59 protein-coding genes, 2 tRNA genes and 3 rRNA genes (2 of these 64 running past the window's edge) are annotated in these 57,500 nt (G+C 45.9%); 63 read left to right on the plus strand and 1 reads right to left on the minus strand.

From position 1 onward, the window contains the following. From NSQ37_RS05485 to rsmI, 15 genes are all read left to right on the plus strand, one after another. Nucleotides 1-1,655: ribosomal RNA gene (locus tag NSQ37_RS05485) — 23S ribosomal RNA — on the plus strand (it extends 1,275 nt beyond the left edge of the window). A gap of 50 nt (nt 1,656-1,705) precedes the next feature. Beyond that, a 5S ribosomal RNA gene (rrf, locus tag NSQ37_RS05490) occupies nt 1,706-1,821 on the plus strand. Nucleotides 1,822-1,994: 173 nt separating this feature from the next. Beyond that, nucleotides 1,995-2,189 (plus strand): sigma factor G inhibitor Gin, encoded by a 195-nt coding sequence (locus NSQ37_RS05495; protein ID WP_007409914.1) that lies wholly within the window; start codon nt 1,995-1,997, stop codon nt 2,187-2,189. A 148-nt stretch (nt 2,190-2,337) separates the two neighbouring features. Further along, nucleotides 2,338-2,952, plus strand: a complete 615-nt coding sequence (locus NSQ37_RS05500) for a 5-bromo-4-chloroindolyl phosphate hydrolysis family protein (RefSeq protein ID WP_043020650.1) — start codon at nt 2,338-2,340, stop codon at nt 2,950-2,952. A gap of 15 nt (nt 2,953-2,967) precedes the next feature. Continuing rightward, complete coding sequence (locus NSQ37_RS05505; protein WP_076425837.1) at nt 2,968-4,086, plus strand: toxic anion resistance protein; 1,119 nt, start codon at nt 2,968-2,970, stop codon at nt 4,084-4,086. Between the two features lie 77 nt (nt 4,087-4,163). Continuing rightward, nucleotides 4,164-5,597, plus strand: a complete 1,434-nt coding sequence (locus NSQ37_RS05510) for an aminotransferase class I/II-fold pyridoxal phosphate-dependent enzyme (RefSeq protein ID WP_032870874.1) — start codon at nt 4,164-4,166, stop codon at nt 5,595-5,597. Next, nucleotides 5,594-6,232: a dTMP kinase gene (gene tmk / locus NSQ37_RS05515; RefSeq protein WP_007409918.1), complete on the plus strand. Its 639-nt coding sequence runs from the start codon at nt 5,594-5,596 to the stop codon at nt 6,230-6,232. Before NSQ37_RS05510 ends, tmk begins: the two co-directional genes overlap by 4 nt. Before the next feature lie 70 nt (nt 6,233-6,302). Beyond that, nucleotides 6,303-6,632 (plus strand): cyclic di-AMP receptor DarA, encoded by a 330-nt coding sequence (darA, locus tag NSQ37_RS05520; RefSeq protein WP_004264734.1) that lies wholly within the window; start codon nt 6,303-6,305, stop codon nt 6,630-6,632. A gap of 12 nt (nt 6,633-6,644) precedes the next feature. After that, the gene (locus NSQ37_RS05525; RefSeq protein WP_004264730.1) at nt 6,645-7,085 is read left to right on the plus strand and encodes a YaaR family protein; all 441 of its coding nucleotides are present in this window, start codon (nt 6,645-6,647) and stop codon (nt 7,083-7,085) included. Nucleotides 7,086-7,096: 11 nt separating this feature from the next. Continuing rightward, the gene (holB, locus tag NSQ37_RS05530; RefSeq protein WP_007409919.1) at nt 7,097-8,086 is read left to right on the plus strand and encodes a DNA polymerase III subunit delta'; all 990 of its coding nucleotides are present in this window, start codon (nt 7,097-7,099) and stop codon (nt 8,084-8,086) included. Nucleotides 8,087-8,088: 2 nt separating this feature from the next. Further along, nucleotides 8,089-8,916: a competence/sporulation regulator complex protein RicT gene (ricT, locus tag NSQ37_RS05535; protein WP_004264723.1), complete on the plus strand. Its 828-nt coding sequence runs from the start codon at nt 8,089-8,091 to the stop codon at nt 8,914-8,916. 14 nt (nt 8,917-8,930) lie between these two features. Beyond that, the gene (yabA, locus tag NSQ37_RS05540) at nt 8,931-9,290 is read left to right on the plus strand and encodes a replication initiation-control protein YabA (protein WP_004264720.1); all 360 of its coding nucleotides are present in this window, start codon (nt 8,931-8,933) and stop codon (nt 9,288-9,290) included. 60 nt (nt 9,291-9,350) lie between these two features. Beyond that, nucleotides 9,351-10,094, plus strand: a complete 744-nt coding sequence (locus tag NSQ37_RS05545; RefSeq protein WP_015239018.1) for a tRNA1(Val) (adenine(37)-N6)-methyltransferase — start codon at nt 9,351-9,353, stop codon at nt 10,092-10,094. Then, a complete protein-coding gene (locus tag NSQ37_RS05550; RefSeq protein ID WP_015239019.1) occupies nt 10,081-10,380 on the plus strand; it encodes a GIY-YIG nuclease family protein in 300 nt (99 codons plus the stop codon). The genes NSQ37_RS05545 and NSQ37_RS05550 overlap by 14 nt, the downstream gene beginning before the upstream one ends. Then, a complete protein-coding gene (rsmI, locus tag NSQ37_RS05555; RefSeq protein ID WP_043020647.1) occupies nt 10,355-11,236 on the plus strand; it encodes a 16S rRNA (cytidine(1402)-2'-O)-methyltransferase in 882 nt (293 codons plus the stop codon). The genes NSQ37_RS05550 and rsmI overlap by 26 nt, the downstream gene beginning before the upstream one ends. Nucleotides 11,237-11,285: 49 nt before the next feature. On the opposite strand, the gene abrB is transcribed toward rsmI, so the two are convergent. Continuing rightward, nucleotides 11,286-11,576, minus strand: a complete 291-nt coding sequence (gene abrB / locus NSQ37_RS05560) for a transition state genes transcriptional regulator AbrB (protein ID WP_169510469.1) — start codon at nt 11,574-11,576, stop codon at nt 11,286-11,288. Between the two features lie 483 nt (nt 11,577-12,059). On the opposite strand from abrB, the gene metG reads away from it, so the two are divergent. The 48 genes from metG to NSQ37_RS05800 all read left to right on the plus strand — a co-directional run. After that, entirely contained in the window at nt 12,060-14,051 is a 1,992-nt protein-coding gene (metG, locus tag NSQ37_RS05565; protein ID WP_011996169.1) for a methionine--tRNA ligase, read from the plus strand. A gap of 75 nt (nt 14,052-14,126) precedes the next feature. Continuing rightward, nucleotides 14,127-14,894, plus strand: coding sequence for a TatD family hydrolase (locus tag NSQ37_RS05570; RefSeq protein ID WP_025284081.1), 768 nt, complete (start codon nt 14,127-14,129; stop codon nt 14,892-14,894). A 134-nt stretch (nt 14,895-15,028) separates the two neighbouring features. Continuing rightward, entirely contained in the window at nt 15,029-16,354 is a 1,326-nt protein-coding gene (locus NSQ37_RS05575; RefSeq protein ID WP_023356663.1) for a G5 and 3D domain-containing protein, read from the plus strand. A 134-nt stretch (nt 16,355-16,488) separates the two neighbouring features. Continuing rightward, nucleotides 16,489-17,052: a ribonuclease M5 gene (gene rnmV, locus NSQ37_RS05580; RefSeq protein ID WP_004264696.1), complete on the plus strand. Its 564-nt coding sequence runs from the start codon at nt 16,489-16,491 to the stop codon at nt 17,050-17,052. Next, entirely contained in the window at nt 17,042-17,923 is an 882-nt protein-coding gene (rsmA, locus tag NSQ37_RS05585) for a 16S rRNA (adenine(1518)-N(6)/adenine(1519)-N(6))-dimethyltransferase RsmA (RefSeq protein ID WP_015239023.1), read from the plus strand. The genes rnmV and rsmA overlap by 11 nt, the downstream gene beginning before the upstream one ends. Nucleotides 17,924-18,095: 172 nt before the next feature. Continuing rightward, nucleotides 18,096-18,971 carry a sporulation peptidase YabG gene (gene yabG / locus NSQ37_RS05590; RefSeq protein WP_025284083.1) on the plus strand — a complete coding sequence of 292 codons (876 nt, stop codon included), beginning with the start codon at nt 18,096-18,098 and terminating at the stop codon, nt 18,969-18,971. Between the two features lie 211 nt (nt 18,972-19,182). Continuing rightward, nucleotides 19,183-19,443, plus strand: a complete 261-nt coding sequence (gene veg, locus NSQ37_RS05595) for a biofilm formation stimulator Veg (RefSeq protein ID WP_003218330.1) — start codon at nt 19,183-19,185, stop codon at nt 19,441-19,443. 162 nt (nt 19,444-19,605) lie between these two features. Beyond that, nucleotides 19,606-19,794 (plus strand): small, acid-soluble spore protein, alpha/beta type, encoded by a 189-nt coding sequence (locus tag NSQ37_RS05600; protein WP_011996172.1) that lies wholly within the window; start codon nt 19,606-19,608, stop codon nt 19,792-19,794. A 143-nt stretch (nt 19,795-19,937) separates the two neighbouring features. After that, on the plus strand, nt 19,938-20,807 hold the full coding sequence (gene ispE, locus NSQ37_RS05605; protein ID WP_007409927.1) for a 4-(cytidine 5'-diphospho)-2-C-methyl-D-erythritol kinase: 870 nt from the start codon (nt 19,938-19,940) through the stop codon (nt 20,805-20,807). A gap of 55 nt (nt 20,808-20,862) precedes the next feature. After that, on the plus strand, nt 20,863-21,720 hold the full coding sequence (purR, locus tag NSQ37_RS05610; RefSeq protein WP_004264666.1) for a pur operon repressor: 858 nt from the start codon (nt 20,863-20,865) through the stop codon (nt 21,718-21,720). Then, nucleotides 21,717-22,097 carry a 2-iminobutanoate/2-iminopropanoate deaminase gene (gene ridA / locus NSQ37_RS05615; RefSeq protein WP_004264663.1) on the plus strand — a complete coding sequence of 127 codons (381 nt, stop codon included), beginning with the start codon at nt 21,717-21,719 and terminating at the stop codon, nt 22,095-22,097. The genes purR and ridA overlap by 4 nt, the downstream gene beginning before the upstream one ends. A gap of 195 nt (nt 22,098-22,292) precedes the next feature. Further along, nucleotides 22,293-22,586 carry a septation regulator SpoVG gene (spoVG, locus tag NSQ37_RS05620; RefSeq protein ID WP_004264660.1) on the plus strand — a complete coding sequence of 98 codons (294 nt, stop codon included), beginning with the start codon at nt 22,293-22,295 and terminating at the stop codon, nt 22,584-22,586. Between the two features lie 191 nt (nt 22,587-22,777). Then, on the plus strand, nt 22,778-24,148 hold the full coding sequence (gene glmU / locus NSQ37_RS05625; RefSeq protein WP_004264658.1) for a bifunctional UDP-N-acetylglucosamine diphosphorylase/glucosamine-1-phosphate N-acetyltransferase GlmU: 1,371 nt from the start codon (nt 22,778-22,780) through the stop codon (nt 24,146-24,148). Nucleotides 24,149-24,169: 21 nt separating this feature from the next. Beyond that, the gene (locus NSQ37_RS05630; protein WP_007409928.1) at nt 24,170-25,123 is read left to right on the plus strand and encodes a ribose-phosphate diphosphokinase; all 954 of its coding nucleotides are present in this window, start codon (nt 24,170-24,172) and stop codon (nt 25,121-25,123) included. An 84-nt stretch (nt 25,124-25,207) separates the two neighbouring features. After that, entirely contained in the window at nt 25,208-25,816 is a 609-nt protein-coding gene (locus NSQ37_RS05635) for a 50S ribosomal protein L25/general stress protein Ctc (RefSeq protein ID WP_341123400.1), read from the plus strand. Between the two features lie 84 nt (nt 25,817-25,900). Beyond that, the gene (gene pth / locus NSQ37_RS05640; protein ID WP_004264652.1) at nt 25,901-26,467 is read left to right on the plus strand and encodes an aminoacyl-tRNA hydrolase; all 567 of its coding nucleotides are present in this window, start codon (nt 25,901-25,903) and stop codon (nt 26,465-26,467) included. A 61-nt stretch (nt 26,468-26,528) separates the two neighbouring features. Further along, nucleotides 26,529-26,759, plus strand: coding sequence for an anti-sigma-F factor Fin family protein (locus tag NSQ37_RS05645; RefSeq protein WP_004264650.1), 231 nt, complete (start codon nt 26,529-26,531; stop codon nt 26,757-26,759). 69 nt (nt 26,760-26,828) lie between these two features. Continuing rightward, nucleotides 26,829-30,362 (plus strand): transcription-repair coupling factor, encoded by a 3,534-nt coding sequence (mfd, locus tag NSQ37_RS05650; RefSeq protein WP_007409931.1) that lies wholly within the window; start codon nt 26,829-26,831, stop codon nt 30,360-30,362. A 136-nt stretch (nt 30,363-30,498) separates the two neighbouring features. Continuing rightward, nucleotides 30,499-31,035, plus strand: coding sequence for a stage V sporulation protein T (spoVT, locus tag NSQ37_RS05655; protein WP_004264646.1), 537 nt, complete (start codon nt 30,499-30,501; stop codon nt 31,033-31,035). A gap of 168 nt (nt 31,036-31,203) precedes the next feature. After that, the gene (locus tag NSQ37_RS05660) at nt 31,204-32,784 is read left to right on the plus strand and encodes a putative polysaccharide biosynthesis protein (RefSeq protein WP_015239026.1); all 1,581 of its coding nucleotides are present in this window, start codon (nt 31,204-31,206) and stop codon (nt 32,782-32,784) included. Further along, the gene (gene mazG, locus NSQ37_RS05665) at nt 32,774-34,249 is read left to right on the plus strand and encodes a nucleoside triphosphate pyrophosphohydrolase (protein WP_007409933.1); all 1,476 of its coding nucleotides are present in this window, start codon (nt 32,774-32,776) and stop codon (nt 34,247-34,249) included. Before NSQ37_RS05660 ends, mazG begins: the two co-directional genes overlap by 11 nt. A 1-nt stretch (nt 34,250) precedes the next feature. Then, nucleotides 34,251-34,511: an RNA-binding S4 domain-containing protein gene (locus NSQ37_RS05670; RefSeq protein WP_007409934.1), complete on the plus strand. Its 261-nt coding sequence runs from the start codon at nt 34,251-34,253 to the stop codon at nt 34,509-34,511. Nucleotides 34,512-34,589: 78 nt separating this feature from the next. Continuing rightward, nucleotides 34,590-34,892, plus strand: coding sequence for a sporulation protein YabP (gene yabP / locus NSQ37_RS05675; RefSeq protein WP_004264638.1), 303 nt, complete (start codon nt 34,590-34,592; stop codon nt 34,890-34,892). Then, nucleotides 34,889-35,524, plus strand: a complete 636-nt coding sequence (yabQ, locus tag NSQ37_RS05680; protein WP_007409935.1) for a spore cortex biosynthesis protein YabQ — start codon at nt 34,889-34,891, stop codon at nt 35,522-35,524. The genes yabP and yabQ overlap by 4 nt, the downstream gene beginning before the upstream one ends. A 17-nt stretch (nt 35,525-35,541) precedes the next feature. Beyond that, entirely contained in the window at nt 35,542-35,919 is a 378-nt protein-coding gene (gene divIC, locus NSQ37_RS05685) for a cell division protein DivIC (protein WP_004264632.1), read from the plus strand. An 80-nt stretch (nt 35,920-35,999) separates the two neighbouring features. Beyond that, a complete protein-coding gene (locus NSQ37_RS05690) occupies nt 36,000-36,386 on the plus strand; it encodes a S1 domain-containing RNA-binding protein (RefSeq protein ID WP_004264630.1) in 387 nt (128 codons plus the stop codon). 158 nt (nt 36,387-36,544) lie between these two features. Continuing rightward, nucleotides 36,545-36,621, plus strand: a tRNA-Met gene (locus tag NSQ37_RS05695). Nucleotides 36,622-36,630: 9 nt separating this feature from the next. Next, a tRNA-Glu gene (locus NSQ37_RS05700) sits at nt 36,631-36,702 on the plus strand. Between the two features lie 209 nt (nt 36,703-36,911). Beyond that, nucleotides 36,912-39,401 (plus strand): stage II sporulation protein E, encoded by a 2,490-nt coding sequence (spoIIE, locus tag NSQ37_RS05705; protein WP_007409936.1) that lies wholly within the window; start codon nt 36,912-36,914, stop codon nt 39,399-39,401. 67 nt (nt 39,402-39,468) lie between these two features. Further along, a complete protein-coding gene (locus tag NSQ37_RS05710; RefSeq protein ID WP_004264624.1) occupies nt 39,469-40,206 on the plus strand; it encodes a VWA domain-containing protein in 738 nt (245 codons plus the stop codon). Further along, nucleotides 40,172-41,173, plus strand: coding sequence for a protein kinase domain-containing protein (locus tag NSQ37_RS05715; RefSeq protein WP_043020642.1), 1,002 nt, complete (start codon nt 40,172-40,174; stop codon nt 41,171-41,173). Before NSQ37_RS05710 ends, NSQ37_RS05715 begins: the two co-directional genes overlap by 35 nt. A gap of 104 nt (nt 41,174-41,277) precedes the next feature. Next, a complete protein-coding gene (tilS, locus tag NSQ37_RS05720) occupies nt 41,278-42,696 on the plus strand; it encodes a tRNA lysidine(34) synthetase TilS (protein WP_341123404.1) in 1,419 nt (472 codons plus the stop codon). Beyond that, nucleotides 42,693-43,232 carry a hypoxanthine phosphoribosyltransferase gene (gene hpt, locus NSQ37_RS05725; RefSeq protein ID WP_004264611.1) on the plus strand — a complete coding sequence of 180 codons (540 nt, stop codon included), beginning with the start codon at nt 42,693-42,695 and terminating at the stop codon, nt 43,230-43,232. Before tilS ends, hpt begins: the two co-directional genes overlap by 4 nt. Nucleotides 43,233-43,329: 97 nt before the next feature. Beyond that, nucleotides 43,330-45,249, plus strand: a complete 1,920-nt coding sequence (ftsH, locus tag NSQ37_RS05730; protein WP_007615201.1) for an ATP-dependent zinc metalloprotease FtsH — start codon at nt 43,330-43,332, stop codon at nt 45,247-45,249. A 148-nt stretch (nt 45,250-45,397) separates the two neighbouring features. After that, nucleotides 45,398-46,174 carry a type III pantothenate kinase gene (locus NSQ37_RS05735; protein ID WP_015239030.1) on the plus strand — a complete coding sequence of 259 codons (777 nt, stop codon included), beginning with the start codon at nt 45,398-45,400 and terminating at the stop codon, nt 46,172-46,174. A gap of 10 nt (nt 46,175-46,184) precedes the next feature. After that, entirely contained in the window at nt 46,185-47,060 is an 876-nt protein-coding gene (gene hslO / locus NSQ37_RS05740) for an Hsp33 family molecular chaperone HslO (RefSeq protein WP_004264606.1), read from the plus strand. A 45-nt stretch (nt 47,061-47,105) separates the two neighbouring features. Next, nucleotides 47,106-47,996: a peptidyl-prolyl cis-trans isomerase gene (locus tag NSQ37_RS05745; RefSeq protein WP_039062448.1), complete on the plus strand. Its 891-nt coding sequence runs from the start codon at nt 47,106-47,108 to the stop codon at nt 47,994-47,996. A gap of 75 nt (nt 47,997-48,071) precedes the next feature. Next, on the plus strand, nt 48,072-48,998 hold the full coding sequence (gene cysK / locus NSQ37_RS05750) for a cysteine synthase A (protein WP_007615206.1): 927 nt from the start codon (nt 48,072-48,074) through the stop codon (nt 48,996-48,998). Between the two features lie 167 nt (nt 48,999-49,165). Beyond that, a complete protein-coding gene (gene pabB / locus NSQ37_RS05755) occupies nt 49,166-50,578 on the plus strand; it encodes an aminodeoxychorismate synthase, component I (protein ID WP_015239032.1) in 1,413 nt (470 codons plus the stop codon). A 15-nt stretch (nt 50,579-50,593) separates the two neighbouring features. After that, nucleotides 50,594-51,181 carry an aminodeoxychorismate/anthranilate synthase component II gene (gene pabA / locus NSQ37_RS05760; RefSeq protein WP_015239033.1) on the plus strand — a complete coding sequence of 196 codons (588 nt, stop codon included), beginning with the start codon at nt 50,594-50,596 and terminating at the stop codon, nt 51,179-51,181. After that, nucleotides 51,178-52,062 carry an aminodeoxychorismate lyase gene (pabC, locus tag NSQ37_RS05765; RefSeq protein WP_080491658.1) on the plus strand — a complete coding sequence of 295 codons (885 nt, stop codon included), beginning with the start codon at nt 51,178-51,180 and terminating at the stop codon, nt 52,060-52,062. Before pabA ends, pabC begins: the two co-directional genes overlap by 4 nt. After that, nucleotides 52,043-52,900 (plus strand): dihydropteroate synthase, encoded by an 858-nt coding sequence (gene folP, locus NSQ37_RS05770; RefSeq protein ID WP_007409946.1) that lies wholly within the window; start codon nt 52,043-52,045, stop codon nt 52,898-52,900. The genes pabC and folP overlap by 20 nt, the downstream gene beginning before the upstream one ends. Beyond that, the gene (folB, locus tag NSQ37_RS05775; protein WP_003150671.1) at nt 52,893-53,255 is read left to right on the plus strand and encodes a dihydroneopterin aldolase; all 363 of its coding nucleotides are present in this window, start codon (nt 52,893-52,895) and stop codon (nt 53,253-53,255) included. The genes folP and folB overlap by 8 nt, the downstream gene beginning before the upstream one ends. Continuing rightward, on the plus strand, nt 53,252-53,755 hold the full coding sequence (folK, locus tag NSQ37_RS05780; RefSeq protein WP_007409947.1) for a 2-amino-4-hydroxy-6-hydroxymethyldihydropteridine diphosphokinase: 504 nt from the start codon (nt 53,252-53,254) through the stop codon (nt 53,753-53,755). Before folB ends, folK begins: the two co-directional genes overlap by 4 nt. After that, entirely contained in the window at nt 53,707-53,916 is a 210-nt protein-coding gene (locus NSQ37_RS05785; RefSeq protein ID WP_043020639.1) for a helix-turn-helix domain-containing protein, read from the plus strand. Before folK ends, NSQ37_RS05785 begins: the two co-directional genes overlap by 49 nt. A 21-nt stretch (nt 53,917-53,937) precedes the next feature. Further along, complete coding sequence (gene dusB, locus NSQ37_RS05790; RefSeq protein WP_007409948.1) at nt 53,938-54,939, plus strand: tRNA dihydrouridine synthase DusB; 1,002 nt, start codon at nt 53,938-53,940, stop codon at nt 54,937-54,939. Nucleotides 54,940-55,028: 89 nt separating this feature from the next. Further along, nucleotides 55,029-56,528, plus strand: a complete 1,500-nt coding sequence (lysS, locus tag NSQ37_RS05795; protein ID WP_014416740.1) for a lysine--tRNA ligase — start codon at nt 55,029-55,031, stop codon at nt 56,526-56,528. 327 nt (nt 56,529-56,855) lie between these two features. Then, nucleotides 56,856-57,500 (plus strand): 16S ribosomal RNA (locus NSQ37_RS05800); it runs 905 nt beyond the window's last position.

Consider the following 57,500-nt stretch of genomic DNA (forward strand, 5'->3'; position numbering starts at 1 on the left):
GGAGCGCTTAGAAGTGAGAATGCCGGTATGAGTAGCGAAAGAGGGGTGAGAATCCCCTCCACCGAATGCCTAAGGTTTCCTGAGGAAGGCTCGTCCGCTCAGGGTTAGTCGGGACCTAAGCCGAGGCCGAAAGGCGTAGGCGATGGATAACAGGTTGATATTCCTGTACCACCTCCTCACCATTTGAGCAATGGGGGGACGCAGGAGGATAGGGTAAGCGCGGTATTGGATATCCGCGTCCAAGCAGTTAGGCTGGGAAATAGGCAAATCCGTTTCCCGTGAAGGCTGAGCTGTGATGGCGAGCGAATTATAGTAGCGAAGTTCCTGATTCCACACTGCCAAGAAAAGCCTCTAGCGAGGTGAGAGGTGCCCGTACCGCAAACCGACACAGGTAGGCGAGGAGAGAATCCTAAGGTGATCGAGAGAACTCTCGTTAAGGAACTCGGCAAAATGACCCCGTAACTTCGGGAGAAGGGGTGCTCTGTTAGGGTGCAAGCCCGAGAGAGCCGCAGTGAATAGGCCCAGGCGACTGTTTAGCAAAAACACAGGTCTCTGCGAAGCCGTAAGGCGAAGTATAGGGGCTGACGCCTGCCCGGTGCTGGAAGGTTAAGAGGAGCGCTTAGCGTAAGCGAAGGTGCGAATTGAAGCCCCAGTAAACGGCGGCCGTAACTATAACGGTCCTAAGGTAGCGAAATTCCTTGTCGGGTAAGTTCCGACCCGCACGAAAGGCGCAACGATCTGGGCACTGTCTCAACGAGAGACTCGGTGAAATTATAGTACCTGTGAAGATGCAGGTTACCCGCGACAGGACGGAAAGACCCCGTGGAGCTTTACTGCAGCCTGATATTGAATGTTGGTACAGCTTGTACAGGATAGGTAGGAGCCTTGGAAACCGGAGCGCCAGCTTCGGTGGAGGCATCGGTGGGATACTACCCTGGCTGTATTGACCTTCTAACCCGCCGCCCTTATCGGGCGGGGAGACAGTGTCAGGTGGGCAGTTTGACTGGGGCGGTCGCCTCCTAAAAGGTAACGGAGGCGCCCAAAGGTTCCCTCAGAATGGTTGGAAATCATTCGCAGAGTGTAAAGGCACAAGGGAGCTTGACTGCGAGACCTACAAGTCGAGCAGGGACGAAAGTCGGGCTTAGTGATCCGGTGGTTCCGCATGGAAGGGCCATCGCTCAACGGATAAAAGCTACCCCGGGGATAACAGGCTTATCTCCCCCAAGAGTCCACATCGACGGGGAGGTTTGGCACCTCGATGTCGGCTCATCGCATCCTGGGGCTGTAGTCGGTCCCAAGGGTTGGGCTGTTCGCCCATTAAAGCGGTACGCGAGCTGGGTTCAGAACGTCGTGAGACAGTTCGGTCCCTATCCGTCGCGGGCGCAGGAAATTTGAGAGGAGCTGTCCTTAGTACGAGAGGACCGGGATGGACGCACCGCTGGTGTACCAGTTGTTCTGCCAAGGGCATCGCTGGGTAGCTATGTGCGGACGGGATAAGTGCTGAAAGCATCTAAGCATGAAGCCCCCCTCAAGATGAGATTTCCCATTCCGCAAGGAAGTAAGATCCCTGAAAGATGATCAGGTTGATAGGTCTGAGGTGGAAGTGTGGCGACACATGGAGCTGACAGATACTAATCGATCGAGGACTTAACCAATTTGAATGTATGCTTACTGTTATCTAGTTTTGAGAGAACACTCTCAATGGTTTGGTGGCGATAGCGAAGAGGTCACACCCGTTCCCATGCCGAACACGGAAGTTAAGCTCTTCAGCGCCGATGGTAGTCGGGGGTTTCCCCCTGTGAGAGTAGGACGCCGCCAAGCTATATTATGGTAAAGGCAGCTCATCATGAGCTGCCTTTTTTGTTTTTGAATAAAAACAAAACAAACACCGAAATACGGAAACGCCCATATACTAATTGCAAACTTCAAAAAGGTCCAAATTGTGTATACAATCAACAACTTAAGGGAAGGCTATTCATACGGAGGTGGGCAAAATGAATGAAACGTCCAGCCATGAAGAAACATGTATTGTGTGTGAAACCAAAAAAAGCAGGGGAATCCATATTTATACGAAATTTATATGTTTAGAGTGTGAGAAGAAAGTAGTTTCCACTCCGACCTCTGATCCAAATTATGAATTTTTCGTTCGTAAACTGAAAAGCCTTCATACACCGACGTTATATTCTTAACCCTGAAAAGGGTCTTTTTTTTGCCTGAAATCAGAGGAGTTTTTACACTTTTTATAAAAGAACTGATACGATAAGAAGAGGAACTTGTTTAGACATGGAATGTAATAGATAATACTGATAAAAGTGAATAAATAGGAGTCGATCAAGTATGAAACCGTTTATTCAATATATGAAATGGACGCTTTGCGGCAGCACAGTTTTTGTATTAGCGGGGATAACCTTCTTTACGATAGGGCATCAGCCTTTTTTGTATTCGTTTTTATACGGGGCAGCCAGCGGAGCCGCAGCCAGTGCGGCCGGACTATGGAATGCGAAGCGTCTCTTTTTAAAAAAACACCGGCTGACAAGAAAAGAATATGCTTATATCAAGGAAAATCTTGAGGAAGCAAAGGGTAAAATCATCCGATTACGCAGGGCGCTTTTTCGCTCTAAAAGTATACAAATGCTGAAGCAGAATGCAGAGATACTGCGGATAACCCGACGAATATATCTGCTCACAAAGCAGGAGCCGAAGCGTTTTTATCAGGCAGAGCGTTTCTATTATCAAACGCTTGATTCTGTTGCGGAACTGACGGAAAAGTATGCTCTGCTCTCCTCACAGCCGCGAAAAAATAAAGATTTATCAATGTCCTTGAGTGAGACGAGGATGACTCTGGCAGAGCTCTCCAGAAGGCTGGAAGAGGATCTTCATGAACTGATGAAGGAGGACATCGACGACCTGCACTTTGAATTAGATATGGCAAAGCATTCACTGAGAAAATAAGAAAGGAAGAAGGAAATGGCCAAAGACCGTTCCGACGACAGCATGGGCGCCCAAAATGACCAGACCCCTCTAAAGCTTGCAGATACGCTGCCGGAAGAAAAAAGAGAGGCGGCACTTCGGCTCGCTGAAAAACTGGACCCTGAGAACATGCAAAGCATTGTACTGTTTGGTTCACAGGCGCAGGCGAATCTTCTGGAATTTTCCCACACGATGATAGAGCACGTTCAAAGAAAAGATGCAGGAGAGATGGGACAGATACTGGCTGATTTGATGCTGAAGCTTGACCAGGTCAACCCTGATGATCTGCAGATGAAGAACAAAGGGTTTTTCGCCAGGCTGTTTAAAAGGGTGTCCGGTTCTGTACAGGAAGTGCTTTCGAAATATCAAAAGACAAGTGTGCAGATTGACCGTATCAGCAGAAGGCTGGAACATTCTAAAAATGTGCTGTTGAGTGACAATAAATTGTTAGATCAGCTGTACGCCCAAAATAAACAATACTTTTCTGATTTAACTATGTATATAGCAGCGGGGGAATTAAAATTAGATGAGCTGAAAACAAAGATGATACCCGAAGCGGCAAGAAAAGCCGAATTACAAGAACACAATCAAATGGCCGCGCAGGAAGTGAATGATCTTCGCCAGTTTGCCGACCGTCTGGATAAGAGGGTGCATGATCTGCTGCTGAGCAGGCAGATTACGCTTCAGAGTGCGCCGCAAATCCGCCTGATTCAAAACACGAATCAGGCACTGGCAGAGAAAATTCAGTCCTCCATTGTTACGGCTATTCCTTTATGGAAGAATCAAGTCGCCATCGCGCTGACGCTTATGAGGCAGCGGAGTGCGGCAGATGTGCAGCAGAAGGCGGCGGATACGACAAATCAATTGCTGCTGAAAAACGCTGAACTTCTGAAAACAAGTACAGTCGAGACCGCCAAAGCCAATGAGCGCGGACTTGTTGAGGCAGAAACCCTCAAAAAAGTGCAGGAAAGCTTAGTCAGCACACTTGAAGAAATCATGTCTATTCAAGAAGAAGGCAGGATGAAACGCAGGCTTGCCGAGAAGGAGCTTGTTATCATGGAAGGCGATTTAAAAAAGAAGCTGCTTGATATGAGGTCCGGCCGGGATAACGGCTAGATGGCAAAAAGTCTTAGCTTTAAGTTGGCTCGCAGGCACGATATAATAAGAAAGACAGGCAAAGGATTTGTTTAAAAATGGACACACCTTTATATACAGCGCTGATGAAGCATGCGCACCGAAATACGTATTCTTTTCATGTTCCGGGACATCACAATGGAGATGTCTTTTTTGATGAAGCCAAATCTGTATATCAATCTCTTTTATCTATTGATATGACTGAGATCACGGGTCTTGATGACTTGCATCACCCGACGGGGGTCATTAAGGAAGCGCAGGATTTGGTGAGCAGATTTTACGGCTCTCAGGAAAGTTTCTTTCTCGTCAATGGAACGACCGCCGGCAATCTGGCGATGATTTTAGCTGTTTGTGAACCGGGTGAACCCATTCTGATCCAGCGTAATTGTCACAAGTCTGTTTTCCATGCGGCGGCATTGGCCGGAGCCAAGCCGGTTTATTTGGCGCCGGAAATCGATGAAAACATGCATGTGCCGGCACATGTATCCCTTTCAGTCATCGAAAAAGCGCTGGCGTCATATCCGAACGCGAAAGGACTTGTTCTGACCAATCCGACTTACTACGGACACGCCGCCGATTTGACCGCGGCAGTTAACAAAGCCCATTCATACGGCGTTCCTGTACTGGTGGATGAGGCTCATGGGGCTCACTTTGTGTTAGGCCAGCCTTTCCCGCCTTCATCATTGGCTATGGGGGCGGACGCCGTTGTTCAATCGGCTCATAAAACGCTTCCGGCTATGACGATGGGGTCTTACTTTCATTTGAACAGCACCAGAATTGACAGAGATCGATTAACTTATTATGTAAGCAGTTTGCAAAGCAGCAGCCCGTCATACCCGATTATGGCATCTTTAGATACGGCGCGCGCTTATGTGCAGGATATTGCTGAAAAAGGGACACTTCCCGTTCATATGGAGCGCATTGAGAAAATCAAACGAAGGTTCGCATCAATTTCTTCTATTGAAATAATCGAGCCTTCCGGATATGGGCTGCGGGCGGACCCGTTAAAATTAATTCTTCGGTCAAAGCTCGGACATTCCGGCTATTCATTACAACGGATTTTGGAGAGTGAAGACATTGTTGCCGAGCTGGCTGACGAGTACCAAGTATTGCTCGTACTGCCGATAGGCGGCCGGCGGATGATAGAACAGGCAACCGTAAGAAACATACAGCAGAAACTGGAGAATACACCGCCCGATAAATTGCCGGATGCCGTGAATTGGACATTTCCGTCCATTTCGACAATTGAATATCCGCAAAATGAGATGCGGAAGTTTAAAAAAGAGCTTACAGATATAAATAAGGCTGCCGGGCGCTTGCATGCGGGGAACATTATTCCTTATCCGCCGGGAATTCCGCTGATCATGGACGGAGAACGGATAACAGAAGAGATTCTACAAAAGCTTTCCCGTTTAATCGGCATGGACGCGCATATTCAAGGCTTGTTAAACGGGGAACAATTACTTGTCTATATAGAAGAGGAGAAATCATGAGCGGTTTATTTATAACATTTGAAGGTCCTGAAGGTGCAGGGAAAACGACTGTGCTTCAGGAAATGAAAGAGATTCTGTCGGCAGAGGGGCTCCCGGTGACAGCGACAAGAGAACCGGGCGGCATCGACATTGCGGAACAGATCAGAGAAGTGATCTTAAATAAAAACAATACACTGATGGATGCCAAAACGGAGGCGCTGCTTTACGCTGCGGCGAGAAGACAGCATTTAGTCGAAAAGGTGCAGCCTGCATTGAAAGAAGGCCGCATTGTGCTGTGCGATCGTTTCATCGACAGTTCGCTGGCTTACCAAGGCTATGCGAGAGGGCTCGGCATTGATGAAGTCCTTTCTATCAACCAGTTTGCAATCGGCGATACGATGCCTGATGTCACCATCTATTTTTCTATTGAGCCGGAAGAAGGGTTGAAACGGATTACGTCGAATGATTCAAGAGAGAAGAATCGTCTCGATCTTGAGGCCCTGCACTTTCATACGAAAGTACGGGAAGGATACCAAAAGGTAATGCAGCGTTTTCCGGAAAGATTCCATACAATCGACGCATCGAAAAAGAAGGAACTCGTCATTCAGGACGCACTTCAAGTGATAAATGAAGCATTGAAAAAAATTCAGTTGTGACCTGTTTCTCATAAGTTGCTATAATGAATGTAACGATAATGTTCTTTCCAACCTAAAGGGGGCCTAGAGAATGAAACTAATAGTGGCAGTGGTGCAGGATCAGGACAGCAACAGGCTTTTGAAAGTATTAACCGACCACAACTTCAGGGTGACGAAGCTTGCGACAACAGGCGGATTCCTTAAATCAGGCAATACGACGTTTATGATCGGGGTGGAAGATATCCGTGTCGATAAAGCGCTCAGCCTCATTAAAGAGAATGGCTGTAAACGTGATCAGATGATTGCCCCGGTATCCCCGATGGGCGGGAATGCGGATTCCTACGTTCCATATCCCGTCGAAGTGGAAGTCGGCGGAGCGACGGTCTTTGTCCTCCCGGTCGATGAATTTCATCAATTTTAAGGATTTGACGACGTGAAAATAAATTCTGACTTACGTACATTTATTGAGAAAAAGCAGCAGCCTGCTTATAAAGCGGCAGAGCTTTCCGGAACATTTAAAAGTTCAATGGACAGCCAAAGCAGCAAGCTGAAATTTGATCAGCTGAGCAGGTTCTTAACGGATATAGAAACGTTCGGGAAAAGGCTGACGAAGTCGAGAAACTTCAAAGACTTAGCGAAATTCAAAGGATTGGTAAAACGTTTTGTAAAAGAGGCCGTAGACAGCGGGTTATCGCATGAGACGGAGAAAAGCTTTGACCTGTACGGAAGCAGCCGGACTCTGGGGCTTGTGAAAGAAATAGATGAAAAACTGCTTCAGCTGACGGAAGAAATGTTAGATCAGGAAAAACCGGCAATTGATTTGCTGGATCGAATCGGAGAAATAAAAGGTTTATTGATTAACCTTTACACATAGAGAGTGATACAATGGCAATATCATGGAAGGAAATGACCGGGCAGCAGCCCAGAGTGATGCGGCTTTTGCATAACAGCATTGAAAAGAAAAGGCTTTCTCACGCATATCTGTTTGAAGGCAAAAAAGGAACGGGCAAATTGGATGCCGCACTGCTTCTCGCAAAAAGCTTTTTTTGCCTTGAAGACGGGACTGAGCCTTGCGGGGAGTGCCGGAACTGTAAGCGTATTGAATCCGGAAACCATCCCGACCTCCATGTGGTTCAGCCCGACGGATTATCCATTAAAAAGGCTCAGATCCAATCGCTTCAGGAAGAGTTTTCTAAAACAGGACTGGAATCGCATAAAAAGCTGTACATTATATCCCATGCGGATCAAATGACGACAAATGCAGCAAACAGTCTGCTGAAATTTTTAGAGGAGCCGAGTCAAGACACCATCGCAATTCTTATTACTGAGCAGCTCCACCGAATACTGGATACCATCGTTTCGAGATGTCAGGTTCTCCCGTTCCAGCCGCTTCAGCCGAAAGCCATAGAAGAAAGACTGATTGAACAGGAAGTGAGCCCTCACATGGCCCGGCTCTTAGCAAATATGACAAATAATATTGCGGAAGCAGTCGAATTAAGTCGAAATGATGAGTTTGCAGAGTCCAGAGCGAAAGTGATAAAATTGTATGAAGTCTTACATCAGCGGAAAGGACATGCCTTTTTCTTCATTCAGGATCAGTGGGTGCCCTTTTTCAAAGAAAAAACCCATCAAGAAATGGGTCTTGATATGCTCTTATTGATATACCGTGATGTATTATCCATCCAAATTGGAAATGAAGATAAACTGATTTATCAAGACTTATTCCAATCAATAAAACAGCATGCGCTGCAATTTACACAACAAAGCGTTACGAACCAAATTCTCGCTGTTTTAGAAGCAAAAAAACGGCTTCATTCCAATGTGAATGTGCAGGGATTAATGGAGCACTTGGTGTTAACGTTGCAGGAGGGATAAGCTTGTACAACGTAATAGGCGTCCGCTTTAAAAAAGCGGGGAAAATTTATTATTTTGATCCGAACGGATTTGATATAGAACAAGACAGCTGCGTCATTGTTGAAACCGTAAGAGGTGTCGAATACGGGCAGGTTGTCATCGCAAATAAACAAGTGGACGAGCATGATGTTGTGCTTCCGCTTCGAAAGGTCATACGCGTTGCTGATGAACGCGATCTTCTCATTGTAGAAGAAAACAAACAGGAGGCCCTGTCCGCTTTTGAAGTCTGTCAGAAAAAAGTGGCTGACCACGGCTTAGATATGAAGCTGGTTGATGTTGAGTTTACATTTGACCGCAATAAAGTCATTTTTTACTTTACAGCAGACGGACGGGTTGATTTCAGGGAATTGGTCAAAGACTTGGCTTCTATCTTTAAAACGAGAATCGAATTGCGCCAAATCGGGGTGAGGGACGAGGCGAAAATGCTCGGCGGTATCGGACCATGCGGGAGAATGCTTTGCTGCTCCACGTTCCTCGGTGATTTTGAACCGGTGTCCATTAAAATGGCGAAGGATCAAAATTTATCGTTGAATCCAACGAAGATTTCCGGTCTGTGCGGCCGTTTGATGTGCTGTTTGAAGTACGAAAATGATGAGTATGAGACGGCAAAAGAACAGCTGCCGGATTTAGGCGAAATGATTACGACGGCAAACGGCCCCGCAAAGGTTGTCGGTCTTAATATTCTGGAACGGGTGCTTCAGGTGGAACTGAAGAATCGTGAAAAAGTGATAGAATATACTTGGGAAGAGCTCTTGGAAGAGGGCGTCGTATCCGCACAAACCACAGATTAACGAGGTGTGGAACCTTGGATAAAAAAGAGTTATTTGATACTGTCATAAACCTGGAGGAACAAATCGGTTCGCTGTACCGTCAGCTGGGTGACTTAAAGCAGCATATCGGCGAAATGATTGAAGAGAATCACCATCTTCAGCTTGAAAATAAGCATTTGCGTAAGCGGCTTGATGATACGACAGAGCAAATTGAGAAATTCAAAGCCGATCAGAAAGAAACAAAAACACAGAAGGCAGAGCAGAGTGATATAGGAGAAGGGTACGACAATCTGGCCCGGCTGTATCAAGAAGGCTTTCATATTTGCAACGTCCATTATGGGAGCGTCCGCAAGGGAGATTGCCTTTTTTGTCTGTCCTTCTTAAATAAAAAATAAGGAAAAGGCTTCCGCTGATGTCGGAAGCCTTTTTCAAAGAGTGCCGAAAGGAATAAGATTATGGTTTCATTACGTGATGATGAAAGATTGGATTACTTATTAGCAGAGGATATGAAAATAGTACAGAGTCCGACGGTTTTCGCTTTTTCATTAGATGCCGTGCTGCTGTCTAAGTTTGCATACGTTCCGATTCAAAAGGGGAACATCGTTGATTTATGCACGGGGAACGGCATTGTGCCGCTTTTGCTCAGCACAAGGTCAAAAGCCGATATCACCGGGGTTGAAATTCAGGAACGCTTGTATGACATGGCGCTCCGAAGCGTGGAATACAACGGGCTGGGCGGTCAGATCAGTCTCATTCATGATGATCTGAAAAATATGCCGGAAAGACTCGGACATAATAAATATGATGTTGTCACCTGCAATCCGCCTTATTTTAAGACACCGAAAGAGGCGGAGCAGAACCTGAACGAGCATCTCAGAATCGCAAGGCACGAAATCCTTTGCACGCTTGAAGATGTGATTTCCGTCAGCAGCAAACTGCTGAAGCAAGGCGGAAAAGCGGCTATCGTTCATCGGCCGGGGAGGCTTTTGGAAATCTTTGAATTAATGAAAGCGTACCGAATAGAACCGAAACGGGTTCAGTTTATTTATCCGAAACAAGGTAAAGAAGCGAATACCATTTTGGTTGAAGGAATTAAAGGCGGCCGCCCTGATCTCAAAATTCTTCCCCCGCTGTTCGTATACAATGAACAAAATGAATATACGAAAGAGATCCGCACGATTTTATATGGAGACAAATAGTCATTTCTTTTATGTGCTGCTGTGCAATGACAACAGTCTGTATGCCGGTTATACAAATGATCTGCAAAAACGGCTGAAAACCCACAATGAGGGAAAGGGCGCGAAGTACACAAGGGCGCGTATGCCGGTTTCGTTATGCCATGCGGAATCATTTGAAACAAAACGGGAAGCGATGCAGGCGGAATACCGTTTTAAGCAGCTGACCCGAAAGAAAAAAGAGCAATATATAGAAGAAAAACGACGCAGCAAGGAGGCTGTATATGTTAAGACGCCAGATGAGTTTTAACGGAAAATCTGAAATGGGAACTCTGTACCTTGTTCCTACACCGATCGGCAATTTGGAGGACATGACCTTTCGTGCAGTAGAGACGCTGAAATCGGCCGATGTCATAGCTGCCGAAGATACGAGACAGACGAAAAAGCTGTGCCATGTTTATGACATAGAAACATCTCTCATCAGCTATCATGAACATAATAAAGAAAGCAGCGGCCATAAAATCATTGAATGGCTGAAAAGCGGAAAGAATGTGGCATTGGTCAGTGATGCCGGCATGCCGACAATTTCCGACCCGGGGGCTGAGATTGTGAGAGATTTCACCCAAATCGGCGGATATGTCGTCCCGCTCCCGGGTGCTAATGCGGCATTAACCGCGCTGACCGCATCAGGCATCACCCCGCAGCCGTTTTTCTTCTACGGATTTTTAAACAGACAGAAAAAAGAAAAGAAGAAAGAACTCGAAATCCTGAAAAAACGGCAGGAAACGATGATATTTTACGAAGCGCCGCACAGATTAAAAGAAACATTAACAGCAATGCATGACGTTTTGGGTAATCGAACCATCGCCGTCACGAGAGAATTAACGAAAAAGTACGAGGAATTTATCAGAGGAACCATCGCCGAGGTGATGGAATGGGCAAATGAAGATCAAATCCGCGGTGAGTTCTGTCTCGTTGTCGAAGGAAATCAAACCGCTGAACCGGAGGAAGAGGAAAAGCCTTGGTGGACGGAGCTTTCTGAGAACGAGCATGTGGAGCATTACATAAACGAAGGAGCATCTTCCAAACAGGCCATAAAACAAACAGCGGTAGATCGGGGCGTTCCGAAACGCGAGATTTATGACGCTTATCACATTCAATCATAAAAAAAACCGTTCTTGTATCGTAACAAGAACGGTTTTTGTATGAAATAGCTTATTTTTGGTTTTGAAGCTGGTTTTGAATTTCAGAGATGATTTGCTCAGCGCCTTCTTTGCTGAGTACCAATTTGCCGCCGGCAAGTTTAAGGTTATCATCAGAAACTTCACCAGTTACTTGGCAAGTCATGTTTGGTTTATATTTTTTAAGGATGATTTTTTCATCATCAACATAAATTTCAAGAGCGTCTTTTTCTGCGATGCCCAGTGTACGGCGAAGTTCGATAGGGATAACGACGCGTCCAAGTTCATCAACTTTACGTACGATACCAGTAGATTTCATTAACAGTCTCCTCCCGAGAGATAATTATTTTGTAGTTTATATTTTTCTTCGTCATTATTCGACAAAATTCCTTACATTCCTAGCATAACAAGGTTTCCAATAATCGTCAATCTTTTTGTTTACTATTGATTGTAAGAATTAGTTCTTATAGTAAGTAAAGCCTTGGAAATCCTGAAATAACAGGCTTTTTGACTGCTTTTTCGAACCTATTATCCTACTGAAAATCCTTTTAAATCAAGACTTTCGAACCAAGATGTTTTATATTAGTAGATTATATACGACAAATTTCGACATGTTAAGACTTTTTTTAATTTCAATAAAAATTTTTAATTTTATTTACTCTTTTACGCGCAGTACGTATATATCCTTGATCTTAAAGGCTAAGATGGTATCATAGATAGAGGACAAATATCAATATTGTATATCAAATAAAACCGCTCTCGTCCTTTGGGCGTGAGCTTTTCGACATTCTGAATGGGAGGTTGCAACATGCCGCAAGACAATAATACTTTTTATATTACAACCCCGATATATTATCCGAGCGGAAAATTACATATCGGCCATGCTTATACTACCGTGGCCGGCGATGCGATGGCGCGTTACAAAAGATTAAAAGGATTTGACGTACGCTACTTAACCGGAACGGATGAGCACGGACAGAAAATCCAGCAGAAAGCGGAGGAAGAGAATATCACGCCTCAAGCTTATGTGGATCGTGCAGTTGCTGAAATCCAAAAACTATGGAAGCAGCTCGACATTTCTCACGATGATTTCATCCGGACGACGGAAAGCCGGCACAAAGAAATTATCGAGAAAGTGTTTCAAAAACTTCTTGATAATGGTGACATTTACCTGGATGAGTATGAGGGCTGGTACAGCATCCCTGATGAAACATTCTATACGGAAACACAGCTGGTGGATGTGGAAAGAAATGAGAAGGGTGAGGTTGTCGGCGGAAAAAGCCCGGACAGCGGCCACCCGGTCGAATTAATCAAAGAGGAGTCATACTTCTTCCGCATGAGCAAATACGCAGACCGCCTGCTGAAGTTTTATGAGGAAAATCCTTCTTTCATCCAGCCTGAATCACGCAAAAATGAAATGATTAACAACTTCATTAAACCGGGGCTTGAAGATTTGGCCGTTTCCAGAACGACGTTCGACTGGGGCGTAAAAGTGCCGGGAAATCCGAAGCATGTCGTGTATGTATGGATTGACGCACTGTTCAACTATATTACAGCGCTCGGTTACGATACGGAAAATGATGAGCTTTACAAAAAGTACTGGCCGGCTGACGTCCACCTTGTCGGTAAAGAAATTGTCCGTTTTCATACCATTTACTGGCCGATTATGCTGATGGCGCTTGATCTCCCGCTGCCTAAGCAAGTCTTCGCGCATGGCTGGTTATTGATGAAAGACGGAAAAATGTCGAAATCAAAAGGAAATGTCGTTGATCCGGTAACGTTAATTGAACGTTACGGCTTGGATGAACTTCGCTATTACCTGCTTCGCGAAGTACCGTTCGGTTCAGACGGTGTCTTTACGCCGGAAGGTTTCGTAGAACGGATTAATTATGACTTGGCGAACGACTTAGGAAACCTTCTGAATCGTACAGTCGCGATGATCCAAAAATATTTTGACGGTGAGATTGGTTCATATGAAGGAAATGTGACCGATTTTGATTCAGAGCTTTCTTCTGTAGCCGGTGAAACGGTTAAAGCTTATGAAAAGGCAATGGAAAACATGGAGTTTTCAGTCGCTTTATCAACGCTATGGCAATTAATCAGCCGTACGAACAAATATATTGATGAAACTGCTCCGTGGGTGCTTGCTAAAGACCAGGAAAAAGAAAAAGAATTACGTTCTGTCATGTATCATTTAGCTGAATCTTTACGTATCTCAGCCGTATTGCTCCAGCCTTTCTTGACACAAACGCCTGAAAAAATGTTTGCCCAGCTCGGAGTTGAGGATCAGTCTCTTAAAGCATGGGACAGCATTCAGACATTCGGTCAATTGAAGAACGCGAAAGTGAAAAAAGGGGAGCCGCTTTTCCCTCGTCTTGAAGCTGAAGAAGAAGTAGCTTACATCAAGCAAAAAATGCAAGGAACTGCTCCTGCTAAAGAAGAAAAGGCGGAAGAGCCGCAAGAAGCAGAGCGTCTTCCTGAAATTACGTTTGATCAATTTATGGATACAGAACTTCGCGTCGCAGAGGTCTTGTCCGCAGAGCCGGTGAAAAAAGCAGATCGGCTGCTGAAATTGCAAATTGATCTGGGCTTTGAACAGCGCCAAGTTGTATCAGGTATCGCGAAGCATTACACACCGGATCAGCTTGTGGGAATGAAGATCATTTGTGTAACGAATCTAAAACCGGTAAAACTGAGAGGCGAGCTTTCTCAAGGAATGATACTGGCAGGAGAATCGGACGGCGTACTTAAAGTTGTAGCTGTCGACCAGTCATTACCGAAAGGCACTCGAATTAAATAATAGATGCAAAAGGTGTTTCACGTGTAACATTCCGTCGAACACCTTTTGTTTTTCAACAAGAAAGGAGTTTTTATGATGCTTTTTGATACACATGCGCACTTAAATGCCGAGCAATTTGACACAGACTTAGAGGAAGTCATTGCGCGTGCAAAGGCTGAAAAAGTTGAACGAATCGTCGTTGTCGGCTTCGACAAACCCACTATCACGCGTGCGATGGAGCTGATTGAGGAATATGACTTTATATACGCTGCGATCGGCTGGCATCCGGTAGACGCAATTGACATGACAGAGGAAGATTTATCATGGATTAAGGAACTGTCCTCTCACGAAAAAGTCGTGGCAATCGGAGAGATGGGCCTTGATTATCACTGGGATAAATCACCAAAAGACGTTCAGAAAGAAGTATTCCGGAAACAAATCGCTCTCGCCAAAGAAGTGAACCTTCCAATTATCATTCATAATCGTGATGCAACGGAAGATGTTGTCACGATTTTGAAAGAAGAGGGGGCGGAAGAAGTCGGCGGTATTATGCACTGCTTTACAGGGAGCGCGGAGGTTGCGCGGCAGTGTATGGATATGAATTTTTATATTTCATTCGGCGGACCGGTTACCTTCAAAAATGCGAAGAAACCAAAAGAAGTAGCAAAGGAAATTCCGAATGACCGTTTGCTGATTGAAACGGACTGCCCTTTCCTGACACCGCATCCTTTCCGCGGCAAAAGAAATGAGCCAAGCTATGTAAAATATGTTGCTGAACAGCTCGCTGAATTAAAAGGGCTGACATATGAAGAAATTGCCTCAATTACAACCGAAAACGCAAAAAGACTTTTCCGCATAAACTGACAGAATGCGCTGTCGTAACGTGTAAAGGCTTGTCCGATTCAGTGGATATGTAAAACGGTTCTACAAGCTTCCTTCTCTTCATAAGATAGGTTGTCGATATGTCTCTCTTCCTTTTTTTGCTTTGTTTTTGCATAATGAGGGATACGCTGAAGGTTTTTCATCTTCGAGATGGGAGGGTTGACAGCATTTTAGATACTCTATATAATCTCTCCGAGGAGAAGGAGGCGTTTTTCATCACACAAAAAATGAAAAAACTGTTTTCCGTAAAGCTTGGTAAAAGCAAGGTTATTCTTATTGCAGCTATTATTCTGCTGGGCGGAACCGGGACTGCATACGGGGCACATGAGCTCTCAAAACAATCAGTTTCTGTTTCTATCAACGGCAAGAAAAAGCAAATACGCACTCATGCAAAAACGGTTGGGGAACTTCTGGAAGATTTACATATAGAGACGAGAAATGAAGACCGGATTACCCCGTCTAAGCAGACAGCATTGGCAGACAACATGAATGTCGTGTATGAAGCTGCAAAGCAGATCCGTGTGACAAGAGGCGGAGAAGAAAAGACTTTATGGTCAACGGCAAAAACAGTCGGCGCATTTCTGAACGAACAGCATACACCTGTGAATCAGCACGATAAAATAGATCCAGCAGCAGATACGAAAGTGACAAACGGCATGAAAGTCACGGTCGACCCGGCTTTTCAGGTCACTGTAAATGATGCGGGAAAGAAAAAGAAAATATGGACGACTTCGACTACGGTCGCTGACTTTTTAACGCAGCATAAGATGGACATGAAAGACGAAGATAAAGTAAAACCGGCATTACACGAAAAGCTCACAAAAAATCAGGCCGGCATACAAATCACTCGTATCGAAAAAGTCACCGATGTAGTTGAGGAAAAAATAGCGTATCAAGTGAAAGAAAAAGAAGATGCGTCTCTCGACAGCGGGAAAGAAAAGATCGTTCAAAAAGGAAAAGAAGGCAAACTTAAAAAGCATTTTCATGTTGTCAAAGAAAATGGAAAAGAAGTTTCAAGAAAGCTTGTTAAAGAAGAAACATCTGAAAAAAGCAAAGATCAAATCATTGCGGTCGGCACAAAGCGGCACAGTCCCAAGATTGAGCAGCTCAGTGCACCTGTGAAGGCATCTTCTGGCGAAACCGGATCTTCCGGTAAAGTGATTACCGTGTCTTCCACGGCTTATACCGCAAGCTGCAGCGGCTGTTCCGGCCATACGGCTACAGGCGTTAACCTGACAAGCAATCCGAATGCCAAAGTCATTGCGGTAGACCCAAGCGTCATTCCGCTCGGCACAAGAGTCCACGTAGACGGATACGGGGATGCCGTGGCCGCTGATACAGGCTCAGCCATTAAAGGAAGACGGATTGATGTCTTTTTCCCTGAAAAATCTTCAGCTTACCGCTGGGGAAAGAAACAGGTCAAAATAAAAATCTTAAATTAATTCCGATTCACTCAGAGGGTTTTGCGCCCTCTGTTTTTTTCGTTATAATAGGTAAAGTGTATTTTCAGTATATTAGACGTGACATGCAAGCAAAGGTTTCGTTTTGGATATAAAAAGTTTTTTTGGAGGAAGTAATGAAAATTAAAGAAATTATTGTAGTCGAGGGACGCGATGACACTGCGCGCATAAAACTTGCCGTTGATGCGGATACGATCGAGACAAACGGTTCCGCAATCGGAGACGAAGTCATCAGGCAGATTCGGCTGGCGCAGGAAACGAGAGGGGTCATCGTGCTGACGGACCCGGATTTTCCGGGGGAAAAGATCCGGAAAACCATTTCTGAAGCAGTACCCGGCTGTAAACACGCATTTCTGCCCAAACATCTTGCCAAACCGAAAAATAAGCGCGGCATTGGCGTTGAGCACGCATCCATTGAAAGCATCAGAGCATGTCTGGAAAATGTGCATGAAGAGATGGAGGCAAAGCCGAGTGAGATTTCAGCTGAAGATGTCATACAGGCCGGTCTGATCGGCGGACCGGCTGCCAAAAGACGCCGCGAACGATTGGGCGACCTGCTGAAGATCGGCTATACAAACGGCAAGCAGCTTCAAAAACGGCTGCAAATGTTTCAAATCAAAAGAAGTGATTTTATTGATGCGCTCGATGCTATGAGGCAGGAGGAACAGGATGAACAATAAAGATATCGCGACACCTATCAGAACGAAGGAAATTCTGAAAAAGTACGGTTTTTCTTTTAAAAAGAGTCTGGGACAGAATTTCTTAATTGATACAAATATATTGGACAGAATTGTGGACCATGCGGAAATTACGGATCGGACCGGAGTCATTGAAATCGGGCCCGGGATCGGCGCGCTGACAGAGCAGCTTGCCAAACGGGCGAAAAAGGTCGTCGCGTTTGAAATTGATCAGCGCCTGCTGCCCATTCTCAATGATACGCTGTCTCCATATGACAATGTAACGATCATTCATCAAGATGTGCTGAAAGCAGACGTTAAATCTGTCATTGAAGAGCATTTTCAGGATTGTGATGAAATTATGGTGACGGCGAATCTCCCATATTATGTGACGACGCCGATCATCATGAAGCTCTTGGAAGAACATCTTCCGTTAAAAGGGATTGTCGTGATGCTGCAAAAAGAGGTCGCTGAGCGGATGGCCGCTGATCCTTCCTCTAAGGAGTACGGATCGCTTTCCATTGCGGTTCAGTTCTATACGGAGGCCAAAACCGTCATGACCGTCCCGAAAACGGTGTTTGTGCCTCAGCCTAATGTCGATTCCGCGGTTATCCGGCTTTTACTGCGTGACGGCCCGGCGGTTGACGTCGATAATGAACCGTTTTTCTTCCAGCTGATTAAAGCAAGCTTCGCACAGCGCCGGAAAACCTTGCTGAACAACCTTGTGAACAATCTTCCGGGCGGAAAAGAAAAAAAAGCTCAAATTGAAGAAGTTCTTCAAGAAACGAATATTGACGGAAAGCGGCGCGGTGAATCCCTGTCCATAGAAGAATTCGCGCTCCTGTCCAACGGATTGCATAAAGCCCTTTTCTAAGAGGGCTTTTTGTTTTGCGTCACCACTTGGACTGCCGCTACATAGGCTAGAGGAGAACCTTATTCATTCAACTGCAAGAAAAGCTTGAAACATCAAGCGCCGCAGCGGAAAGAGGTGTATTTGCCAAGACTTCTTTCATGATGAGGCTTAGTCTATTTGTGGAGTGGGTAACGTGCAATTTCAAATAGGAGATATGGTAGCCAGGAAATCCTATCAAATGGATGTTTTATTTCGCATTATCGGTATAGAGCAAACAAGCAACGGAAATTCAATTGCCATCCTGCATGGTGACGAAGTCAGATTGATTGCGGATGCTGATTTTTCTGATTTGGAGCCTGTCAGAAAAGACGAACAGGCCATGAGAAAGAAAAGAGATGAAAGCAGGATGAATGAATCTCTCGAGCTGCTCCGCCAGGATTATAAGCTGCTTCGGGAAAAACAGGAATATTATGCGACAAATCAATATCAGCATCAGGAGCACTACTTTCATATGCCCGGAAAGGTATTGCATCTGGACGGCGATGAGGCCTATTTGAAAAAGTGCCTGAACTTTTATGAAAAAATCGGTGTGCCGGTATACGGAATTCATTGCCATGAGAAAAAAATGCCGGCATCAATTGACGAGCTGCTTGATAAATACAGGCCGGATATTTTAGTCATCACCGGCCATGATGCATATTCCAAGCATAAGGGAGGCGTGAACGATTTAAGCGCCTACAGGCATTCCAAACACTTTGTCGAAACCGTTCAAAAAGCGAGGCGTAAAGTCCCTCATTTGGATCAGCTGGTCATATTCGCGGGTGCCTGCCAATCTCATTTCGAGTCTTTAATCAGAGCGGGCGCGAATTTCGCAAGTTCTCCGTCACGCGTCAATATCCACGCGCTTGACCCGGTATATATTGTCGCGAAAATCAGCTTCACTCCGTTTATGGAGCGGATCAATGTATGGGATGTCCTGAGAAATACGCTGACGAGAGAGAAAGGGCTGGGAGGAATTGAAACGAAGGGTGTGCTGCGTGTCGGTATGCCGTATAAATCAAATGGATGAGTGATAAAACCCGCATATATTTCGCTATGCGGGTTAATTATTTTACATATTGATACATAAATTTCCGGAACTTGTGAAAAATAACGCAGAAATCAATAGAATTTTGTCAAAATAATTTTGTTGACAATGACTTATTAACGTTGATATAATTTAAATTTTATTTGACAAAATTGGGCTCTTGTTGTACAATAAATGTAGTGAGGTGGATGCAATGGCGAAGACGTTGTCCGATATAAAAAGATCGCTTGATGGGAATTTAGGTAAACGGCTTACGTTAAAAGCAAACGGCGGCCGCCGAAAAACGATTGAGCGTTCGGGCATTTTAGCTGAGACGTACCCTTCTGTTTTTGTGATACAACTAGATCAAGACGAGAATTCGTTTGAAAGAGTTTCATACAGTTATGCTGATATTCTGACTGAGACTGTTGAATTGACATTCAATGACGATGCGGCAAGCTCAGTAGCATTTTAATGGGCAGTGAACCTTTTGTTTACTGCTTTTTGTTTTGCCTTCTAAAGCTCTTCTAATTATTCCCTCGAAAGTTTCAGCCGATTAAACGGAAGCTATAAGTGTCACATGTTTTATCGTGGCGTGCACGAATGGTGATCAATTCTATAAAAGGGGTTGTTTCGTTTGGGCAGACGTCGTGGAGTTATGTCAGATGAGTTCAAATATGAGCTGGCGAAGGACCTTGGTTTTTACGATACGGTGAAAAACGAGGGCTGGGGAGGCATTCGGGCGCGTGACGCCGGGAATATGGTAAAACGCGCGATTGAGATTGCCGAACAGCAGATGGCGGCTCAGAACCAAAATAACCGATAATGCAGTGGCCCGGGGGACAATCCGTTCCCCGGTTTTTTCTATCGGCTGTCAAAACCGGCGTCAATTTCGGATAAGTACCTCCGGGTCTCCAAATGTGATACAATGTTCATACTTATGTTTAGATGGAGAAGTAGGTGAAAGCTATGCGTATTTTAGAAAAAGCGCCGGCCAAAATCAATCTGTCCCTCGATGTGACGAGTAAACGCCCGGATGGTTATCACGAAGTGGAGATGATCATGACGACAATTGATTTGGCAGATCGGATTGAACTGACAGAACTGCCCGAAAACGTTATCAGAGTGGCGTCGCATAATCGCTTTGTTCCGGATGATCAAAGGAATCTGGCTTATCAGGCAGCCAAACTGCTTAAAGAACGATTTCAAGTCAAAAAAGGCGTTTCCATTATGATTACAAAAGTGATCCCTGTAGCGGCAGGGCTTGCCGGCGGAAGCAGCGATGCGGCAGCCACGCTCAGAGGGCTGAACAGGCTTTGGGATTTAAAGCTTTCTGTCGAAGAGCTCGCGGAGCTTGGAGCTGAAATCGGTTCAGACGTGTCCTTCTGTGTATACGGAGGCACTGCCCTGGCAACCGGACGCGGTGAGAAGATCAGGCACATCAGTGCTCCGCCTCATTGCTGGGTCGTGCTCGCCAAACCGACGATCGGGGTATCGACTGCCGAAGTGTACCGCCGGCTGAACTTACAGCAGGTTCGGCATCCTGATGTGCAGGCGATGATTGACGCGATTGAAGAAAAAAGCTTCCAAAAGGTATGCGGACAATTAGGAAACGTATTGGAGTCGGTTACGCTCAGCCTCCATCCCGAGGTGGCGATGATTAAAAATCAAATGAAACGCTTCGGCGCTGATGCGGTGTTAATGAGCGGAAGCGGACCGACTGTATTCGGTTTGGTTCAATACGAATCGAAGGTGCAGCGGATTTATAACGGGTTAAGAGGTTTCTGTGATCAAGTGTACGCGGTGCGGATGATCGGCGAACAGAATGCTCTTGATTAAATCCGTATGTTAAGTTATATTATTTTTAAATTATTCGGATTTTGGGGGTAAGTTCATGAAGTTTCGTCGCAGCGGCAGATTGGTGGACTTAACAAATTATTTGTTAACCCATCCGCATGAATTAATACCGTTAACGTTTTTCTCAGAACGGTATCAATCAGCAAAGTCATCAATCAGTGAAGATTTAACGATTATTAAACAGACCTTTGAACAGCAAGGCATTGGGACGCTGCTTACAGTGCCGGGAGCTGCCGGAGGCGTCAAATACATTCCGAAAGTGAAACAGGCTGAAGCAGAAGCGTTTATACAGGAGCTGGGACAGTCTTTAGTAAATCCTGAGCGTATCCTTCCGGGCGGTTATGTATATTTAACGGATATCTTAGGAAAACCATCTGTCCTCTCTCATGTAGGCAGGCTTTTTGCTTCCGTTTTTGCGGAGCGGGAGATTGATGTGGTGATGACCGTTGCGACAAAAGGAATCCCTCTTGCTTACGCAGCGGCCAGTTATCTGAACGTTCCGGTTGTCATCGTGCGAAAGGACAACAAAGTGACGGAAGGCTCCACGGTGAGCATCAATTATGTATCAGGGTCGTCTAACCGCATTCAAACGATGTCGCTTGCGAAAAGAAGTTTGGCTACGGGTTCGAACGTTTTGATTATTGACGATTTTATGAAAGCCGGCGGCACCATTAACGGCATGATCAGCCTGCTTGATGAGTTTAACGCAAACGTTGCGGGAATAGGCGTCTTGGTTGAAGCCGAGGGAGTGAATGAACGGCTTGTCGATGAATACATGTCACTGCTCACGCTTTCAACCATCAATATGAAAGACAAAACGATTGAGATTCAAAACGGCAATTTTCTGCGATTTTTTAAAGAACAGCATTTAAAGAATGGGGAGACAGAAAAATGACAAAAGCAATCCATACAAAACACGCGCCGGCAGCGATCGGGCCATATTCACAGGGAATCATCGTAAACAACATGTTTTACAGCTCAGGCCAGATTCCTCTTACTGCTGAAGGAGAAATGGTAAACGGTGATATCACAGAGCAAACGCATCAGGTGTTCAGCAATTTAAAAGCTGTGCTGAAAGAAGCGGGCGCTTCTCTCGAGACGGTTGTCAAAGCAACGGTGTTTATTGCTGATATGGAGCAGTTTGCGGAAGTGAATGAAGTGTACGGACAATACTTTGATGTACATAAGCCGGCAAGGTCTTGTGTGGAAGTGGCGAGACTGCCGAAAGACGCTCTCGTGGAAATTGAAGTCATTGCGCTGGTGAAATCTTAAATCTCAGAAAAGTGGTTCCGGTATTCGGGATCACTTTTTTTATGCAGTATATGATCCCCAAATATGGTTTATCACCTAATTGTGTATGTATATCCTATATTTTCAAAAAAACTTTTTGAAACGTGCAGGAATTTAAAAAGAATCGTGGAATTGTTAGACTAATGCTTTTATATAGGGAAAAGGTGGTGAACTACTGTGGAAGTTACTGACGTAAGATTACGCCGCGTGAATACCGATGGTCGCATGAGAGCGATTGCATCCATCACGCTGGATCACGAATTTGTCGTACATGATATTCGTGTGATTGATGGAAACAATGGTCTTTTCGTTGCGATGCCGAGTAAACGCACCCCTGATGGAGAATTCCGCGATATTGCTCATCCTATTAATTCCAGCACGCGGGGCAAGATCCAGGATGCTGTTTTAAATGAGTATCATCGTTTGGGTGATTCTGAAGCATTAGAATATGAAGAAGCCGGGGCTTCTTAAACATAACAAAATGTAAGGACTGCTGATAAAGGCTGACACAAGGCCTTTTCCGGCAGTCCTTTTTTAAATCTGATTTTTCAGTAATAAAGCGATTACATAGAAAATTCTTGCACTTTTTGATGTCTTCTTGAAATCAACAGCTATTTAGGATATATTTTTCTATGGATAAAAGGGATATTGGAGGCCATTAAATGGATAAGCGGTTTGCAGTGATTTTAGCTGCCGGAAAAGGAACGAGAATGAAATCGAAGCTTTATAAGGTCCTTCATCCGGTATGCGGAAAGCCTATGGTAGAGCACGTCGCAGACGAAGCTCTGAAATTATCTTTAGCGAAGCTTGTCACCATCGTAGGACACGGCGCCGAAGATGTGAAGAAGCAGCTCGGACAGAAAAGCGATTACGCTCTCCAAGCAGAACAGCTCGGTACGGCTCATGCGGTAAAACAGGCAAAACCATTTCTTCACGGAGAAAAGGGTGTCACGATCGTTATTTGCGGCGATACACCGCTTCTGACGGCGGAGACGATGGAAGCCATGCTGAATGAACATACAGACAAAGGTGCAAAAGCCACGGTGTTAACGGCCGTTGCCGACGATCCCGCCGGATACGGAAGAATCATCCGCAGTGAAGACGGCGCCGTTCAAAAAATCGTGGAGCACAAGGATGCTTCGGAGCAAGAACGTCTTGTGAAAGAAATCAACACGGGAACGTACTGTTTTGATAACGAGGCTCTTTTTCGTGTCATCGAACAGGTTTCGAATGAAAATGCCCAAGGCGAGTATTATCTGCCGGATGTGATCGAAATCCTCAAAGACGAAGGCGAAACTGTTGCCGCTTACCAGACTGGTAACTTCCAAGAGACGCTCGGAGTGAATGATAGAGTCGCTCTTTCTCAGGCTGAAATGTATATGAAAGAGCGTATTAACAAACGGCATATGCAGAACGGAGTCACTTTAATCGATCCGATGAATACGTACATCTCACCTGACGCACGTATCGGACAAGATACAGTTATTTATCCCGGAACTGTGTTAAAGGGACAAGCTGAAATCGGCGATGAATGTGTCATCGGCCCTCACACTGAGATAGAGGACAGCTCAATCGGCAGCCGCACTGTGATTAAACAATCCGTTGTCAATCGCAGCAAAGTTGGGAATGATGTAAATATCGGTCCTTTTGCTCACATCAGACCCGATTCCGCAATCGGCAATGAAGTGAAGATCGGAAACTTTGTTGAAATCAAGAAAACACAATTCGGCGACCGGAGCAAAGCATCTCATTTAAGCTATATCGGTGATGCCGAAGTGGGCACGGATGTGAATCTGGGCTGCGGCTCCATCACGGTCAATTATGATGGGAAGAAAAAGTATTTAACCAAAATTGAAGACGGCGCCTTTATTGGCTGCAACTCCAATCTGGTCGCTCCTGTTACAGTGGGAGAAGGCGCGTACGTCGCTGCGGGTTCAACCGTAACTGAAGATGTGCCGGGCGAAGCGCTTGCCATTGCCAGAGCAAGACAAGTAAATAAAGAAGATTATGTGAAAAACATTCATAAAAAATAATCCTAAAATCGGAGGTTTACCATGTCTAACGAATACGGAGATAAGAATTTAAAGATTTTTTCTTTGAATTCAAATCCAGAACTTGCAAAAGAAATCGCGGATAATGTAGGGGTTCAATTAGGAAAGTGCTCTGTTACAAGATTCAGTGACGGAGAGGTCCAGATCAACATAGAAGAAAGTATTCGCGGCTGTGATTGCTATATCATTCAGTCTACAAGTGCGCCGGTCAACGAGCACATCATGGAATTGCTGATTATGGTTGACGCTTTAAAGCGCGCTTCCGCGAAAACAATCAACATTGTCATTCCGTACTACGGTTATGCGCGCCAGGACAGAAAAGCAAGATCACGTGAACCGATTACGGCAAAACTTTTTGCAAACCTGCTTGAAACAGCGGGTGCGACACGCGTGATCGCGCTTGATTTACACGCGCCGCAAATTCAAGGTTTCTTTGATATTCCGATTGACCACTTAATGGGTGTTCCGATTTTAGGCCATTACTTTGAAGGTAAAGACTTGAAAGATATCGTTATTGTTTCTCCTGACCACGGCGGTGTGACGCGCGCCCGCAAACTTGCGGACCGTCTGAAAGCGCCGATCGCGATTATCGACAAACGCCGTCCTAGACCGAATGAGGTAGAAGTGATGAACATCGTCGGTAACGTGGAAGGTAAAACAGCGATTCTGATCGATGATATTATTGATACGGCAGGCACAATCACACTTGCCGCTAACGCGCTGGTTGAAAACGGAGCTGCAGAAGTGTATGCATGCTGTACGCACCCTGTACTGTCAGGTCCTGCCGTTGAGCGGATCAATAACTCTAAAATCAAGGAGCTTGTCGTAACGAACAGCATTAAGCTTCCTGATGAGAAAAAAATCGAACGCTTTAAGCAGCTTTCTGTCGGACCGCTTCTGGCTGAAGCGATTATCCGCGTTCACGAGAAACAATCTGTCAGCTATTTATTCAGCTAAACCGAAATTTTAAGGTTTAAATCCCAGTTATTGTGGGTATTGTTCTAATAGGACGATAAAACGATAATTAGGATGGTGCTGAATATGGCAACTTTAAAAGCAAATGAAAGAACAGATTTTAAACGTTCGACGCTTCGGAAAATCCGTCATTCAGGACATGTTCCAGGGATTATATACGGTAAAGAAATAACGAATACGCCTGTCTCTTTAGACAGTGTCGAATTGCTTAAAACATTGCGGGGCGAAGGAAAAAACACGATTATCACAATTGATGTCAACGGAAATCAGCAATCGGTTATGGTGACTGATCTTCAGACAGACCCGCTCAAAAACGAATTGACGCACGCCGATTTTCAAGTCGTGAATATGAGTGAGGAGCTGGAGGCCGAGGTGCCGATTCAGCTGACGGGAGAGGCGAAGGGAGTCAAAGACGGAGGCGTCATCCAGCAGCCGCTGCATGAGCTTTCGATTAAGGCTAAGCCGAAGGACATCCCTCAGACAATCAATGTTGATATTTCCGGGCTTGAAATGAATGATGTGCTGACCATCGCAGATCTGACTGCTGACGGCAATTATACATTTACAAACGACCCGGAAGAAGTCGTGGCTTCCATCCTTCCTCCTAAGCAGGAAGCATTCGAAGAAGATGCGGAACCGTCTCCTGGGGAAGAGCCCGAAGGAGAAAATCAATAAGCGCTTTAAGACGTAACCCGCCCGAGGTTACGTCTTTTGTGCTAGAATGAGAAGAATTACAGCGATGTTGAGGGAGGATTTACGATGCTTGTGATTGCCGGTCTGGGTAACCCGGGAAAAACCTACGAGAACACGAGACATAATGTCGGCTTTATGGCCATTGACGAGCTTTCTAAAGAATGGAATATTGAATTGAATAAAACGAAATTCAACGGACTTTACGGAATGGGGTTTGTTTCCGGAAAAAAAGTTCTACTTGTTAAACCGCTTACATATATGAATTTATCAGGGGAATGTTTGCGGCCGCTACTGGATTATTATGATGCCGATCATGAAGATCTGAAAGTCATATACGATGACCTTGATCTTCCGACGGGGAAAATCAGGCTCCGGACGAAGGGGAGCGCAGGCGGACATAACGGAATTAAATCGCTTATACAGCACCTCGGAACCCCTGAATTTGACCGGGTCAGAATCGGAATCGGCCGCCCCGTCAACGGAATGAAAGTCGTTGACTATGTACTGGGAGCTTTTACGAAGGAAGAAGCGCCGCATATCAATGATGCCGTCTCAAAAACTGTAAAAGCCTGCGAAGCTTCCTTAACGAAACCATTTTTAGAAGTCATGAACGAATTTAATGCAAATGTATAAGATAAATAATGGGAGACCATACTAGGGAAAAATGATTTTTTCACATCAGGAGGTCCAACGTATGGCTTTGCATTATTTCTGCCGCCACTGCGGCTTTAAGGTAGGGAGCCTGGAATATTCGACGGTGCCGACACAGTCACTTGGATTTCAGCACTTAACAAATGAGGAAAGAAACGATATGATTTCATATAAAGACAATGGAGATGTCCATGTTCTTACAATTTGTGAAGACTGCCAAGAGGCGCTGGAACGCAATCCGCACTACCATGAACACAACACATTTATTCAATAAGAAGCTTTGGTGTAGATTCTAGACCAAAGCGTTTTTCTGTTCTTGCAGAAAATAGAGAGGAGGGCCCATATGGACAACATTCAAACCTTTATTAAAGAAAGCGATGATTTTAAATCCATTGTCAACGGTTTACATGAGGGGCTGAAGGAACAGCTGCTTGCGGGTCTGTCAGGTTCCGCGCGTTCTGTTTTTACCTCCGCCCTTGCACAGGAAACGAAAAGGCCGATTTTCTTTATCACCCATAATTTATATCAGGCCCAAAAAGTGACGGAAGATCTGACGGCGCTTCTCGGGGATCAATCTGTTTTTTTATACCCCGTGAATGAATTGATTTCTTCAGAAATTGCGGTAGCGAGCCCTGAACTGCGCGCTCAGCGGCTTGATGTCATTAATAGATTAACAAACGGAGAAGCGCCGGTCGTTGTGGCGCCCGTTGCGGCAGTGAGAAGAATGCTTCCACCGAAGGAGCTGTGGAAAAGCAGCCAGCTCGTCATTTCACTCGGAGACGAAATAGAACCGGATCAGCTGTCCGCGCGCCTTGTAGAGGTGGGGTATGAGCGTTCCGATATGGTTTCTGCACCCGGTGAATTCAGTATTCGCGGCGGAATTATCGACATTTATCCGCTGACGTCGGAGCATCCGGTGCGAATTGAACTGTTTGATACGGAGGTCGATTCCATCAGAAGCTTCAATTCTGATGACCAGAGATCAATTGAGACGCTCAAACATGTGGCGATCGGACCGGCGAAGGAATTGATCATCAGGGCGGAAGAAAAAGCCCGGGCGATGGAAAGGCTCGATAAAGGGCTTGCCGACAGTCTGAAAAAGCTGAAGCAGGACAAACAAAAGGAAATGCTTCATATCAATATCTCACATGATAAAGAACGGTTATCAACGGGACAGACTGATCAGGAACTTGTGAAGTATCTCTCGTACTTTTACGAAAAACCTGCTAGTTTGCTAGATTATACACCGGCAGACACGTTGTTACTGTTAGACGAGGTCAGCCGCATTCATGAAATGGAGGATCAGCTGCAAAAAGAAGAGGCCGAATTTATGACAAGTCTGCTCGAGGAAGGGAAAATTCTGCATGACATTCATTTATCCTTCAGCTTTCAGGAGCTTATGAGCGAAAAGCGGCGCCCGGCTATTTATTATTCATTATTTTTGCGTCATGTCCAGCATACAAGCCCTCAGAATATCGTGAATGTGACAAGCCGGCAGATGCAGAGTTTTCACGGGCAGATGAATGTGCTCGCAGGTGAAATGGAGCGCTTTAAGAAATCAAACTTCACCGTCGTCTTTTTAGGCGCAAATAAGGACAGAACCGACAGATTGGCATCCGTGCTGGCTGATTACGAAATTGAAGCCGCAAAAACGGACAGTTCCAAAGCGCTTGTGCAAGGACAGGTCTATGTCATGGAAGGCGAGCTGCAATCCGGTTTTGAACTGCCGCTGATGAAGCTGGCCGTCATTACAGAGGAAGAGCTGTTCAAAAACCGAATTAAGAAAAAGCCGAGAAAGCAGAAGCTGACAAATGCCGAACGGATCAAGAGCTATTCCGAGCTTCAGGTCGGCGACTATGTCGTCCACGTCAACCACGGGATCGGTAAGTATTTGGGGATCGAAACACTAGAAATCAAAGGCATTCATAAAGATTACCTCAACATTCATTATCAGGGCAGCGATAAGCTGTACGTCCCCGTAGAACAAATCGACCAGGTGCAGAAGTACGTCGGCTCTGAAGGAAAAGAACCGAAGCTTTATAAACTGGGCGGCAGTGAATGGAAACGGGTGAAGAAAAAAGTTGAAAACTCCGTTCAGGATATTGCCGATGATCTGATTAAGCTTTATGCGGAACGGGAAGCAAGCAAGGGCTATGCGTTCTCGCCGGATCATGAAATGCAGCGGCAGTTCGAATCTGCTTTCCCTTATCAGGAAACAGAGGACCAGCTCCGTTCCATTCAGGAGATTAAAAAGGATATGGAAAGAGAGCGCCCGATGGACCGTTTGCTTTGCGGTGATGTGGGTTACGGGAAGACGGAGGTAGCCATCCGAGCGGCCTTTAAAGCGATCGCAGACGGAAAGCAGGTCGCGCTTCTTGTGCCGACGACAATACTCGCGCAGCAGCATTATGAAACCATTATGGAGCGTTTCCAGGACTATCCGATTAACATCGGTCTTCTCAGCCGATTCAGAACGAGAAAAGAATCCAATGAAACGATTAAAGGCCTGAAAAACGGAACGGTAGACATCGTAATCGGAACCCACAGGCTCTTATCTAAAGACGTCGTCTATAAAGATCTCGGCTTGCTCATCATTGATGAAGAGCAGCGCTTCGGCGTAACGCATAAGGAAAAAATCAAACAGATCAAAGCCAATGTCGATGTGCTGACTCTTACAGCGACGCCGATACCGCGTACGCTTCATATGTCCATGCTCGGTGTGCGGGACTTATCTGTTATTGAAACGCCGCCGGAAAACCGTTTCCCTGTTCAGACATATGTCGTGGAATACAACGGCGCGCTTGTGCGGGAAGCCATCGAAAGAGAACTGGCGCGCGGAGGACAGGTATATTTCTTGTACAACCGCGTGGATGACATCGAGCGGAAGGCTGATGAAATTTCCATGCTTGTTCCCGATGCGAAAGTGGCATATGCCCACGGAAAAATGACTGAAAATGAATTGGAAAGCGTCATGCTCAATTTTCTGGAAGGGGAATCAGACGTCCTTGTCAGCACGACCATTATTGAGACAGGCGTAGATATACCAAATGTCAACACCTTGATTGTGTTCGACGGAGACAAAATGGGGCTGTCTCAGCTGTATCAGCTGAGAGGACGGGTCGGCCGTTCCAACCGCGTCGCTTATGCGTATTTTACGTACCGCAGAGACAAAGTGCTCACTGAGGTGGCGGAAAAACGGCTGCAGGCGATTAAAGAATTTACCGAGCTGGGATCAGGCTTTAAAATCGCCATGCGTGACTTGACGATCAGGGGAGCGGGGAACCTTCTCGGCGCCCAGCAGCACGGCTTTATCGACTCGGTCGGTTTTGACCTGTACTCGCAAATGCTCAAGGAAGCGATTGAAGAGCGGAAAGGCGATATTCCGAAAAGCGAACAGTTTGAGACAGAAATCGATATCGAGCTTGACGCGTATATTCCTGAAAACTATATACAAGACGGCAAGCAAAAAATCGACATGTACAAACGGTTCAGGTCAATCGCCACAATTGAGGAGAAAAATGAGCTTCAAGATGAAATCATCGACAGGTTCGGCAGCTACCCTAAAGAGGTTGAATGGCTGTTTACGGTTGCTGAGATGAAGGTATACGGAAAATATGAACGCGTCGAACTCATCAAGCAGGATAAAGACGCGATCAGATTTACCATTTCTGAAGAGGCCAGCGCACAGATTGACGGTCAGAAATTGTTCGAACTCGGCAATAAATACGGCCGGCAGATCGGACTGGGAATGGAAGGGAAAAAGCTGAAAATCTCAGTACAGACGAAAGGCCGCAAAACGGAAGAGTGGCTGGAGACCGTGCTCGGCATGCTGAAAGGCCTTCAGGATGTGAAGAAAGAAACAATCGCGTCTTCATAAAAATTGTTACTCTCTGGTGTATATTACATTTGATGTGACGGATACTAATTTCAAGCGAGTGGCGGAAGCTACATAAAGTAAAGAGCTTTAGTACTTTCCCTTAAATATCATCACATGAAAGAGAGGCACCAGAGAGATGAAAGCTACAGGTATCGTACGTCGTATTGATGATCTAGGACGGGTCGTCATTCCTAAAGAAATTCGGAGAACACTGCGAATCAGGGAAGGAGACCCGCTTGAAATATTCGTTGACCGCGACGGAGAAGTTATATTGAAAAAGTATTCTCCTATCAGTGAGCTTGGCGATTTTGCGAAGGAATATGCAGATGCTTTGTATGACAGTCTCGGCCATTCCGTCTTGATTTGCGACCGTGACGCGTATATTGCCGTTTCAGGCAGTTCGAAAAAAGAATTTCTGAACAAAGCCATCAGCGATTTGCTCGAAAAAACGATGGATCAGCGCAGCTCAGTGGTAGAAAACGACGTGAAGTCCGCGCAGCTTGTTAATGACATTGATGAAGATATGAGCTCCTATACAATAGCTCCGATCGTGGCAAATGGCGATCCTATCGGTGCCGTAGTCATCTTTTCCAAGGAACAGGCACTTGGAGAAGTAGAACATAAAGCGGTAGAAACGGCAGCCAGTTTTTTGGCGAGACAAATGGAGCAGTAGGTCTTATTACCATTATTGAAATAAGAAAACGGAGAAAGAGCAGCCCTTATACAAGTGCTGTTCTTTTTCATATTCATATGTGCTCTCTATCGGTTCGGCCGTTAGGATTGTGATATAATAAGCTCGTTTTATAGACGTAATTTTCTAGCGGCTGGAAGGAGCTTTTGGATGAACGATTCAGTTGGCGCCAAGCGGCAATCGGCATGGAAAGGTGCTTTTGTGCTCGTCGTTGCGGGTATCGTGACGAAGATATTAAGCGCCGTGTACAGGGTTCCTTTTCAGAATATTGTCGGTGACGTCGGATTTTACATTTATCAGCAGGTGTATCCGTTTTTAGGGATCGCGGTCATGCTGTCAACATCCGGTTTTCCGGTTATCATCTCAAAATTAATGAACGATTATAGCGATCATAAACAAAAAATAATGAAAATTTCCGCCCTTTATGTCACGGCGGCCGGACTTGTTCTGTTTGCGCTCATGTATGCCGGTGCGGCGCCGTTGGCCGGTTTTATGGGTGACGCCCGCCTTGTGATGCTGATAAGGGTCGCGGCGTTCGCTTTCATACTGTTTCCGTTTACGGCGGTTTTCCGGGGGTATTTCCAAGGCGTGCATGATATGATGCCGTCAGCCTTATCCCAGATTACGGAACAGCTTCTTCGCGTGGCGGTGCTTCTCGGTTTATCCTTCTGGCTTTTGAAAAGCGGCCGTTCATTATACGCCGCTGGTGCGGGGGCGGCCTCGGGATCAATTGCCGGAAGCTTGGCAGCCCTTTGTGTATTGGCTGTTTTCTGGTATAAGCGGGAAGAAACCAAGAAAGACGGCGGACATATCGCAACGGCCGTCATTGTAAAAAAGCTGCTGCTTTATTCAGTCACCATCTGTATCAGCAGTGTACTCATGCTTTTGATTCAGCTTGTAGACGCCTTAAACTTATATTCACTGCTTTCAGACGGGACGGAGAGCCATGCCGCGAAACAGCTGAAAGGCATATATGACCGCGGACAGCCGCTCCTTCAGCTGGGAACCGTGTTTGCCGTCAGTATCGCCGCGTCATTGGTTCCTTCAATTTCAAAAGCGGTGCATGAGAATAAGCCGTTTATCATAAAAGAGAAAGCGACATCAGCCGTCAAGCTCTGCCTTGCGGTAGGGATCGGTGCATCAGCCGGGCTTTTTTGCATTTTAGAGCCGGTGAATATCATGCTTTTCCAAAACAGTGAGGGGACGCAGACCTTACAAATATTCAGCTTATCTATCTTTTTTGCCTCGATTGCGCTTACAGCAGCCGCGATTCTGCAAGGAGCGGGACATACCGTTTTCCCCGCCGTATCCGTTTTGGCGGGAGGGGCGCTGAAATGGGTGCTGAATGTTTGGCTGGTCCCCGGCTGGGGTATTACAGGAGCGGCACTGGCGACCGTCTTGGCATTTGCCGCAGTTGCGTGCCTGAATCTCCGGAGAATTTGGTCGAAGGGCTGGCTGACGAATATCGGCGGCGTGATTGCCCGTCTGTGCTGGTGCAGTCTGCTGATGGTCTTCTTTCTGCTCGTATATATGAAGCTATGGCAGTTATTTGTTCCCGTCAGCAGGGCCGGAGCTGTATGTGAGAGTCTGTCTGCGTCAGTCATCGGAGGGCTATTGTTTATTTATTGTATGATAAGAATGAAGATTTTCACGGACGAAGAGCTGAGCGGCCTTCCTTTCGGCAGTGCTTTAAGCAAATTGAAAAAGAGGAGAGAAAAACATGGCAGGTAACATTACGGTCGTCGGCCTCGGCGCCGGAGACATGGATCAGTTGACAGTGGGCATACATAAGCTGCTGACTCAGGCGAAGCATTTATATATAAGAACGAAAGACCACCCTTTGATTCCGGAATTAGAGCAAGAGACGGAAGCGGACATCCGGTATTTTGATGATATTTATGAAAAACATGATCAGTTTGAAGCGGTCTATGAAGAGATCGCGGACATTCTGTTTGAAAAAGCGAAGCAAGAGGATGTCGTCTACGCTGTTCCCGGACATCCGTTTGTCGCTGAGAAAACCGTTCAGCTGTTATTTGAACGCCGGGAAGAACAACAGGTAGCTGTTCATACTGCCGGAGGGCAAAGCTTTTTGGATGCCACTTTTAATGCATTGCGAATTGATCCGATTGAAGGGTTTCAATTTACGGATGCGCAAACAATGACGCCGGATGAGCTCGAACTCCGCCATCACCTGATCATTTGCCAGGTTTATGACCAAATGACGGCCTCTGAGGTGAAGCTGACGCTTATGGAGAAATTGCCTGACGACTATGAAGTGGTCATCGTCACGGCAGCCGGAAGCAAGGGAGAAAAGATGACCAAGGTGCCTTTGTTTGAGCTTGACCGCAATGTAGAAATAAATAACTTAACAAGCGTGTATGTTCCGCCGATTAAAAAAGAAGAACTCCTTTACCAGGAATTTTCTGCATTCCGAAGTATTATTCGCGAGCTTCGCGGGCCGAACGGCTGTCCGTGGGATCAAAAGCAGACACACCAGTCATTAAAGAAATATATGATTGAGGAATGCTACGAACTGCTTGAGGCCATTGACGAAGAGGACACGGATCACATGATAGAAGAACTCGGGGACGTCATGCTTCAGGTTATGCTGCACGCCCAGATCGGAGAAGACGAGGGGTATTTCTCAATTGATGATGTCATCAGAGACATCAGTGCGAAGATGGTCAGACGGCACCCGCATGTGTTTAAGGATGTTAAGGTTCAGGATGAACATGATGTCGTCGCCAACTGGGAAGAAATCAAAAAGGCGGAAAAGCAAACAACATCCACTTCATTGCTGGATGCCGTGCCGAAAACACTGCCTTCTCTTGCAAAAGCGGCCAAGCTTCAGAAAAAAGCCGCAAAAACCGGCTTTGACTGGGATGACGTTCAGGATATATGGGATAAAGTAAATGAAGAGCTGAAGGAATTTTCTGCAGAGGCTTCCGCCGAATCAGCAGATGAAATCAGCTTAAAAGCTGAATTCGGCGATGTTTTATTTGCATTGGTCAATATCGGCCGATACTATAAAATTGAGCCTGAGGAAGCGCTCGCCATGACAAATGACAAATTCCGCAGACGCTTTGCTTATATTGAGAAAGAAGCGGCAGCAAAGGGACTTGAATTGACCGCAATGTCACTTGAGGAAATGGACAAATTGTGGGATGAAGCAAAAGAAATGGAGAGGAGATTCTGATATGAGACTTGATAAGTTTTTAAAAGTATCCAGATTAATTAAACGCCGCACATTGGCGAAAGAGGTCGCCGATCAAGGGAGAATCACAGTTAACGGGAATCAGGCGAAAGCCAGCTCAGACGTAAAAGCCGGCGATGAACTGACGGTCCGCTTCGGCCAGAAGCTTGTCACCGTGAAGGTAAACGAATTGAAAGAAACAACGAAAAAAGAAGAAGCCGCGGGCATGTATACAATCGTCAAGGAAGAAAAACTCGGCGAATAGGCTTGTTCTAAACAAGGCTCCCGTCTCATACAATGCAGTAATAATGCTAAAAGTATCGAGGATATGGGGGCTGAATAGATGAATTCATATTATGAGCAAAAAGGTTCTTCTTCTGTTCCGGAACAGCATGATGTAACGATGAAAGGGAGAAAGCATTTAGACATTTCGGGCGTCAAGCATGTAGAAAGTTTTGACAACGAAGAGTTTTTGCTGGAAACGGTTATGGGAATGCTTTCCGTCAGAGGCGAGAACCTGCAGATGAAAAATCTTGATGTGGAAAAAGGGATTGTATCTATAAAAGGCAGGGTGTTTGACCTTGTATATTTAGACGAGCAGCAAGGGGATAAAGCTAAAGGGTTTTTTAGCAAGTTGTTTAAATGACGCTGACCACCCAATTTTATACGATGCTGGCAATGACCGGTATGGGCGCCTGGCTCGGAGCGTCGCTTGATACATACAGGCTGTTTGTCAGCCGCGCCAAAACGGCCAGATGGCTGTTATTCATTCATGACATTCTCTTTTGGATTGTACAAGGTCTGCTGTTTTTCTATGTGCTGCTCAACGTGAATGAAGGGGAACTCAGGGTATACATTTTCTTGGCTGTCTTACTGGGGATTGCGACGTACCAAAGCCTGTTTAAACGAATGTATATAAAAATACTGAAATTTGCCATTCATCTTGCGGTGTCTCTTTACCAATTCGCAAAAAAGCTCATTCAGCACGTGCTGTTCCGTCCGGTGCTTCTGCTCTTTAAGCTGCTCATCGGGCTGATCACGGTTATTTCTTTATACTCCTATCGGGTGAGTGCCTTTTTTGCGAAGTGTCTTTTTAAGATCGTAACGTTTTTGCTGTATCCGCTGTTTTTCCTGTTGAAACAATTATTGAAACTTCTTCCTGAAAAGTGGCGTCTTACTTTCAAACGATATTTTCAAAAAAGTGCAGGATTTTTACAAAAGAGCAAGAAACTAATCATAACAATCAGATCGACCATGATACGTATTTTGAAAAGGTGAAAGGAGGACCGTCTGGTTTGAATCTATCTAGAGAACGTACAATAACTGAAATCCAAAACGACTATAAAGAGCAGGTTGAACGGCAATCCCAGCTTATGAAAAGAAGGCGGAAAGGGCTTTTCAGACGGTTGATCGTATTCGGCGCCCTTGTGTTGTTGACGGCTATTGTCTTAGCGGGTTCTCTGTGGTCACAGACCTCTTCCCTTAGCGCAAACGAAGAAAAGAAAGCTCAGCTGGAAAAACAAGTGAAAGAATTGAACGCGAAACAGGCTGATTTAAAAGATGAAATTTCCAAATTAAAGGATGAGGATTACGTCACAGAGCTTGCCAGAAGAGACTTGTTTATGTCAGGAAATGGTGAGATTCTCTTCAATGTAGAAAAGAAGAGCAAGTAGCCTTGTTGACACTTAAATTTTTATTTAGGTATAATTAAACAAACGATCTTTTTATAAGCCTAAGGAGGAGCACTTTTTTTATGTCGATTGAAGTTGGCAGCAAGTTGCAAGGGAAAATAACAGGTATTACAAATTTCGGAGCATTTGTTGAATTGCCTGGAGGCTCAACCGGTCTCGTTCATATCAGTGAGGTAGCCGATAATTATGTTAAAGACATTAACGAGCATTTAAAAGTCGGCGATCAAGTTGAAGTGAAAGTCATCAACGTTGAAAAAGACGGGAAAATTGGTTTATCAATTAAAAAAGCTAAAGACCGTCCGCAAGCCAGACCTAGAAATGATTTCCGTCCGAAAGAATCTTTTGAACAGAAAATGAACAAGTTTCTTAAAGATAGCGAAGACCGCTTATCATCTTTAAAACGAAACACGGAATCAAAACGTGGAGGGCGCGGAGCAAGAAGAGGATAACTTGCTGCTTTCTATAAATACATGGAGCATCCGTCTATCCCAGCGGGTGCTTTTTTTTGTATGCGCCATTATAGTCAGAAAATTAAAACTTCAAAGTTTTTGTTGACGGAATGAAGAAACCTTTGTATTATATAACTTGTGCTTATAAGCACCTATATGGCGGTGTAGCTCAGCTGGCTAGAGCGTACGGTTCATACCCGTGAGGTCGGGGGTTCGATCCCCTCCGCCGCTACCATATATATCTGGCCCGTTGGTCAAGCGGTTAAGACACCGCCCTTTCACGGCGGTAACACGGGTTCGAATCCCGTACGGGTCATCAAGCGAATCGGCTTCTGTTGCAGAAGCCGATTTTTTCATATTTAGACAACTTTTTGAGAAATGTCGGAGGAAATACAAAAGGAAAGGGGAACAAGGGAGAAAGCGTCGAAGAGTTCTTTGGAATTGTTACCTTCTTTTGACAAAATCCTATCTGGGCTTTCATTTATAATGACAAGCAACGAATAAAACAGGTGGGGGATGAGAGCAATGGAAAAAGCGGAAAGAAGAGTGAACGGGCCGATGGCGGGACAAGCTCTGGAAAAACTGCAATCGTTTTTTGAAAAGGCGGCAAAGCTTACAGTCCATCAAGCGCATTCGCTTTTTTTCTATAAGGGTTTCATTTATGTCGTGATCGGTTTTTTACTTGGACGGGCTTTCATATTATCTGAGGTTCTTCCGTTTGCGCTGCCGTTTTTCGGAGCGATGCTTTTGATCAGAAGAGATAAAGCCTTCTATGCTTGTCTGTCTTTACTTGCGGGCGCTTTAACCATTTCGCCGAAACACTCTTTATTGATTCTCACAGCTTTGGCCGTCTTCACTCTATTTTCAAAAATCGGTACATATATCGTGCAGGACCGGGTGAAGATGCTGCCGATCGTGGTGTTTTTCTCTATGGCTGCCGCGAGAATCGGATTTGTTTATTTTGAGAGCGGCGCTTTTACCACCTATGATTATGTGATGGCTGTTGTCGAGGCGGGCCTGGCCTTTATTTTGACGCTGATCTTTTTGCAAAGCCTGCCGATCTTCACGATCAAAAAAGTGAAGCAATCGTTAAAAATAGAAGAAATCATCTGTTTTATGATCTTGATCGCATCCGTTTTAACCGGGCTTGCCGGTGTTTCATTTCAGGGAATGCAGGCTGAACATATCCTGGCCCGCTATGTCGTGCTGAGTTTTTCCTTTGTCGGCGGGGCAAGCATCGGGTGTACGGTCGGTGTGGTGACCGGACTGATCCTCGGGCTTGCGAATATCGGGAACCTCTATCAAATGAGTCTGCTTGCGTTTTCCGGGCTTCTTGGCGGGCTGCTGAAAGAAGGAAAGAAAGCCGGAGCCGCAGTCGGATTAGTGATCGGCTCACTGCTGATTTCATTATATGGAGAAGGGTCTGCCGGATTAATGACCACTCTTTATGAATCTTTGATTGCCGTTGTTTTGTTTTTGATTACGCCCCAATCGATTACGAAAAAGGTGGCGCGATACATACCGGGCACTGCTGAGCACAGTCAGGAACAGCAGCAGTACGCGAGGAAAATCAGAGATGTCACCGCCCAGAAAGTAGACCAGTTCTCCAATGTGTTTCATGCCTTGTCGGAGAGCTTCGCCACCTTTCATCAGACGTCTTCCGATGAGCAGGCGGAAGAAGGGGAAGTGGATCTCTTTTTAAGCAAAATCACCGAGCATTCCTGCCAATCCTGCTATAAGAAAAGCAAATGCTGGGTTCAAAACTTTGATAAAACATATGACTTAATGAAACAAGTTATGCATGAAACAGAAGAAAAACAGTATGCCTCAAACCGCAGATTAAAAAAGGAGTTTCAACAGCACTGTTCCAAATCCAGACAGGTGGAAGAGCTGATTGAGGACGAACTTGCCCACCATCACGCCCATCTGACACTGAAGAGAAAAGTTCAGGACAGCAGAAGGCTTGTTGCCGAGCAGCTGTTGGGGGTTTCTGAGGTCATGGCGGACTTTTCTCGGGAAATAAAACGGGAGAGGGAGCAGCATTTTATTCAGGAAGAACAAATGATAGAGGCGCTTCAGCATTTTGGAATCGAGATTCAGCATGTCGAGATATACAGCTTGGAGCAGGGCAATATTGATATCGAAATGACAATCCCGTTCAGCGGAGGACACGGCGAGAGTGAGAAAATTATCGCCCCGATGCTGTCTGACATTCTTGAGGAGCAGATACTTGTCAAAAGCGAACAGCACTCGACTCATCCGAATGGCTACAGCCATGTCGCATTCGGTTCGACCAAGTCGTACCGGGTATCGACAGGCGCGGCTCATGCGGCAAAAGGCGGCGGCCTTGTCTCCGGCGACAGCTACAGCATGATGGAACTGGGGGCGAGAAAGTATGCGGCCGCGATCAGTGACGGCATGGGCAATGGGGCGAGGGCCCATTATGAGAGCAATGAAACGATTAAGCTGCTCGAAAAAATTCTCGAATCAGGTATTGATGAAAAAATAGCGATAAAAACGATCAACAGTATTCTGTCTTTACGGACGACAGACGAAATCTACTCAACTCTCGATCTTTCTATCATTGATCTTCAGGATGCAAGCTGCAAATTCTTGAAGGTCGGTTCAACGCCGAGTTTTATCAAGCGGGGAGATCAAGTCATGAAAGTGCAGGCCAGCAATCTGCCGATCGGCATCATCAATGAATTTGATGTGGAGGTTGTAAGTGAACAGTTAAAAGCGGGAGATCTGCTCGTCATGATGAGTGACGGTATTTTTGAAGGGCCGAAGCACGTTGAAAACCACGACCTGTGGATGAAACGGAAAATGAAAGGGCTGAAAACCGAAGACCCGCAAGAAATCGCTGATATATTAATGGAAGAGGTCATCAGAACGCGTTCCGGCCAAATCGAAGACGATATGACAGTGGTTGTTGTCCGGATTGACCACAACACGCCGAAATGGGCTTCCATACCGGTGCCGGCGGTTTTCCAAAATAAAAAGGAGATTTCTTAATCCATTCGTATAAATCACTTTCCTTCTGGCGAAGATGGGACTAATCGTATCACCGGGAGGAATGTATGTGAATAAGGGACATTTAAATCAAGTTCTGCTGATTACAGATGGCTGCTCCAATCATGGTGAAGACCCGATCGCAATGGCGGCTTTCGCCAAGGAGCAGGGGATTACGGTGAATGTTATAGGAATTATGGAAGAAAACGCGATTGACCAAGAAGCAATGAAGGAAGTTGAAGGCATCGCCATGGCCGGAGGCGGCGTCCATCAAGTTGTGTATGCGTCACAATTGTCTCAGACGGTTCAAATGGTGACGAAAAAAGCAATGACCCAGACGCTGCAAGGTGTCGTCAATCAAGAGCTTAAACAAATCTTAGGGAAAAACGTTGAAATGGAAGAGCTTTCTCCTGAAAAACGCGGCGAAGTGATGGAAGTGGTTGATGAACTCGGCGAAACGGTTCATCTGCAAGTGCTTGTGCTGGTTGATACGAGTGCGAGTATGGCGCCGAAACTGCCGACGGTGAAAGAAGCGCTGATCGATCTTTCCATCAGTTTAAATTCCCGGGCCGGGCAAAATGAATTTGCAATGTGTATATTTCCCGGGAAAAGCCAGGAAGTTGAGCTTGTGCTGAATTGGACGCCGAAGCTTGAATCCCTTTCTGCACTCTTTGCGAAGCTGTCGACCGGCGGTATCACCCCTACGGGCCCCGCTATCCGGGAAGCGACGCAGCAGTTTGAGAGAATCCGCTCAAGAAGGAGCATGTTGGCAGATGATGAACGACGCTTTAACGAGTTTGGCATGTAGTCTGGCACCGGGGACGGCAATTCAGGGCAAATGGAACGGCAAATCCTACAGATTGCTCAAACAGCTTGGAAAAGGGGCTAACGGTATTGTATATCTGGCAGAAGCATCAGGCGGACAGGTCGCTTTGAAAATAAGCAGCGACAGCATGTCTGTTACCTCTGAAGTGAATGTCTTAAAATCCTTTTCAAAGGCCCGGTCGCAAACGATGGGGCCTTCTTTTTTTGATGCGGACGACGCGTTTATTCCGCAACTGAATAAAAATGTCTCTTTTTACGTGATGGAGTACATAGAAGGGCCGCTTCTTCCGCAATATATCAGCAGTAAGGGAGCGGAGTGGATTCTGGTGCTGATGGTGCAGCTTCTTTCCAGCCTGTCAGTCCTTCATCAGCAAGGGTGGGTTTTTGGCGACCTCAAACCGGACAATCTCATTGTAACCGGACCACCGGCTGCCATTCGCTGCATTGATGTAGGGGGAACGACAAAACAGGGCCGCGCGATTAAAGAGTATACGGAGTTTTACGACAGGGGCTATTGGGGGTATGGAACAAGAAAAGCAGAACCATCCTATGACCTTTTTGCTGTCGCAATGATCATGATCCACTGTGTTCAGAAGAAAGAGTGCAAAAAGTCAGGACAGCCGAAAGAACAGCTTCGTTCTATCATTGAAGGCCACCCGTTTCTGAATAAGTATAAGAAGGTTCTGTTTTCTGCTTTAAACGGCCAATATCCGTCTGCGGAAGCCATGAAGCATGACATCCTGACGGCGGGGCAGAGCGCCGGGAGCAAAAGGAAAGCCGCCGCCAAGCCTAAGCCGCCGCAATCAAAACCGCGGCAGGGCACTGTATCTCAAACGCGGTATAAACCTAAACAAAAACCCGCAAAGCACAATGGTTTGTTTGAAACAACACTTATTTTAATCAGCGTTCTCGCCCTTTATTTCGCTTACATCGTCTTTTTTCTCATCTAATGCCGGCCGGACGCCTGCGCTCATGCTTCTTCTTTGCTTGGAGGGAATGAAAGTGATAGGATATGTATATCTTTAAAAAACCTGCTCATTGTGAGGGGGACATTGTGAAAAGCGTGGAAGATTTTTTCAAAACATATCATCTTCAGGCGGAGGGAGAAACGATTATTGCCGGGGTCTCCGGAGGCCCTGATTCAATGGCGCTTCTCAGTATGCTGAATAAGCACTTCGGGCATTCCTCCGTTATCATAGCGGCGCATGTCGACCATCAGTTCAGGGGTCCTGAATCTGAAGAAGATATGAAGTTTGTGCAGTCATATTGCGAAGCGGAACACATCCTCTGCGAAACGGTACAGATTGATGTTTCTGCATACGCAAAGAAGAATAAGCTGAACAAGCAGGCTGCCGCGCGTGATTGCAGATATCAGTTTTTCGAAGATCTGATGGCAAAACACCAAGCGAAGTTTTTGGCACTGGCTCATCATGGCGATGACCAGGTTGAAACAATGCTCATGAGGCTTGCGAAAGGTACGCTCGGGGCAGGGCTTGCGGGAATGCAGCCCGTCCGCGAATTTGCATCCGGCTGGCTGATCAGGCCTTTCCTCTATGCGGCAAAGGATGAAATCCTTGAATACTGCCGTCAAGAAGGGCTCAGCTACAGAACGGATGAGAGCAATGCAAAAGACGATTATGCAAGAAACAGATTCAGAAAGACCGTGCTTCCTTTTTTAAAACATGAATCACCTGACGTTCATAAAATGTTTCAAAAGGTGAGTGAAGCACTGACAGAAGACGAACAATACCTGCAGTCATTAACGAAAGAACGAATGAATAAGGTTATTACAAGCAAGTCTGACACATCGGTTGAAGTCAATTCCTCTCAATTGCTTGCCCTTCCGATACCTTTACAAAGAAGAGGAGTTCAACTAATATTAAACTATCTTTATGAAAACGTTCCATCGTCGTTTTCCGCCCGCCACATACAGCAGTTTCTCGAATGGGCGGAAAATGGAAGCGCCTCGGGAGTGCTTGATTTTCCGAAAGGGCTGAAGGTGGTCAAATCATATCAGACATGTTTGTTTACATTTGAACAATGGCAATGTGAAAAAGTTCCCTTTGAGCTGCAGCTGCAAGGAGCGGAAGGCGAGACTGCTGTTCTCCCCAACGGCTTTATGATAGAGGTGGCCGATCAGGCTGACCCTCATATCAAAAATGGGAATGCTGTTTTTATGACAAGCAGAAACAAGGTGCAATTTCCTTTAACAATCCGGACGAGAAAAATCGGCGACCGGATCAAACTTAAAGGGATGAATGGCTCGAAAAAGGTGAAAGATATATTTATTGATCATAAACTGCCTCTGCGGGATCGGGACGAATGGCCGATTGTAACGGATGCGAGCGGTGAAATTATCTGGCTGCCTGGCTTGAAAAAATCCATCTTTGACGATCTTGTGATTTCAAACAGTGACCGCATTGTATTACAATATAGACAGCATGAAAAGTGTAGGGGGCAAGCATTAACATGAAACAGGATATCGAAAAAGTGCTGATCTCAGAAGATGAGATCCAGCAGAAAGTAAAACAGCTTGGAGAACAATTAACAAGCGAGTACAGCGACACGTTTCCGTTGGCAATCGGTGTGTTAAAGGGAGCGCTTCCTTTTATGGCTGATCTTATAAAGCATATTGATACATATTTGGAAATGGACTTCATGGATGTATCAAGCTACGGAAATTCCACGGTTTCTTCCGGAGAAGTCAAAATCATCAAAGATTTGGATACATCTGTAGAAGGCCGGGACATCTTAATCATTGAAGATATTATCGACAGTGGGTTAACCTTGAGCTATCTCGTAGAACTCTTCCGATATCGTAAAGCGAAATCAATTAAGATTGTTACCCTGTTGGATAAACCAAGCGGAAGAAAAGCGGACATTAAAGCAGACTTCGTAGGCTTTGAAGTTCCTGACGCGTTTGTTGTGGGTTACGGACTTGATTATGCCGAACGCTATCGCAATCTGCCTTACATCGGAGTATTAAAACCGGCGATTTATGAAAGCTGATCGGCTGCCTGCTTCCGAGATGGTTATCGGTTGTATTGGAATGATTTTCTATGGTACTATTGAACATAGTTGTGCTTACTGTGGGAGGAGGTAAGGAATGAATCGGGTCTTCCGTAATACCATTTTTTATTTACTTATTTTATTAGTAGTAATCGGGGTTGTGAGTTACTTCCAGACTTCAAACCCGAAAACAGAAAATATGTCGTACAGTACGTTTATCAAGAACCTCGATGAGGGGAAAGTTGATAGCGTATCGGTTCAGCCTGTCAGAGGTGTTTATGAGGTAAAAGGACAGCTGAAAAAATACGACAAAGACCAGTACTTTTTAACACATGTTCCTGAAGGAAAGGGAGCAGACCAGATATTTGATGCAATTAAAAAGACGGACGTAAAAGTTGATCCCGCACAGGAAACAAGCGGGTGGGTGACGTTCTTAACGACGATCATTCCGTTTGTCATCATCTTTATTCTGTTTTTCTTCCTGCTCAATCAGGCTCAGGGCGGCGGCAGCCGTGTCATGAACTTCGGAAAGAGCAAAGCGAAGCTGTATACGGAAGAAAAGAAACGCGTGAAGTTTAAAGATGTAGCCGGCGCGGATGAGGAGAAGCAGGAGCTTGTTGAGGTTGTTGAGTTTCTGAAAGATCCTCGCAAATTCGCCGAGCTTGGCGCCAGAATTCCTAAAGGCGTGCTGCTGGTCGGACCTCCGGGAACCGGTAAGACGCTGCTTGCGAGAGCCTCAGCCGGTGAAGCGGGCGTTCCTTTCTTCAGCATCAGCGGATCTGACTTCGTTGAAATGTTTGTCGGTGTCGGTGCTTCCCGTGTGCGTGATTTATTCGAAAATGCGAAAAAGAATGCGCCTTGTCTGATCTTCATTGATGAGATCGACGCGGTGGGACGTCAGCGCGGCGCAGGTCTTGGCGGCGGGCATGATGAACGCGAACAGACGCTGAACCAGCTGCTTGTAGAGATGGACGGTTTCAGTGCGAATGAAGGAATCATTATTATCGCTGCGACAAACCGTGCGGACATTCTCGACCCTGCATTGCTTCGTCCGGGACGTTTTGACCGTCAGATTACGGTAGACCGTCCGGATGTCATCGGCCGTGAAGCCGTATTACAGGTGCATGCGAGAAACAAACCGCTTGATGAAACGGTGAACTTAAAAGCAATCGCTTCAAGAACACCCGGTTTCTCAGGCGCCGATTTAGAAAACCTTCTTAACGAAGCGGCACTCGTTGCTGCCCGTCAAAACAAGAAGAAAATTGATATGCGCGACATTGATGAAGCGACGGACCGTGTCATTGCGGGTCCTGCGAAGAAGAGCCGCGTCATATCGAAAAAAGAACGCAATATCGTGGCGTACCACGAGGGCGGTCACACCGTTATCGGACTTGTGCTGGATGAAGCCGATATGGTTCATAAAGTAACGATCGTTCCGAGGGGGCAGGCGGGCGGATACGCGGTCATGCTTCCGAGAGAAGACCGTTACTTCCAGACAAAACCTGAACTTCTCGATAAAATTGTCGGTCTTCTGGGCGGACGGGTTGCCGAGGAAATTATCTTCGGCGAAGTCAGCACGGGGGCTCACAATGACTTCCAGCGGGCAACGAGCATTGCCAGAAGAATGGTGACAGAGTTCGGTATGTCAGAAAAACTCGGACCGCTTCAGTTCGGTCAATCTCAAGGCGGTCAAGTATTCCTGGGCCGGGATTTCAACAACGAGCAAAACTACAGTGATCAGATCGCTTACGAAATCGATCAGGAAATTCAGCGCATCATTAAAGAATGTTATGAGCGTGCGAAAACCATCCTGACTGAAAATCGCGATAAGCTTGAATTGATTGCTCAGACATTGCTTGATGTGGAAACATTAGATGCGGAACAAATCAAGCATCTCGTGGATCACGGAAAACTCCCTGAGCGCAATTTCTCAGATGACCATCTTCAAAAAGACGATGTGAAAGTAAACATCCTGTCTAAAACAGAAGACGAAAAGAAAGACGAGCCGAAAGAATAGTTCGCTTTCTGATATGAAAACCGCCGGCGTATACCGGCGGTTTTTTTACTGGTTCCGTTTTGTTTACAAAAGAGCCGCAGATCGTGTATGGTATTGTAGAATGTTGAAAATGTTATGATTAGAAACTATTCAAAAGTGGTGATAGAGGTTGTTACTGGTTATAGATGTGGGGAACACCAACACCGTGATTGGTGTATATCATGATGGGGAATTAGAATATCATTGGCGCATAGAAACGAGCAGGCACAAAACAGAAGACGAATTCGGCATGCTGCTCCGCTCCTTATTTGAACATTCCGGACTCATGTTTGAACAGATTGAAGGGATTATCATCTCATCCGTGGTGCCGCCGATTATGTTCTCTTTAGAAAGAATGTGCACAAAATACTTTCACATCGAGCCGCAAGTTGTCGGCCCGGGAATGAAAACAGGTTTAAATATAAAGTATGACAATCCGAAAGAAGTGGGAGCTGACAGGATCGTCAATGCCGTTGCGGCGATCCAGCAGTATGGCGGCCCCTTAATTGTTGTTGATTTCGGAACGGCGACGACGTATTGCTACATTGATGAAAACAAACAATACATGGGCGGCGCGATTGCTCCCGGCATTACGATTTCAACGGAAGCGCTGTACTCACGTGCGGCGAAGCTTCCAAGAATTGAAATTGCCCGTCCGGACAATATCATCGGCAAAAACACGGTAAGCGCCATGCAGTCCGGCATCCTTTTCGGCTATGTCGGACAAGTTGAAGGTATAGTGAAGCGGATGAAATGGCAGGCATCACAGGAACCGAAAGTCATTGCGACAGGCGGGCTTGCGTCATTAATCGCAAACGAATCAGATTGTATTGATATTGTTGACCCGTTTCTCACTCTGAAAGGGCTGGAAATCATTTATGAGCGAAATCGCGTGGGTCACGTATAGGAGGTAAACGATGGATTATTTAATTAAAGCAATTGCATATGACGGTAAAGTGCGGGCTTATGCAGCCAGAACGACAGATATGGTAAATGAAGCGCAAAGAAGGCATGACACGTGGCCGACGGCATCAGCCGCAATCGGCCGGACGATGACAGCTTCTCTGATGCTAGGCGCGATGCTTAAGGGTGAAGATAAGCTGACAGTCAAAATAGAAGGCGGCGGCCCGATCGGAGCCATTGTCGCAGATGCGAACGCAAAGGGTGAGGTAAGAGCATACGTGTCAAACCCGCACGTTCATTTTGATCTCAATGAACAAGGGAAACTGGATGTCAGACGGGCGGTCGGAACTGACGGAACACTCAGTGTCGTAAAAGATTTGGGCTTGCGTGATTATTTTACGGGACAAGTAGAGATTGTCTCGGGTGAACTCGGTGACGACTTCACATATTATCTTGTTTCTTCTGAACAAGTCCCTTCATCTGTCGGCGTAGGTGTTCTGGTAAATCCTGATAACACGATTCTCGCTGCGGGCGGGTTCATCATTCAGCTTCTTCCGGGGACTGATGAAGAAACCATTTCAACAATTGAAAAGCAATTATCTCAAATTGAACCGATTTCAAAATTGATTCAAAAAGGCCTGACACCGGAAGAAATCTTAGAAGAAGTTCTGGGTCAAAAACCGGACGTTCTCGAAACAATGCCGGTCAAATTTCACTGTTCTTGTTCAAAAGATCGATTCGAAACGGCCATTTTAGGACTAGGCAAAAAAGAAATACAAGATATGATAGAAGAAGACGGAAAAGCCGAAGCGGTTTGCCATTTTTGTAATGAGAAATATTTATTTACAAAAGAAGAACTGGAAGAGCTTCGTGACGAAACAACCCGCTAGCTCTTTAGCGGGTTGTTCTATTTTATAAAAGGGATGGGGTAGATTTTGAAATCGAGAACACTTTTGACGATTATTGTAGCGGCGCTGTTAGTATGCAGTGTGACAGTGGCGTATAAGTTAACAAAATCCCAAGCCGCGGGGTCATCTGAAGAATCCATCGCGACAATCGGTGATAAACATATCACACGGCAAGACTGGATGAAAAAGATGGAAGACCAGTACGGAAAATCAACTCTGGAAGACATGATTAATGCAGAAGTAGTGGAAGAGCTTGCGAAAAAGAATAAACTCACAGTTTCAAACAGCGAATTGGAGCGGGAGTTTCTTTTAATCAAAGCGGTAGATAATTCATTTTATGAAGACAGCCATATTACCGAAAAAGAATGGAGAGACCAGATCCGCTACAACATTCTTCTTGAAGAACTGCTGACGAAGGACATCGATATATCGGATAAGGAAATGCAATCATTTTATAATAAAAATAAAGAATTGTACCATTTCGATGATTCATACAGAATCCGGCACATTGTCGTCAAAAACAAAGATGAGGCGGACAGGGTGCTTGCTGATTTGAAAGGCGGTTCCAGCTTTGAAGCCGTCGCCGCTGAGCGTTCCACGGACAGATACACGTCTCAGTATGGCGGAGACCTCGGCTTTGTGACAGAAAACCAGGAAAATATCCCGCAGGCATATATCACAGAAGCTAAAAATCTTAAAGAAGATGAATGGTCCGCTGAACCGATTAAAGTTTCTTCAGGATACGCCGTCATTCAGCTGAAAGAAAAGCTTAAAGCGAGAACTTTCTCATACAATGAAGTGAAGAGCCAAATCAGACGCCAGATCGCGATGGATCAATTAGGTGACAAGGCGACAGTTAAAACGCTGTGGAAAGAGGCGGGGGTCTCTTGGTTCTACGGGGAAAAAAGAACTAAATGATTGACAAAAAATTTTGAAATTGATAACTTATATTTATAATACCAATAAATTTAGTCGGAAATTGAGGTGTCCAACATGGTGCGTATTGCAAATTCTATTACTGAACTAATCGGAAATACTCCTATTGTGAAATTGAATCGCCTGACGGATGAAAACAGTGCAGATGTATATCTGAAGCTTGAATACATGAATCCGGGCAGCAGCGTAAAAGATCGGATCGGAGTGGCGATGATTGAAGCGGCTGAAAAAGAAGGAAAATTAAAAGCCGGCGACACAATCATTGAACCGACAAGCGGAAATACAGGAATCGGTCTTGCGATGGTGGCAGCGGCTAAAGGTCTCAGAGCCATTCTCGTTATGCCTGATACAATGAGTATGGAGCGACGCAATCTGCTGCGCGCATACGGAGCGGAGCTCGTGCTGACTCCCGGCGCAGAAGGAATGAAGGGCGCCATTAAAAAGGCGGAAGAACTTGCCGAGGAACACGGATACTTTGTGCCTCAGCAATTCAACAATGCGGCAAACCCGGAAATTCACCGCCAAACGACGGGGAAAGAAATCGTAGAACAGTTTGGTGACGACCAGCTTGATGCGTTCGTGGCCGGAATCGGTACCGGCGGAACCATCACGGGAGCGGGCGAAGTGCTGAAAGAAGCATATCCATCCATCAAAATCTATGCGGTAGAGCCGGCGGATTCTCCGGTTCTTTCCGGCGGAAAACCGGGCCCGCATAAAATTCAGGGTATCGGAGCGGGATTTGTCCCTGAAACATTGAATACGGATATCTATGATCAAATCATTCCCGTCAAAAACGAGGATGCATTTGAATATGCCCGTAAAACGGCAAAAGAAGAAGGGATTCTCGGCGGCATTTCTTCCGGAGCGGCCATTTACGCGGCACTGGAAATCGCGAAAAAACTGGGGAAAGGCAAGAAAGTGCTTGCGATCATCCCTAGTAACGGAGAACGTTACTTAAGCACACCGCTTTATCAGTTTGAATAGAGACATACACACGGCTCCCGGCTGTATCCGGGAGTTTTTTTGTGCCTGAAGCATCGGAAATCCAAAAAACGTTTCGAATTTTATGGTTGGAAGTGAAATTCACTTTTTTCACCAGTGTGATTGCTTTAAAATAAAACTACAGTAAAACGAAGCAGAGGATTGATATGATGGCACAACGCAGACCGGCAGGAAGAAAAATACCTTTTACGAAACAAGCATTTTTACAGCGATATGAAAACCTTTCGAAATCGAGAAAACGGCATGTTCTGCTCGAAAGCGCGAGAGGGGGAAGATTCAGTATAGCCGGTCTAGATCCGATTGCGTCCGTCAGAGGAAAAGACGGAATTACAACGATCAAGCATGAGGGGGAAACACTGTTTAAAGAAGGTGACCCGCTGCGGGCCTTTCATGAATGGTTTGGAACGCTCGGAACGGAAACAAACGTTGAGTTTCCGGACTTTCAAGGCGGTGCGATTGGTTTTATCAGTTACGACTACGCCCGATATATTGAGAATTTTAAGATGCTGTCGTTAGATGATCTGGAAACACCTGATATTTACTTTCTTGTTTTTGATGATGTGGCCGTTTATGACCATGAGGAAGAGGCGTTATGGCTCATTACCCATACTGAAGCGGAAGAAGCGGATTTTGCGGAAGAAAAGCTGTCCCGCTTAGAGGACATGTGGTGTTCCCTCCAAACGGCGGACGAGCCTTTTTCACCGCTGAATCGGAATGGGGACGGATCGTACGCCGCTCCGTTCACTGAAGAAGGATTTTCGCAGGCTGTAGAACAAATTAAACAATATATCGCGAGCGGCGATGTGTTCCAGGTTAATTTGTCCATCAGGCAGTCTCAGTCCTTATCCGTTCATCCGTATGAGGTGTATAAACACTTGAGAAACGTCAATCCGTCTCCTTATATGGCCTATCTCGAGACACCGGGGTTTCAAGTGATATGCGGGTCGCCGGAGCTATTGGTGACAAAGAAGGGGAAGAAGCTTGAAACGAGACCGATCGCGGGTACGCGTTCAAGAGGAAAAGACGATGCTGAAGACAAGGCTTTGGCTGATGAATTAATTCACAACGAAAAAGAACGTGCGGAACACGTCATGCTTGTTGATCTTGAGCGCAATGACCTCGGGCGCGTATCGCGCTACGGCTCCGTGCGGGTTAACGAATTTATGGCGATCGAAAAGTATTCCCACGTCATGCATATCGTGTCAAACGTACAGGGAGAGCTGCAGGACGGATATGACGCGACAGACATTATTCATGCGGTGTTCCCGGGGGGCACCATCACGGGAGCGCCCAAAGTAAGAACGATGGAAATTATAGAAGAGCTTGAGCCGACAAGACGGGGGCTTTATACTGGATCTATAGGCTGGTTCGGATTCAACGGAGATTTGCAGTTTAACATTGTGATCCGGACGATCTATGCAGCCGGCGGACATGCTTTCATGCAGTCCGGAGCAGGAGTGGTCATTGATTCGGTTCCGAAGCATGAATACAAGGAATCGTTCAAAAAAGCTTTTGCAATGAAAAAGGCGTTAGAGCTGAGCGAAGAAGAGACAAAAAATTAGACGAGGTGAGCAGAGATGATTTTAATGATTGACAATTATGATTCATTTACGTACAACTTGGTTCAATATTTGGGTGAGCTCGGGGAGGAACTGATCGTCAGACGGAATGACGAGATTACAATTGAGCAAATTGAAGAGCTGGCACCGGATTTCTTAATGATTTCACCTGGGCCGTGCAGTCCTGATGAAGCGGGGATCAGCCTCGAAGCGATCAAACATTTTGCCGGCAGTGTTCCTATTTTCGGCGTATGTCTCGGACATCAGTCGATTGCGCAAGTATTCGGCGGCGACGTCGTCAGAGCGGAGCGGCTCATGCACGGCAAAACGTCAGAAGTTATGCATGACGGACAGACGATTTTTAAAGGGCTGCAAAATCCGCTTGTCGCCACCCGGTACCATTCACTTATTGTCAAAGCGGACACGCTGCCGGATTGTTTTACGGTATCCGCTCAAACCAAAGAAGGAGAAATTATGGCAATCCGCCATAATGAGCTGCCTGTTGAAGGTGTTCAGTTCCATCCGGAATCCATCATGACCTCCTTCGGCAAAGAGATGCTCAGAAACTTTATAGAGACACACCGCAAAAAGGAAGTGACGGTGTGATTATATATTTGAATGGTCAATATATAGAGGAGAAAGAAGCGGCGCTTTCTCCTTTTGACCATGGTTATTTGTACGGGATCGGCGCGTTCGAGACGTTCAGGCTTTACAGCGGCCGGCCGTTTCTGCCGGATGCGCATGTCGCCAGGCTCAACAGGGCGCTTCGGGATCTGCAGATTGCATATGAGGTGAACAAACAGGAGCTGCTTGATATGCTTCGGAGACTGTTGCTCCTCAATGACATCAAGGACGGCAGCGCGCGTGTCCGGCTTAACATCTCGGCAGGCGTCAGCGATAAAGGGTTTGCCGCGCAGACTTATGAAAAGCCGACCGTCCTTTGTTTCGTCAACCGGCTCAATCCGGAAACTCTGCCTGTTCAAAAAGAAGGCAAGCTTCTCTCTATCAGGAGAAATACGCCTGAAGGATATTTCCGGTTAAAATCCCATCACTATTTAAACAACATGTATGCTAAACGGGAGATCGGGAATGATCCCAATCTTGAAGGCATTTTCCTGACCGGAGAAGGAGATGTCGCGGAAGGCATTGTCTCCAACGTGTTTTGGCGAAAAGGAGACAAGGTCTTTACGCCATCCTTGGATACGGGAATTCTCGATGGTGTAACGAGACAGTTTGTCATTGATGAATTGAAACGGCAGGGGACAGAAGTCACCGAAGGCCGATTCCGTTTTCAATCAATGCTTGAAGCGGATGAAGCATGGTTGACAAACTCCGTGCTTGAAATCATCCCGTTTTCTAAAATAGAGGAAGTGCCGCTGCCCGGAGTGAGCGGAAAAACGGTGCAATTGCTCCGTAATCAGTATCAGCAGGAAATAAACAAAATGAATGTACAGGAGGAGGAACAAAATGGCGCAGCAAACAATTGAACAGCCTAAACTGATTCATACAAAAAAAGGCGCTCTTTCCTATAAAGAGAAGACGCTCGTTATGGGGATATTAAATGTAACGCCAGACTCCTTCTCTGACGGCGGTAAATACGACAGTACGGAAAGGGCGCTTCTGCATGCGGCGAAGATGGCTGAAGAAGGGGCGCATATCATAGATATCGGCGGCGAATCGACAAGACCCGGCGCATCACTCGTGTCGGCTGATGAGGAAATGTCACGAGTCATCCCCGTCATAGAGCGGATCACAAGCGAGCTGGACATTCCGCTTTCAATCGATACGTACAAAGCGTCCGTGGCAGACGAAGCGGTCAAAGCGGGAGCCTCTATCCTTAATGACATCTGGGGGGCGAAAGGTGATCCTGACATGGCGTCAGTAGCCGCCGCACACGGGGTTCCGATTATCTTAATGCATAACCGCATGGAAAGAAACTACAACGATCTTATTCCTGATATGCTTGCAGACTTGATGGAAAGCGTAAAAATTGCCGCGGAAGCCGGCGTCACAGATGAAAATATGATTCTGGATCCGGGGATCGGCTTTGCGAAAAACTATGAGGACAATCTGGCTGTCATGAACAAGCTGGAGGTGTTCAGCGGGTTAGGTTATCCGCTGCTCCTGGCGACATCGAGAAAAAGGTTCATCGGCCGTGTGCTTGACCTTCCCCCTGAAGAACGTGCCGAGGGGACGGGAGCGACAGTATGCCTTGGCGTCCAAAAAGGCTGCGACATTGTGAGGGTGCACGATGTCAAAGAGATCGCAAGAATGACTAAGATGATGGATGCTATGTTGAACAAAGGAGGCGTACATTATGGATAAAGTATATGTGGAAGGTATGGAGTTTTACGGATATCACGGCGTGTTCGAAGAAGAAAACAAACTCGGCCAGCGCTTCAAAGTAGACCTGACTGCCGAACTGGACTTGAGCAAAGCGGGAAAAACGGATGACCTCTCTTATACCATTAACTATGCGGAATTGTACAGTGTCTGCCGCGGCATCGTTGAGGGCGAGCCCGTTAATTTGGTCGAGACCCTTGCGGAACGGATCGCAGACACCGTCCTTGAGAAATTTGAGCCGGTGCAGCAATGTACGGTAAAGGTTGTTAAGCCTGACCCGCCGATTCCCGGCCATTATAAATCAGTGGCCATAGAAATGACGAGAAAGAAATCATGAACAATACGGCATATATCGGCCTCGGCTCCAATATGGGCGACCGTGAACATTATTTGCGTCAGGCAGTGGCCATGCTCAGCCGGCATCATGGCGTGACGGTGTCAAAGGTGTCCTCCATATATGAAACAGATCCCGTCGGCTATGAGGATCAAGATCAGTTTCTCAATATGGCGGTTGAAGTGAAAACGTCGTTATCTCCTTTTGAACTTCTTGATGTAACGCAGAGCATTGAAGCTGAATTAGGCAGAACGAGAGAGATTCGCTGGGGACCGCGGACGGCAGACCTTGACATTTTGCTGTATAATCGTGAAAATATTGAAACAGAGCGGCTGATTGTTCCGCATCCGAGAATGTATGAGCGCTTATTTGTCCTTGCGCCGTTAAAAGAAATATGTCCGCAGGCGGATCATATCACGATAAGCGCTGAAACAAACCAAGAAGGTGTAAGAGTATGGAAGCAGAAATCTGGGGTAGGCGAATTCGTGCATTCAGAAAGCTGAAAGGTTATACTCAAGAAGGATTTGCAAAAGCATTAGGTATATCAGTTTCTATTGTCGGTGAAATTGAACGCGGAAACCGATTGCCGTCAGATGCCATCATTCAAGCTGCGGCAGATGTTTTAAATATAAGTGCGGACGAATTGGCCCCGCCTGAAAAATAGACAAATGAAAGGAGGGGAAAAATGTTTAAAATCGGTGATATTCAATTGAAAAACCGGGTTGTGCTTGCCCCTATGGCCGGTGTCTGCAACTCAGCGTTCAGATTGACTGTAAAGGAATTCGGAGCCGGATTGGTATGCGCTGAAATGGTCAGTGACAAAGCGATTCTTTACAACAACGCAAGAACAATGGGGATGCTTTACATTGATGAACGTGAAAAACCGCTCAGCCTTCAGATTTTTGGAGGAAAAAAGGAAACCCTTGTGGAAGCGGCGAAGTTTGTAGATCAAAACACGACTGCTGATATTATTGATATTAACATGGGATGTCCCGTACCCAAGATTACAAAATGTGATGCGGGCGCCAAATGGCTTCTCGATCCCGATAAGATTTATGAAATGGTATCCGCAGTAGTAGATGCTGTTGATAAGCCGGTTACAGTGAAGATGAGAATGGGCTGGGATGAAGAGCACATTTATGCGGTGAAAAATGCCCAAGCCGTTGAACGTGCCGGCGGAAAAGCCGTTGCCCTGCACGGACGCACAAGAGTGCAAATGTATGAAGGCACTGCGAACTGGGATATCATTAAAGAAGTGAAGCAATCCGTCTCCATTCCCGTCATCGGAAACGGTGATGTCAAAACGCCTCAGGACGCGAAACGCATGCTTGAGGAAACAGGAGTTGACGGCGTCATGATCGGCCGGGCCGCACTCGGCAACCCGTGGATGATTTACCGTACGGTGCACTACCTTGAAACCGGCGAGTTAAAAGACGAACCGAAAGTCCGTGAAAAAATGTCGGTATGCAAACTGCACTTAGACCGCCTGATTAAGTTAAAAGGCGAAAATGTGGCAGTCAGAGAAATGAGAAAACACGCTGCCTGGTACCTGAAAGGTGTCAGAGGCAATGCGAATGTACGTAACGAAATTAACCAATGTGAGACGCGTGAAGAAGTTGTGCAGCTTTTAGATGCATTTACCGCCGAAGCAGAGGCAAAAGAGCTTCAAGATGCAAAAGTAGGTTAATATACACCCTCTATTGCTGCTCACTGCCAGCTTACCGCTGGCAGTTTTTCTGCTTTTTCGTGAAATCAAAATGTAACGGAGTGATACCAATGAGTCAAGAAGAGCAAAATCATGAGGAATTGAACGACCAGCTGCAAGTCAGACGAGATAAAATGAACCAGCTGAGAGAAAACGGCATTGACCCTTTCGGCGAACGTTTCGAGAGAACGCATCAATCTCAACAGATCATTGACGCCTACCAGGAGCTTTCTAAAGAAGAACTGGAAGAAAAAGCGATCGAAGTGACCATTGCAGGCCGTATGATGACAAAGCGCGGAAAAGGGAAAGCCGGCTTTGCGCATCTGCAGGACTTAGAAGGTCAAATTCAAATTTACGTAAGAAAAGACAGTGTCGGCGAAGAACAATATGAAATCTTTAAATCTTCAGACCTCGGAGACGTTATCGGCATCACGGGGAAAGTTTTCAAAACAAACGTAGGCGAGCTTTCTGTCAAAGCGACATCTTTCGAACTGCTGACAAAAGCACTGCGTCCTCTTCCTGATAAATATCATGGGTTAAAAGACGTTGAACAGCGTTACCGCCAGCGCTATCTCGATCTCATCGTAAACCCTGACAGCAAACAAACGTTTATCACACGCAGCAAAATCATCCAAGCGATGAGAAGATACTTAGATGACCATGGATACTTAGAAGTTGAAACACCTACGATGCACAGCATACCGGGAGGAGCGTCTGCACGCCCGTTCATCACGCACCATAACGCACTCGACATGCCTCTTTATATGCGTATTGCGATTGAACTGCACCTGAAACGCCTGATTGTCGGCGGATTGGAAAAAGTCTACGAAATCGGCCGCGTGTTCCGTAACGAAGGTGTTTCTACACGCCACAACCCTGAATTCACGATGATCGAGCTGTATGAAGCGTACGCCGATTATAAAGATATTATGAGTCTTACGGAAAACCTCGTAGCACATATTGCGCAGGAAGTGCTTGGAAGCACCACAATCCAGTACGGCGAAGAGCAGATTGATCTGAAACCTGAATGGAAACGACTCCACATGGTAGATGCGGTCAAAGAAGCGACAGGTGTAGATTTCTGGAATGAGATGACTGTTGAAGAAGCGCGCGGTCATGCAAAAGAGCATGGTATCGAGATCACAAACTCAATGACGGTGGGTCATATCATCAATGAATTCTTCGAACAAAAAATTGAAGAAACACTCATTCAGCCTACATTTATTTACGGCCACCCTGTAGAGATTTCTCCTCTTGCTAAGAAAAATCCGGAGGACCCTCGCTTTACAGACCGTTTTGAGCTGTTTATCGTCGGCCGTGAGCACGCTAATGCGTTTACGGAGCTGAATGACCCTATTGACCAGAGGGAACGCTTTGAAGCGCAGTTAAAAGAAAGAGAAGAAGGAAACGATGAAGCGCATATGATGGATGAAGACTTCGTTGAAGCTCTTGAATACGGCATGCCGCCGACCGGGGGATTGGGTATCGGTATCGACCGCCTTGTCATGCTGTTAACAAATGCTCCGTCTATCAGAGACGTTTTATTATTCCCTCAAATGAGACAACGATAATAAAAGGGAAGGCGCCGTTTCTGCTTATCGCAGTACGGCGCTTTTTTAGAAACAAGCCGCTCGTAAAACTTTTTTGATTTTCTTTTAAAAAACTATTGCACTATTATTTGTGAGGTGGTATATTATTATTCGTTGCCGCTAAACAAGGCGCTGACGAAAAAAGAAATTTAAAAAGTTGTTGACTTCAAGAGATTGATAAGATATAATAATAAAGTCGCTTGAACAAAAGACAAAATGATCTTTGAAAACTAAACAAGACAAAACGTACCTGTTAATTCAAAGTTTTAAATAAATCGCACAGCGATGTGCGTAGTCAGTCAAACTACTTTATCGGAGAGTTTGATCCTGGCTCAGGACGAACGCTGGCGGCGTGCCTAATACATGCAAGTCGAGCGGACAGATGGGAGCTTGCTCCCTGATGTTAGCGGCGGACGGGTGAGTAACACGTGGGTAACCTGCCTGTAAGACTGGGATAACTCCGGGAAACCGGGGCTAATACCGGATGGTTGTCTGAACCGCATGGTTCAGACATAAAAGGTGGCTTCGGCTACCACTTACAGATGGACCCGCGGCGCATTAGCTAGTTGGTGAGGTAACGGCTCACCAAGGCGACGATGCGTAGCCGACCTGAGAGGGTGATCGGCCACACTGGGACTGAGACACGGCCCAGACTCCTACGGGAGGCAGCAGTAGGGAATCTTCCGCAATGGACGAAAGTCTGACGGAGCAACGCCGCGTGAGTGATGAAGGTTTTCGGATCGTAAAGCTCTGTTGTTAGGGAAGAACAAGTGCCGTTCAAATAGGGCGGCACCTTGACGGTACCTAACCAGAAAGCCACGGCTAACTACGTGCCAGCAGCCGCGGTAATACGTAGGTGGCAAGCGTTGTCCGGAATTATTGGGCGTAAAGGGCTCGCAGGCGGTTTCTTAAGTCTGATGTGAAAGCCCCCGGCTCAACCGGGGAGGGTCATTG

The sequence above is a fragment of the Bacillus sp. FSL P4-0334 genome, assembly GCF_038004825.1.
GTDB classification, from domain to species: domain Bacteria; phylum Bacillota; class Bacilli; order Bacillales; family Bacillaceae; genus Bacillus; species Bacillus velezensis.

Excerpts from the sequence above, each read along its gene's own strand:
- pabB (WP_015239032.1), top strand. The coding sequence starts at position 49,166 with ATGGCACAACGCAGACCGGCAGGAAGAAAAATACCTTTTACGAAACAA.
- folK (WP_007409947.1), top strand. The coding sequence starts at position 53,252 with ATGAACAATACGGCATATATCGGCCTCGGCTCCAATATGGGCGACCGT.
- lysS (WP_014416740.1), top strand. The coding sequence starts at position 55,029 with ATGAGTCAAGAAGAGCAAAATCATGAGGAATTGAACGACCAGCTGCAA.
- pth (WP_004264652.1), top strand. The coding sequence starts at position 25,901 with ATGCTTGTGATTGCCGGTCTGGGTAACCCGGGAAAAACCTACGAGAAC.
- NSQ37_RS05495 (WP_007409914.1), top strand. The coding sequence starts at position 1,995 with ATGAATGAAACGTCCAGCCATGAAGAAACATGTATTGTGTGTGAAACC.
- NSQ37_RS05505 (WP_076425837.1), top strand. The coding sequence starts at position 2,968 with ATGGCCAAAGACCGTTCCGACGACAGCATGGGCGCCCAAAATGACCAG.
- NSQ37_RS05500 (WP_043020650.1), top strand. The coding sequence starts at position 2,338 with ATGAAACCGTTTATTCAATATATGAAATGGACGCTTTGCGGCAGCACA.
- ftsH (WP_007615201.1), top strand. The coding sequence starts at position 43,330 with ATGAATCGGGTCTTCCGTAATACCATTTTTTATTTACTTATTTTATTA.
- holB (WP_007409919.1), top strand. The coding sequence starts at position 7,097 with ATGGCAATATCATGGAAGGAAATGACCGGGCAGCAGCCCAGAGTGATG.
- hpt (WP_004264611.1), top strand. The coding sequence starts at position 42,693 with ATGAAACAGGATATCGAAAAAGTGCTGATCTCAGAAGATGAGATCCAG.
- rsmA (WP_015239023.1), top strand. The coding sequence starts at position 17,042 with ATGAACAATAAAGATATCGCGACACCTATCAGAACGAAGGAAATTCTG.
- NSQ37_RS05510 (WP_032870874.1), top strand. The coding sequence starts at position 4,164 with ATGGACACACCTTTATATACAGCGCTGATGAAGCATGCGCACCGAAAT.
- hslO (WP_004264606.1), top strand. The coding sequence starts at position 46,185 with ATGGATTATTTAATTAAAGCAATTGCATATGACGGTAAAGTGCGGGCT.
- ridA (WP_004264663.1), top strand. The coding sequence starts at position 21,717 with ATGACAAAAGCAATCCATACAAAACACGCGCCGGCAGCGATCGGGCCA.
- purR (WP_004264666.1), top strand. The coding sequence starts at position 20,863 with ATGAAGTTTCGTCGCAGCGGCAGATTGGTGGACTTAACAAATTATTTG.
- rnmV (WP_004264696.1), top strand. The coding sequence starts at position 16,489 with ATGAAAATTAAAGAAATTATTGTAGTCGAGGGACGCGATGACACTGCG.
- dusB (WP_007409948.1), top strand. The coding sequence starts at position 53,938 with ATGTTTAAAATCGGTGATATTCAATTGAAAAACCGGGTTGTGCTTGCC.
- NSQ37_RS05570 (WP_025284081.1), top strand. The coding sequence starts at position 14,127 with ATGCTTTTTGATACACATGCGCACTTAAATGCCGAGCAATTTGACACA.
- mazG (WP_007409933.1), top strand. The coding sequence starts at position 32,774 with ATGGCAGGTAACATTACGGTCGTCGGCCTCGGCGCCGGAGACATGGAT.
- NSQ37_RS05635 (WP_341123400.1), top strand. The coding sequence starts at position 25,208 with ATGGCAACTTTAAAAGCAAATGAAAGAACAGATTTTAAACGTTCGACG.
- veg (WP_003218330.1), top strand. The coding sequence starts at position 19,183 with ATGGCGAAGACGTTGTCCGATATAAAAAGATCGCTTGATGGGAATTTA.
- NSQ37_RS05645 (WP_004264650.1), top strand. The coding sequence starts at position 26,529 with ATGGCTTTGCATTATTTCTGCCGCCACTGCGGCTTTAAGGTAGGGAGC.
- NSQ37_RS05575 (WP_023356663.1), top strand. The coding sequence starts at position 15,029 with ATGAGGGATACGCTGAAGGTTTTTCATCTTCGAGATGGGAGGGTTGAC.
- NSQ37_RS05715 (WP_043020642.1), top strand. The coding sequence starts at position 40,172 with ATGATGAACGACGCTTTAACGAGTTTGGCATGTAGTCTGGCACCGGGG.
- NSQ37_RS05690 (WP_004264630.1), top strand. The coding sequence starts at position 36,000 with ATGTCGATTGAAGTTGGCAGCAAGTTGCAAGGGAAAATAACAGGTATT.
- spoVT (WP_004264646.1), top strand. The coding sequence starts at position 30,499 with ATGAAAGCTACAGGTATCGTACGTCGTATTGATGATCTAGGACGGGTC.
- folP (WP_007409946.1), top strand. The coding sequence starts at position 52,043 with ATGGCGCAGCAAACAATTGAACAGCCTAAACTGATTCATACAAAAAAA.
- NSQ37_RS05670 (WP_007409934.1), top strand. The coding sequence starts at position 34,251 with ATGAGACTTGATAAGTTTTTAAAAGTATCCAGATTAATTAAACGCCGC.
- spoIIE (WP_007409936.1), top strand. The coding sequence starts at position 36,912 with ATGGAAAAAGCGGAAAGAAGAGTGAACGGGCCGATGGCGGGACAAGCT.
- cysK (WP_007615206.1), top strand. The coding sequence starts at position 48,072 with ATGGTGCGTATTGCAAATTCTATTACTGAACTAATCGGAAATACTCCT.
- yabQ (WP_007409935.1), top strand. The coding sequence starts at position 34,889 with ATGACGCTGACCACCCAATTTTATACGATGCTGGCAATGACCGGTATG.
- rsmI (WP_043020647.1), top strand. The coding sequence starts at position 10,355 with ATGTTAAGACGCCAGATGAGTTTTAACGGAAAATCTGAAATGGGAACT.
- NSQ37_RS05660 (WP_015239026.1), top strand. The coding sequence starts at position 31,204 with ATGAACGATTCAGTTGGCGCCAAGCGGCAATCGGCATGGAAAGGTGCT.
- pabA (WP_015239033.1), top strand. The coding sequence starts at position 50,594 with ATGATTTTAATGATTGACAATTATGATTCATTTACGTACAACTTGGTT.
- metG (WP_011996169.1), top strand. The coding sequence starts at position 12,060 with ATGCCGCAAGACAATAATACTTTTTATATTACAACCCCGATATATTAT.
- NSQ37_RS05545 (WP_015239018.1), top strand. The coding sequence starts at position 9,351 with ATGGTTTCATTACGTGATGATGAAAGATTGGATTACTTATTAGCAGAG.
- mfd (WP_007409931.1), top strand. The coding sequence starts at position 26,829 with ATGGACAACATTCAAACCTTTATTAAAGAAAGCGATGATTTTAAATCC.
- darA (WP_004264734.1), top strand. The coding sequence starts at position 6,303 with ATGAAACTAATAGTGGCAGTGGTGCAGGATCAGGACAGCAACAGGCTT.
- folB (WP_003150671.1), top strand. The coding sequence starts at position 52,893 with ATGGATAAAGTATATGTGGAAGGTATGGAGTTTTACGGATATCACGGC.
- ispE (WP_007409927.1), top strand. The coding sequence starts at position 19,938 with ATGCGTATTTTAGAAAAAGCGCCGGCCAAAATCAATCTGTCCCTCGAT.
- NSQ37_RS05550 (WP_015239019.1), top strand. The coding sequence starts at position 10,081 with ATGGAGACAAATAGTCATTTCTTTTATGTGCTGCTGTGCAATGACAAC.
- glmU (WP_004264658.1), top strand. The coding sequence starts at position 22,778 with ATGGATAAGCGGTTTGCAGTGATTTTAGCTGCCGGAAAAGGAACGAGA.
- tmk (WP_007409918.1), top strand. The coding sequence starts at position 5,594 with ATGAGCGGTTTATTTATAACATTTGAAGGTCCTGAAGGTGCAGGGAAA.
- yabP (WP_004264638.1), top strand. The coding sequence starts at position 34,590 with ATGAATTCATATTATGAGCAAAAAGGTTCTTCTTCTGTTCCGGAACAG.
- NSQ37_RS05785 (WP_043020639.1), top strand. The coding sequence starts at position 53,707 with ATGGAAGCAGAAATCTGGGGTAGGCGAATTCGTGCATTCAGAAAGCTG.
- NSQ37_RS05630 (WP_007409928.1), top strand. The coding sequence starts at position 24,170 with ATGTCTAACGAATACGGAGATAAGAATTTAAAGATTTTTTCTTTGAAT.